The organism is Salinivibrio sp. IB872 (assembly GCF_001995345.1).
Classification (GTDB): Bacteria; Pseudomonadota; Gammaproteobacteria; order Enterobacterales; family Vibrionaceae; genus Salinivibrio; species Salinivibrio proteolyticus.
Genome location: NZ_MUFO01000027.1, coordinates 1 through 57,671, shown reverse-complemented (window position 1 = coordinate 57,671; position 57,671 = coordinate 1). Strand labels below are relative to the sequence as shown.

Annotated in this window: 46 protein-coding genes and 5 pseudogenes (1 of these 51 running past the window's edge); 32 read left to right on the top strand and 19 right to left on the bottom strand. The window is 48.7% G+C overall.

Going from position 1 to position 57,671, the window contains the following annotated elements; all coding sequences use genetic code 11:
- From BZJ18_RS11750 to BZJ18_RS11655, 20 genes and pseudogenes are all read left to right on the top strand, one after another.
- A protein-coding gene (locus BZJ18_RS11750) for a sigma-54 interaction domain-containing protein (protein ID WP_077456946.1) crosses the window boundary here: on the top strand, positions 1-572 show its final stretch. Its footprint begins 1,021 nt before the window's first position; the window shows 572 of its 1,593 coding nt (coding positions 1,022-1,593); the start codon falls outside the window, past its left edge; its stop codon occupies positions 570-572.
- Positions 569-1,246 carry a type VI secretion system-associated protein VasI gene (vasI, locus tag BZJ18_RS11745; RefSeq protein ID WP_235608216.1) on the top strand — a complete coding sequence of 226 codons (678 nt, stop codon included), beginning with the start codon at positions 569-571 and terminating at the stop codon, positions 1,244-1,246. Before BZJ18_RS11750 ends, vasI begins: the two co-directional genes overlap by 4 nt.
- A gap of 2 nt (positions 1,247-1,248) precedes the next feature.
- Positions 1,249-2,658 carry a type VI secretion system protein TssA gene (gene tssA / locus BZJ18_RS11740; RefSeq protein ID WP_077456942.1) on the top strand — a complete coding sequence of 470 codons (1,410 nt, stop codon included), beginning with the start codon at positions 1,249-1,251 and terminating at the stop codon, positions 2,656-2,658.
- Between the two features lie 61 nt (positions 2,659-2,719).
- Positions 2,720-6,220: a type VI secretion system membrane subunit TssM gene (gene tssM / locus BZJ18_RS11735; protein ID WP_198532236.1), complete on the top strand. Its 3,501-nt coding sequence runs from the start codon at positions 2,720-2,722 to the stop codon at positions 6,218-6,220.
- Positions 6,221-6,270: 50 nt separating this feature from the next.
- On the top strand, positions 6,271-7,560 hold the full coding sequence (locus BZJ18_RS11730; protein WP_077456938.1) for a type VI secretion system ImpA family N-terminal domain-containing protein: 1,290 nt from the start codon (positions 6,271-6,273) through the stop codon (positions 7,558-7,560).
- Positions 7,561-7,744: 184 nt separating this feature from the next.
- Positions 7,745-8,026: pseudogene (gene tssD / locus BZJ18_RS11725) on the top strand (type VI secretion system tube protein TssD); the annotation flags it as partial.
- 96 nt (positions 8,027-8,122) lie between these two features.
- Positions 8,123-8,647, top strand: coding sequence for an Hcp family type VI secretion system effector (locus tag BZJ18_RS11720; protein ID WP_241824955.1), 525 nt, complete (start codon positions 8,123-8,125; stop codon positions 8,645-8,647).
- A pseudogene (gene tssD, locus BZJ18_RS11715) lies at positions 8,584-8,877 on the top strand (type VI secretion system tube protein TssD); the annotation flags it as partial. The gene BZJ18_RS11720 and the pseudogene tssD (BZJ18_RS11715), both read left to right, overlap by 64 nt.
- A 123-nt stretch (positions 8,878-9,000) precedes the next feature.
- Positions 9,001-10,293, top strand: a pseudogene (tssI, locus tag BZJ18_RS11710) (type VI secretion system tip protein TssI/VgrG); the annotation flags it as partial.
- A gap of 10 nt (positions 10,294-10,303) precedes the next feature.
- Positions 10,304-11,314, top strand: a pseudogene (locus BZJ18_RS11705) (type VI secretion system Vgr family protein); the annotation flags it as partial.
- Entirely contained in the window at positions 11,314-12,204 is an 891-nt protein-coding gene (locus BZJ18_RS11700; protein ID WP_077456930.1) for a DUF4123 domain-containing protein, read from the top strand. The pseudogene BZJ18_RS11705 and the gene BZJ18_RS11700, both read left to right, overlap by 1 nt.
- On the top strand, positions 12,201-14,576 hold the full coding sequence (locus BZJ18_RS17730; protein WP_077456928.1) for a toxin VasX: 2,376 nt from the start codon (positions 12,201-12,203) through the stop codon (positions 14,574-14,576). Before BZJ18_RS11700 ends, BZJ18_RS17730 begins: the two co-directional genes overlap by 4 nt.
- On the top strand, positions 14,462-15,589 hold the full coding sequence (locus BZJ18_RS11690) for a hypothetical protein (protein ID WP_131825286.1): 1,128 nt from the start codon (positions 14,462-14,464) through the stop codon (positions 15,587-15,589). Before BZJ18_RS17730 ends, BZJ18_RS11690 begins: the two co-directional genes overlap by 115 nt.
- Complete coding sequence (locus BZJ18_RS11685) at positions 15,586-16,320, top strand: hypothetical protein (RefSeq protein ID WP_077456924.1); 735 nt, start codon at positions 15,586-15,588, stop codon at positions 16,318-16,320. Before BZJ18_RS11690 ends, BZJ18_RS11685 begins: the two co-directional genes overlap by 4 nt.
- A gap of 57 nt (positions 16,321-16,377) precedes the next feature.
- Complete coding sequence (locus BZJ18_RS11680) at positions 16,378-17,109, top strand: hypothetical protein (RefSeq protein WP_077456922.1); 732 nt, start codon at positions 16,378-16,380, stop codon at positions 17,107-17,109.
- Between the two features lies 1 nt (position 17,110).
- Complete coding sequence (locus tag BZJ18_RS11675; protein WP_077456920.1) at positions 17,111-18,067, top strand: hypothetical protein; 957 nt, start codon at positions 17,111-17,113, stop codon at positions 18,065-18,067.
- 1 nt (position 18,068) lies between these two features.
- Positions 18,069-19,025 (top strand): hypothetical protein, encoded by a 957-nt coding sequence (locus BZJ18_RS11670; RefSeq protein ID WP_077456918.1) that lies wholly within the window; start codon positions 18,069-18,071, stop codon positions 19,023-19,025.
- A gap of 1 nt (position 19,026) precedes the next feature.
- Positions 19,027-21,621, top strand: coding sequence for a hypothetical protein (locus BZJ18_RS11665; protein WP_077456916.1), 2,595 nt, complete (start codon positions 19,027-19,029; stop codon positions 21,619-21,621).
- On the top strand, positions 21,618-22,352 hold the full coding sequence (locus BZJ18_RS11660; protein ID WP_077456914.1) for a hypothetical protein: 735 nt from the start codon (positions 21,618-21,620) through the stop codon (positions 22,350-22,352). The genes BZJ18_RS11665 and BZJ18_RS11660 overlap by 4 nt, the downstream gene beginning before the upstream one ends.
- A 64-nt stretch (positions 22,353-22,416) precedes the next feature.
- Positions 22,417-23,151 carry a hypothetical protein gene (locus tag BZJ18_RS11655; protein WP_077456912.1) on the top strand — a complete coding sequence of 245 codons (735 nt, stop codon included), beginning with the start codon at positions 22,417-22,419 and terminating at the stop codon, positions 23,149-23,151.
- A 37-nt stretch (positions 23,152-23,188) separates the two neighbouring features.
- Here BZJ18_RS11655 and BZJ18_RS11650 read toward each other — a convergent pair whose 3' ends face one another.
- From BZJ18_RS11650 to BZJ18_RS11620, 7 genes are all read right to left on the bottom strand, one after another.
- Positions 23,189-25,870, bottom strand: a complete 2,682-nt coding sequence (locus BZJ18_RS11650; protein ID WP_198532234.1) for an EAL domain-containing protein — start codon at positions 25,868-25,870, stop codon at positions 23,189-23,191.
- A gap of 275 nt (positions 25,871-26,145) precedes the next feature.
- Entirely contained in the window at positions 26,146-27,372 is a 1,227-nt protein-coding gene (locus BZJ18_RS11645; protein WP_077456908.1) for an OFA family MFS transporter, read from the bottom strand.
- 131 nt (positions 27,373-27,503) lie between these two features.
- Positions 27,504-28,217 (bottom strand): LytR/AlgR family response regulator transcription factor, encoded by a 714-nt coding sequence (locus tag BZJ18_RS11640; RefSeq protein ID WP_274532562.1) that lies wholly within the window; start codon positions 28,215-28,217, stop codon positions 27,504-27,506.
- Entirely contained in the window at positions 28,214-29,869 is a 1,656-nt protein-coding gene (locus tag BZJ18_RS11635; protein ID WP_077456952.1) for a LytS/YhcK type 5TM receptor domain-containing protein, read from the bottom strand. The genes BZJ18_RS11640 and BZJ18_RS11635 overlap by 4 nt, the downstream gene beginning before the upstream one ends.
- Before the next feature lie 139 nt (positions 29,870-30,008).
- A complete protein-coding gene (locus BZJ18_RS11630) occupies positions 30,009-30,461 on the bottom strand; it encodes a CC0125/CC1285 family lipoprotein (protein ID WP_069586932.1) in 453 nt (150 codons plus the stop codon).
- A gap of 169 nt (positions 30,462-30,630) precedes the next feature.
- The gene (locus tag BZJ18_RS11625; protein ID WP_077456904.1) at positions 30,631-31,194 is read right to left on the bottom strand and encodes a PhnA domain-containing protein; all 564 of its coding nucleotides are present in this window, start codon (positions 31,192-31,194) and stop codon (positions 30,631-30,633) included.
- A 186-nt stretch (positions 31,195-31,380) separates the two neighbouring features.
- Entirely contained in the window at positions 31,381-32,772 is a 1,392-nt protein-coding gene (locus tag BZJ18_RS11620; RefSeq protein WP_077456902.1) for an L-cystine transporter, read from the bottom strand.
- A gap of 370 nt (positions 32,773-33,142) precedes the next feature.
- Here BZJ18_RS11620 and BZJ18_RS11615 point away from each other — a divergent pair, with 370 nt between their 5' ends.
- On the top strand, positions 33,143-34,048 hold the full coding sequence (locus tag BZJ18_RS11615; RefSeq protein WP_077456900.1) for an alpha/beta hydrolase: 906 nt from the start codon (positions 33,143-33,145) through the stop codon (positions 34,046-34,048).
- A gap of 34 nt (positions 34,049-34,082) precedes the next feature.
- Here the strand turns inward: BZJ18_RS11615 and BZJ18_RS11610 are convergent, their stop codons facing one another.
- A complete protein-coding gene (locus BZJ18_RS11610; RefSeq protein ID WP_077456898.1) occupies positions 34,083-35,435 on the bottom strand; it encodes a TldD/PmbA family protein in 1,353 nt (450 codons plus the stop codon).
- Positions 35,432-36,820 carry a TldD/PmbA family protein gene (locus BZJ18_RS11605; RefSeq protein ID WP_077456896.1) on the bottom strand — a complete coding sequence of 463 codons (1,389 nt, stop codon included), beginning with the start codon at positions 36,818-36,820 and terminating at the stop codon, positions 35,432-35,434. Before BZJ18_RS11605 ends, BZJ18_RS11610 begins: the two co-directional genes overlap by 4 nt.
- Before the next feature lie 212 nt (positions 36,821-37,032).
- On the opposite strand from BZJ18_RS11605, the gene BZJ18_RS11600 reads away from it, so the two are divergent.
- Positions 37,033-38,007, top strand: a complete 975-nt coding sequence (locus BZJ18_RS11600; RefSeq protein WP_077456894.1) for a CobW family GTP-binding protein — start codon at positions 37,033-37,035, stop codon at positions 38,005-38,007.
- A gap of 94 nt (positions 38,008-38,101) precedes the next feature.
- Here BZJ18_RS11600 and BZJ18_RS11595 read toward each other — a convergent pair whose 3' ends face one another.
- Entirely contained in the window at positions 38,102-39,250 is a 1,149-nt protein-coding gene (locus BZJ18_RS11595) for an acyl-CoA desaturase (RefSeq protein WP_077456892.1), read from the bottom strand.
- Positions 39,251-39,518: 268 nt separating this feature from the next.
- On the opposite strand from BZJ18_RS11595, the gene BZJ18_RS11590 reads away from it, so the two are divergent.
- The 3 genes from BZJ18_RS11590 (at position 39,519) to BZJ18_RS11580 (ending at position 42,674) form a co-directional block, all read left to right on the top strand.
- Positions 39,519-41,102 (top strand): hypothetical protein, encoded by a 1,584-nt coding sequence (locus BZJ18_RS11590; protein ID WP_077456890.1) that lies wholly within the window; start codon positions 39,519-39,521, stop codon positions 41,100-41,102.
- A 105-nt stretch (positions 41,103-41,207) separates the two neighbouring features.
- Entirely contained in the window at positions 41,208-42,209 is a 1,002-nt protein-coding gene (locus BZJ18_RS11585) for a response regulator (RefSeq protein WP_077456888.1), read from the top strand.
- Between the two features lie 3 nt (positions 42,210-42,212).
- Entirely contained in the window at positions 42,213-42,674 is a 462-nt protein-coding gene (locus BZJ18_RS11580) for a PAS domain-containing protein (protein WP_069586922.1), read from the top strand.
- Positions 42,675-42,680: 6 nt separating this feature from the next.
- Here BZJ18_RS11580 and BZJ18_RS11575 read toward each other — a convergent pair whose 3' ends face one another.
- Together BZJ18_RS11575 and BZJ18_RS11570 are read right to left on the bottom strand one after the other, a co-directional pair.
- A complete protein-coding gene (locus BZJ18_RS11575; protein ID WP_198532233.1) occupies positions 42,681-44,207 on the bottom strand; it encodes a sensor domain-containing diguanylate cyclase in 1,527 nt (508 codons plus the stop codon).
- A 182-nt stretch (positions 44,208-44,389) separates the two neighbouring features.
- Positions 44,390-45,184 (bottom strand): M48 family metallopeptidase, encoded by a 795-nt coding sequence (locus BZJ18_RS11570; RefSeq protein WP_077456884.1) that lies wholly within the window; start codon positions 45,182-45,184, stop codon positions 44,390-44,392.
- A 172-nt stretch (positions 45,185-45,356) separates the two neighbouring features.
- On the opposite strand from BZJ18_RS11570, the gene BZJ18_RS11565 reads away from it, so the two are divergent.
- Positions 45,357-45,803, top strand: a complete 447-nt coding sequence (locus BZJ18_RS11565) for a hotdog fold thioesterase (protein WP_069586919.1) — start codon at positions 45,357-45,359, stop codon at positions 45,801-45,803.
- A gap of 5 nt (positions 45,804-45,808) precedes the next feature.
- Positions 45,809-46,033, top strand: a complete 225-nt coding sequence (locus tag BZJ18_RS11560; protein WP_069586918.1) for a DUF3389 family protein — start codon at positions 45,809-45,811, stop codon at positions 46,031-46,033.
- A gap of 101 nt (positions 46,034-46,134) precedes the next feature.
- Here BZJ18_RS11560 and BZJ18_RS11555 read toward each other — a convergent pair whose 3' ends face one another.
- The 4 genes from BZJ18_RS11555 to BZJ18_RS11545 form a co-directional block, all read right to left on the bottom strand.
- On the bottom strand, positions 46,135-46,929 hold the full coding sequence (locus BZJ18_RS11555) for a DUF2797 domain-containing protein (RefSeq protein WP_077456950.1): 795 nt from the start codon (positions 46,927-46,929) through the stop codon (positions 46,135-46,137).
- 133 nt (positions 46,930-47,062) lie between these two features.
- Complete coding sequence (locus BZJ18_RS11550) at positions 47,063-47,380, bottom strand: hypothetical protein (RefSeq protein ID WP_077456882.1); 318 nt, start codon at positions 47,378-47,380, stop codon at positions 47,063-47,065.
- Positions 47,381-47,504: 124 nt separating this feature from the next.
- Positions 47,505-47,630: a hypothetical protein gene (locus tag BZJ18_RS17700; protein WP_256369738.1), complete on the bottom strand. Its 126-nt coding sequence runs from the start codon at positions 47,628-47,630 to the stop codon at positions 47,505-47,507.
- 224 nt (positions 47,631-47,854) lie between these two features.
- Complete coding sequence (locus tag BZJ18_RS11545) at positions 47,855-48,760, bottom strand: endonuclease/exonuclease/phosphatase family protein (protein ID WP_077456881.1); 906 nt, start codon at positions 48,758-48,760, stop codon at positions 47,855-47,857.
- 312 nt (positions 48,761-49,072) lie between these two features.
- Here BZJ18_RS11545 and nrdD point away from each other — a divergent pair, with 312 nt between their 5' ends.
- From nrdD to BZJ18_RS11530, 3 genes are all read left to right on the top strand, one after another.
- Positions 49,073-51,214 carry an anaerobic ribonucleoside-triphosphate reductase gene (gene nrdD / locus BZJ18_RS11540; RefSeq protein ID WP_077456880.1) on the top strand — a complete coding sequence of 714 codons (2,142 nt, stop codon included), beginning with the start codon at positions 49,073-49,075 and terminating at the stop codon, positions 51,212-51,214.
- A 9-nt stretch (positions 51,215-51,223) separates the two neighbouring features.
- A complete protein-coding gene (nrdG, locus tag BZJ18_RS11535; protein WP_077456869.1) occupies positions 51,224-51,721 on the top strand; it encodes an anaerobic ribonucleoside-triphosphate reductase-activating protein in 498 nt (165 codons plus the stop codon).
- A gap of 74 nt (positions 51,722-51,795) precedes the next feature.
- Positions 51,796-52,983 carry an amino acid aminotransferase gene (locus BZJ18_RS11530; RefSeq protein ID WP_077456867.1) on the top strand — a complete coding sequence of 396 codons (1,188 nt, stop codon included), beginning with the start codon at positions 51,796-51,798 and terminating at the stop codon, positions 52,981-52,983.
- 270 nt (positions 52,984-53,253) lie between these two features.
- On the opposite strand, the pseudogene BZJ18_RS11525 reads toward BZJ18_RS11530, so the two are convergent.
- Both BZJ18_RS11525 and murQ read right to left on the bottom strand, forming a co-directional pair.
- Positions 53,254-53,370: pseudogene (locus tag BZJ18_RS11525) on the bottom strand (PTS transporter subunit EIIB); the annotation flags it as partial.
- Between the two features lie 28 nt (positions 53,371-53,398).
- Positions 53,399-54,301 (bottom strand): N-acetylmuramic acid 6-phosphate etherase, encoded by a 903-nt coding sequence (murQ, locus tag BZJ18_RS11520; RefSeq protein WP_077456863.1) that lies wholly within the window; start codon positions 54,299-54,301, stop codon positions 53,399-53,401.
- A 236-nt stretch (positions 54,302-54,537) separates the two neighbouring features.
- Here murQ and BZJ18_RS11515 point away from each other — a divergent pair, with 236 nt between their 5' ends.
- Positions 54,538-55,389, top strand: coding sequence for an SIS domain-containing protein (locus BZJ18_RS11515; RefSeq protein ID WP_077456861.1), 852 nt, complete (start codon positions 54,538-54,540; stop codon positions 55,387-55,389).
- Positions 55,390-55,487: 98 nt separating this feature from the next.
- On the opposite strand, the gene ylqF is transcribed toward BZJ18_RS11515, so the two are convergent.
- On the bottom strand, positions 55,488-56,432 hold the full coding sequence (ylqF, locus tag BZJ18_RS11510) for a ribosome biogenesis GTPase YlqF (protein ID WP_077456859.1): 945 nt from the start codon (positions 56,430-56,432) through the stop codon (positions 55,488-55,490).
- A gap of 291 nt (positions 56,433-56,723) precedes the next feature.
- Here ylqF and BZJ18_RS11505 point away from each other — a divergent pair.
- Positions 56,724-57,671, top strand: a 948-nt coding sequence (locus BZJ18_RS11505) for a PAS domain-containing protein (RefSeq protein ID WP_077456857.1), incomplete at its 3' end; no start/stop codon positions are given.

The window sequence follows — 57,671 nt, the reverse complement described above, 5'->3', positions numbered from 1 at the left end:
GTGCAGGCGAGTTTCGACAAGATCTGTATTATCGCTTACTGCAATACCCGCTACATGTACCAGCACTTGCGCAGCGTAAGGAAGATATACGTCAGCTATGTTTCCACTTTATTCAACAGTTTAACCAACAACATGGCACTAGCATCCGTGATATTCATTTCCAAGCGTTGGATGCGCTACTTGGCTATAGCTTCCCCGGTAACGTGCGCGAGCTAAAACATTTAATCGAGTATGCCTGCGCGCAAACGGCAAATGGCGAGGCGATAAAACTGGCAACCTTTGGAGCGCGCTTGAATATGTCGGTAAGTAGTTCCCCAGCCCCGGCTCCAGCAACGGATGATGTCCGCGCCGTTTGTGACTCTAATGGACTATCGACATCGAGCCGCGTGCTGAATATCGACGCTGCGTCGATTGGCGACCTGAAACAAGCATTGATGGATTTTGAACAGCGCATTATTGCGGATAGGTTGTCGCAGTTTGATGGTGATACCGCCAAAGTGGCGGAAAGCTTAGGTATCCCGAGAAGAACATTGACTTATAAATGTCGAAAATTAGAGATAAAAGCGCCATGAATACGCATAATCACGCCTTAGCAATGGCCGCATCGGTAACACTTCTCTGTGCATCGTTTTCTTCTACTGCGGCAGAAATATCCCCTGTTAAGCAACTTGAGCAAGCTCAGCAATGTCGCGTTGTGCCTTCTCGACTTGACCGTTTAGCGTGTTTTGATCGTGTTTTTAACACGCAATTGTCCGCGAGCGACGTAGCAGAAGATCGCGCTACCCAAAAACCTCAGCAGTGGCGACGAGCCATGGATGCTGCAAATGCTAAAGCGCCTCAAGCTTGGTCATTAACGGAGCAAGGGGAAGGGCGCGGAAGTAGCGCTTGGATTACCCTTCAAGCAAACAATGTAAGAACGCGCTTTAAAGCAAGCGAGCAACCAGTGTTGATGCTGAGCTGTATCGACAACCTTAGTCGCATCGAATTGATGTTGCCGGAACCGATTGACGATGGCCGAGTGAAGATGACGTTCCCTGAAGGTCAAACCCAGTACTGGCGAAGTGATGATGTAGGCGTAGTGTTATCGTCTTCTCGGGGACTTCCGGCTATTCGATTGATGAAATCACTTTCTAGCCAAGATCAACTGGTTATTCGTTCAAACTCGCGATATGTAGACGGCCTTCGCTTTGATACTGCGCCGCTAAATAACACCATACATGCATTACGCGAACGTTGCGGTTGGTAAAGATGGAATTAAAAGAGTACAAGCGTTGTATCGCGCAACCTATTGACGCGGCGAACCCGGTTGGAGAGCGACTGGTTGATGATCCATTGTTTGATTTTGTTGAAGATCAAATGATGAAAGTTGGCTCCTTGTCTCACGGCGATGTGCAGTGGGATGAGGTTGAGCATAGCGTTCTTAAACTGCTGTCGGAAAAAACAAAAGACATCAAGCTGCTTGCATACCTGTTGCAGTGCCTGCACCACCAACCGTCTCCGTCGAGATTCATCCTCTCGTTTGATGTGATGGCAAGCTTCATGTCGAACTATTGGGAGCAAAGCCATCCAGCGCCCGGCAAACGCGGCAATCTACCGCGGCGCAAGTTCTTTAGCCAAATGGCTCAGCGCTTTTCTATGGCGGTCGATAAAACCGACTTTGGCCAATTCGATGCGCAAGATAGAGAACAGCTCAATCAGGCTATCGAGGCATGGGAAAAAGCGATTGAAGACAATGGGCTGACGAATGACCTTGTCGGCAGTGTGGTTGGAAGTATCAAGTCAGAACTGCGCAAAGCGGAAGAGCGTCAGCGCGTAAACGAGGTGGCGAAAGAGCAACCAACGCCTTCGCGCACCAGCACGACGCCGACAACATCATCCGTGGATGTCGATCATTCCAGTGATAAAGCCACCAAACAGACGTTGCTTAAGGTCGCTTCGTTCTTGGCTGAACAAGACGATGGGGTGGCGCTGGCGATTCGATTAAGGCGCTACGCCGTTTGGTATAGCATCACTGCTTTGCCCGACCATAAACCCGGTGGGGAAACGCTGCTACGAGGTATGCAGCAAGACCGTGTCAAAGACTATCAAGATAAAATGCGCCATCCCGATTTAGCTTTGTGGCGTCAGGTCGAGCAAAGTTTGACCATGGCACCGTATTGGTTTGATGGTCACTTAATGAGTTACACCATTGCCCAAAAACTGGGCCATCAAAATTGGTGCGATGCCATTCAATCCGAAGTGGCGCAGTTTTTAGAGCGCTTACCTGGGCTGAAAGATTTGCAGTTTAAAGGTGGAGAGCCCTTTGTTTCTGATGCAGTGAAAGACTGGTTAGCCAGTGGCAGCGCGAATCAGAGAGGTGGGGGCCAGTCAGTCAGTGGCGATTGGCAGGAGAAAAAGAAAGAGGCACTTGCCTTGGCGAAAGAAGGTGGAATTGCCGTTGCACTCTCCATGCTAAACGATGGGCTACAGGCAGCAAAAGAGCCAAGAGACCACTTTTACTGGCGTATGCTCTCGGCCGACCTCTTGCACGCGAACCAGCTAAACAGCATGGCAAAAGAGCAGTATCAAACCTTGAACCAAGAAATTAAGACCATGAGTGTCACCGACTGGGAGCCCAGCTTGGTTGAACAACTTGAACGCAAAACAACGTCAGAGTGATTAAGGGCGAAAATTCATGTGGAAACATCTTTTCAAAATAGCGAAAAAGCTGAAGCCTGGAATGCTTGCGGCTTTTCCTATTTTATTGGTTGCGATATTTATCCTTGTTAATGTCGCCATATGGTGGGCAGGTCCTTGGCTAACACTCGGTGAGCAAAAGCCTCTTGCATCTATCACGGCGCGTGCGATCTGCAGTGGCTTTATTACACTCGGGACGTTGGCGATTTGGGGTGTTTGGCAATGGCGGAAGCTACAAGGTTTCAAAGCGGAGCAAGAGCACGCTGAGCGGCTACGCGAAGACCCTATCCAAGTATACGAAGAGCGCCAACAGTCTGAGCTTGATCAAGTTGTTGCTAACATGAAGCAAAACTTGAACAAGCGAAACCACCTTTACGCACTTCCATGGTACTTAGTGCTGGGCTTGGAAAACGCCGGCAAAACCAGTCTTATTAATCGCTCTGGGCAGAACTTCGTGTTTTCGTCTGTGATGCGAGCCTCTGGGCAAAAAAGCGAAAACCCATATTCATTTGATTGGTGGATAGGGGATGAATCGGTATTGATTGACCCTGATGGCGAGCTACTCACTCAGGGCAACAAAGATGAAAATAACGACGGTGAATTAGAGCGCCGTCTGTGGTTACACTTTGTTAAGTGGCTGGAACAAACACGCAGTCGTCGTCCACTGAATGGCATCGTGCTGACGCTAGACGCATCACACCTAGCGACGGCGACAGCGTCTGAACGTAAAGCTTACGCTAACTTGCTGCGTGCGAGGTTGCGCGAGTTGATGGAAACGCTGTCGACGCGATTACCTGTTTATATTGCCTTAACTAAGCTCGACTTACTGTATGGGTTTGAACCCTTCTTTAAGCATTATTCGAAGCAGCAGCGCGATGAAGTGCTTGGGTTTACTTTCTCTTTAAACTCAGTGGATGACTTAGACTCGTGGTTAAAAGAGTTTGATGAGGCATACAGTGGCTTTATCGACAGGGTAAATGCGATCGTGCCTCACGCATTGGCAACACCGCTCGACTTTGAGGATCGCAAAGCGATATACAGCTTCTCACGCCAAATTGCAGGGCTGAAAGAAATATTGGCCACCTTCTTTAACGAAGCGTTGGCAAGCGATCAGTTCTCGACATCCGCACTGGTGCGAGGGGCCTATTTCACATCGGTATATCAACAAGGTGTCCCAACCAATGCCTTTGATGATGCGGCTTCTCGCCGTTATGGGCTCTCGCATGCGGTGAACCGAGCGCAGAAGTCGAAAAACTCGACCGTTTATTTTACGCAACGGCTTTTCAGCAACATTATTTATCCAGAAGCAGGACTCGCGTCTGATAACTTCCGGGTGGCGAAGCATAAGCGACGTCTCATCGGCATGTCGGTGTTAACTTGCTCAATTGCAACCGTGCTGCTCGCGGGGACGTGGCATCGCTATTATCTTGCCAACGTCGCGCATGCGGATGCGGTGCTAACAAAAGTCGACCAGTATAAGACGCAATTTCCGAGTAATGCGGCAGGAGCATCGCAACAAGAAGTATTGAAACCGCTGAACCAGATCCGACAAGCCACGTTGGAATTTGGTTTTTTCCGAGATAAACCGAAGTATATCTCTGACTTTGGTCTCTATCAGGGACATGTAATTGGGCCTAAGGTTGAACAAACGTACTTGAACTTATTGAAGAGCCGTTTCTTACCCCTGCTGATGGCGGATACTGTGGTTGATCTTAACCAAGCAACGACGGATCAGGAAAGACTCGTGGCGTTGCGAGTGTATCGCATGATGGTGGATAAGAGTGGTCGCTATCATGATTACGTAATGGATTATTTTAGTCAGCAATGGCAACGAGAGTTTGCCGGGCAAAAAACTATCCAAGAACGTTTGTTAGGACACTTAGATTATGCGATGCGTCATACCGATCTGACGGATGCGCGCCGACAAGGCGATGAGGTCGCAGAACGGGTTATGCGTCCTTATGATATGACGATTGCGCGCGCGCAAGCTGATTTGCGCACCATGCCAACCGATCAACGTGTTTATCGTAATCTTAAACTCGACGCTCAGACCGTACTCGGTGCGCCAATGAACTTGCGTAATTCGGTAGGGCCCGTTTTTGATGTGGTTTTCGAAGAACGAGTGGTTAACAGCGAAAATCTGTATATTCCACAAATGCTGACTAAAAAAGGCTTTGAAGAGTATTTTGTACCAAAACTGCAATCCGTTTCTGACCTCGCGTTGATCGACAGTTGGGTACTCGGTGAAGCCGAAACTGCGGAGTTTAGTGAAGCAGATAAGAAAGCGCTAAGGAACAAGATTCGCGATCTTTATGTTGCGGATTACACCAATACATGGCGAACGGCACTGAATGAGATTGACGTGAAATTCTTCAGTGATATCAACGATGCCGTTACTGTATTGGATAACTTTACCGGTCACGTTGGACCGCTACAGCGCCTATTGCGTACGTTGGAAACCAATACTCAGCTTGCATCAGGGCTGGGATTGGATGAAGACGCGCAGGATGCGATTGCAGAGAATCCAAAATATAACGTCGCGTCTCAGATCCAAGCGCCGTTTTCTGACTTAAATAGCCTTGTTAAAGCGGTCAATGACAAGCCTGCCTACTTGAGTGAAGTACTGGCGTCCGTGCAAGAACTCAAGAGCTACCTTAAGTCTATTCAGGATGCGCCTGACGTCGGCACGGCCGCGCTCGATGCAACTAAAGCGCGTGTGAAGCTGGTAAACACCGACCCTATCTATACGCTAAAACGTATTGCGACAGGCCTACCAGAACCGCTGGATGGCATGGTCGACAAACTGGCAGATGAAAGTTGGCATGTTGTAAAACAGGCGGCGATTCAACACCTTGAAGTTCGCTGGTATCAAGATGTATATCGTCCTTATCAACAAAAGCTGGCTAATCGATATCCGTTCAATCCGCAGGCGAGTAAAGATGCATCACTCAGTGACTTTGAGAGCTTCTTTGCGCCGGGTGGGACTTTGGATAGCTTCTATAACAACCAGCTTAAGATGTTTATTGATGAAAACATCTCTGTAGGTAACAGCGGCATTGACGGTTCATTGATCCGCCAAGACTTGCTTGCTCAGATCCGTCAAGCACAAAAGATTCGCGAAGCGTTCTTCAACCGCAAAGGTATCTTAGATGTGAGCTTCTCCGTTGAACCTCTTCGCTTGAGCAGTAATAAGCGTCGTAGTGTGCTGAATATTGATGGACAATATGTGACCTATAGCCACGGTCCGCGAGACAGTATAGAGCTGATCTGGCCGAATACGCTGCGAGACTCGGCAACATCGAAGTTGACGTTAGTACCGACAAAAACCAATTTGTCTCCACGCAGTGTTGTGATACGTGGTCCGTGGGCATTATTCCGTCTTCTGGATCAAGGGGCGGTCGTATCGGCAAGTGCGACATCTGTTGATTATCAATTCAACGTTGATGGTGGCGGAATGATTTACCGCGTTAATGCACAAGCCGCGACTAACCCATTCACTCAGCGTTTGTTTAAGTCCTTTAAACTTTCACGCAACCTTTACTAACTGATCATGGGGCGAGGGGACTCGCCCCTGCATTATCAGGAAAGCCAAACATGCCTTTTATTATCTCAATAGATAACCAACCCTTTAAGATTTCACTCGATTCATCAAGCATTCGTGATGATGAACGTTACGAAGCGGTTAGGGAACAAATTAACAAGCGTCATTCTCCGCTATCAGGCGGCACAGATTGGGCATGTGTGAAGGACTCTTGCCAAGCCTTGGCACGTGATAAGGGGATTGATTTATTACTCAGTGGCTATTTTACCGTTGCAGCACTAAAAACCAGCGGATTGGCAGAATTTGCCAATGGTTTAGAGTTGCTGCTTGCATGTTTAAATAATGAAACTGAGGTCAATGAGAAACGAGCGCGTGCGCGTAAAGAAGCCCTTGATTGGGTGAATTCGCGCGTGTTAAGCGAATTAAAACAAATCAAGCCCGATCAACAGGCATTGCGTGACCTCTATCGCTGCGAACGACTTTGCGATTCGCTCTTTCATGTTTTAGAGCGGCAGCAACCTCATCATGTTGTCGATTATGAAGGGCTTGCTTATGTTTTATTTGAGCATATAGACCGGATAGAAACCCGTTTACACAGTGCCGTGAAACAGCAGAAACGTGATGAGGAGGAAAACCCTACCATCACGGTTAAGAAAAGTCGTCGCCAGAACGTATTCGCTTGCGCGTTTGGTGCGATCCTAGTGGTGATTATTTGGCTTGCTTACCCTTATATTCCGTATTTCCAAACCCCCTTTATTACCTACAGTCCTCAACCTAGCTTGAACTCTGAACGTGCACTCAAAGAGTTTACTCAACGATATAGCCCGTCTTCTTTGACACGTTGGCAAGATGCATTTGTTGCTATGTATCAACAAGCTATTGAGTCAGAACTCGATCAATCTATTGAAACGCCCAAAGTGTTGGCTGCGCAGCACCTTAATGCGCTCACGACGTTGTACGGAGAGCATGAAGCATCAAGCGTATTGTTAAGTGCTTATAACACGCAGCGAGAAGAGGCACTGGAAAGCACTAATAAATATATTGATAAATTCAGAGCGGTACGGACCAAGATGGCGAATATCGCGCTACTTGCCGAGCAAAATCGTTGGTGGGCGCTACAAAAGCAAACACGTTCACTCGAAAATTTTGCGATCAGTTTATCGCCTATTTATGGTCGTGCGGATTACGTCACCTTGTTGATTGAGCAAGGTGAGTTTGAAAAGGCAAACAACGAATTAATGGTACTGACCGAACGTCTCAATCATTTGAGCTGGAAAGTGACTGAGCTAAACGAAGCGTTGAATGATGCCACCGCCACTGCGGTCCCGAAGAATGAGAATTAAGCAGGCAAAGCAACTTCTTGCCTCGCCGAGCAAAAACTTGCTTGTGGCGTGCAAAAAATTGGTCAGTGAGAGAGTAAAGTACTGAATTATAGAGATAAAAAAGCTGGCATGCATTTCGCTATATGGGATGGCGAACAGAGGCACCGACTGGACAGCCTCTTCCATTAATTAGAAAGGAGCGATTATGCCAACGCCATGTTATATCTCGATTGAAGGTGAAACTCAGGGTTTGATTACTGCCGGTGCCTGCACCGCGGATTCTATCGGTGATGCTTTTGTTGAAGGCCACGAAGACGAGATGCTGGTACAACAGTTTGACCACAACGTGACGGTACCGACTGACCCTCAGTCAGGTCAGCCATCAGGCCAACGTGTGCACAAGCCATTTAAGTTCACCGTTGCGCTCAACAAAGCGGTGCCATTGCTTTATAACGCACTGGCGTCAGGTGAGAAGATGTCAACNATTATAGAGGTAAAAAAGCTGGCATGCATTTCGCTATATGGGATGGCGAACAGAGGCACCGACTGGACAGCCTCTTCCATTAATTAGAAAGGAGCGATTATGCCAACGCCATGTTATATCTCGATTGAAGGTGAAACTCAGGGTTTGATTACTGCCGGTGCCTGCACCGCGGATTCTATCGGTGATGCTTTTGTTGAAGGCCACGAAGACGAGATGCTGGTACAGCAGTTTGACCACAACGTGACCGTACCGACTGACCCTCAGTCAGGTCAGCCATCAGGCCAGCGAGTGCACAAGCCATTTAAATTCACCGTTGCGCTCAACAAAGCGGTGCCGTTGCTTTATAACGCACTGGCGTCAGGTGAGAAGATGTCAACGGTTGAGCTGAAGTGGTACCGCACGTCGATTGAAGGTAAACAAGAAAACTTCTTTACCACCAAACTGGAAAGCGCCTCGATTGTGGACATTCACTGCGAGATGCCTCATTGCCAAGACCCGGCGAAGTCAGACTCTACGCAGAACCTGACGGTGTCGATGTCTTACCGCAAAATCACGCGGNCAAAGCGGTGCCGTTGCTTTATAACGCACTGGCGTCAGGTGAGAAGATGTCAACGGTTGAGCTGAAGTGGTACCGCACGTCGATTGAAGGTAAACAAGAAAACTTCTTTACCACCAAACTGGAAAGCGCCTCGATTGTGGACATTCACTGCGAGATGCCTCATTGCCAAGACCCAGCGAAGTCAGACTTTACGCAGAACCTGACCGTGTCGATGTCTTACCGCAAAATCACGTGGGACCACGTCAACGCAGGTACCTCAGGCTCAGACGACTGGCGCAAGCCAATCGAAGCCTAATCTTTCATGGCGACATGAAGACACAAACAGCCTGCCTTTACGGGCGGGCTGTGGTGCGTTGAGCCAGACGGCAGGGTCTGGCTGAACGTATCAGGGTAAACAAGCAGGGCGAAGGATACACAGATGGCGACATTGCAAATAGCGTTAACCGTGGCGGGGCTGGACCCGCAACCGTTCGTGGTGGTGGACTACCAAGGGGACGAGTGCCTCTCTCACCAAGCTGGCCTGAATGGCAACCCGGTGTATGGGTTCCAGTATGAGGTGGCCTTGGCGAGCCGCCATACCGACATCACGCCAGAGCAAGTGGTCGACAAGCCGGTGCAGCTGACACTGTGGCGCAATGGCGAGCTGGTCAAACGGGTGCAGGGTATCGCTAGTGCCTTTAGCCAAGGTGACATTGGTCATCACTTTACCCGCTACCGCTTAACCTTGGTGCCCGCCCTGTATCGCCTGTCGCTTCGCCAAAACAGTCGTACCTTCCAGCACCAAACCGTGCCGACTATTCTAGAAACCCTGCTCACGGAAATGGGGGTAACGGAGGTTAGCTTCTCGCTAACCCGTGATTATGCCGAGCGTGAATACTGTGTCCAGCACCGTGAAAGTGACTTGGCGTTCTTCCACCGCTTAGCGGCAGAAGAAGGCTTGGTGTATCACCATGAGCACGATGCCGACACCCATACCCTGGTGGTGACCGATGCGCCCGACAGCTTGCCCCAGCTTGAGAGTCCGGTGCCCTATAATGCTGTCAGCGGCGGTCGTACCGATACCCCGTATATCTATGGGCTGACACGCCACACCGCGGCACGCCCTAGTCACACGGCCTTAAAGGACTACAGCTTTAAAAAGCCAAGCTACAGTTTTCAACAAGCGGCGCAAGCTGATGGCATTGATTACCAGCGTACCGACAGCTACGAGCACTTTGACTTCCCGGGCCGTTTTAAAGACGATGCCACTGGACAGGCGTTTAACCAAACCCGCTTAGAGTACTTACGCCGTGAGGCCGAGCATGCCAACGGCCAAAGCAATGAACCCGCATTACGRGCSGGCTATCGCTTTACCATCAGCGACCAYCTGGATGAGRGCGTGAACCAAGCGTGGCAAGTGGTGCGRGTGCATCACCAAGGCAGCCAACCGCAAGCACTGGAAGAAGAGGGCGGCCAAGGCGCCACCACCTACAACAACCAGTTTATGCTTATTCCTGCCATCACCCCGTGGCGCGCGACGCCGACGCCTAAACCTCAAGTGGATGGCCCCATGATAGGCACCGTGGTGGGACCGGATGGCGAAGAAATCTTCTGTGATGAACACGGGCGGGTGAAAGTCCACTTTCCATGGGACCGTTATTCCAACGGCGATGACAAAAGCAGCTGCTGGATACGGGTGGCCCAAGGCTGGGCAGGCAGCCAATACGGCATGATGGCCATTCCCCGCATTGGNCACCGTGGTGGGACCGGATGGCGAAGAAATCTTCTGTGATGAACACGGGCGGGTGAAAGTCCACTTTCCATGGGACCGTTATTCCAACGGCGATGACAAAAGCAGCTGCTGGATACGGGTGGCCCAAGGCTGGGCAGGCAGCCAATACGGCATGATGGCCATTCCCCGCATTGGTCATGAAGTGATTGTGTCCTTCTTACACGGTGACCCGGACCAGCCGATTATCACCGGCCGCACCTATCATGCCACCAATGTGCCGCCTTATACCTTACCGGCACACAAAACCAAGACGGTTTGGCGCAGTGAAAGTCATCAAGGCGAGGGTTACAACGAGCTCACGTTCGAAGACCAATCGGGCAGTGAGCAAGTGTATTTACACGCGCAAAAAGACTGGCACACCGAGGTAGAAAACGACCGCGTGACCGAGATAGGTCATGATAACCACCATCAGGTACACAACGACCAGTTTCATCGTGTGATGGGCAATGCGCATCATACCGTGGAGGGAGAGAGTCGCACCCGTATTGGTGGCAACCACTCCAATCTCGTCAAAGCCAGTGAGCACTATAAAGTCGGTAAAGTTCATGCTGTAGATGCCGGGAGTGATATTCACCTAAAAACCGGCGCCAAACTGGTGATCGAAGCCGGTGCAGAAGTTACCTTAAGTGCCGGCGGTAGCTTTGTGAAAGTGGATGCGGCTGGCGTGCATGCTTCTGGTGCCGCGGTGAACTTAAACTCAGGCGGCAGCGCGGGCAGTGGCCCAGGCTTTAATGGCCAAATGGCCAAGCGTCCAAAAACCATTGATGCCTTAGCCGATCCCGAAGCCGCGCCACTCCCCGATATCCAAGCGGTTGATGTAATGACCACATCAGAAACACAGCAAGGGGCGCCGACGCCATCGTGGGCGCCGAGAGCAGACGATACGCCATCATTGGCGCCTAAACGTCAAGTAGAAGCGCTAAAGGGACAATCTCCTTTATGTGAGGAGTGCGAGAAGTGATGACTATTTTGGCGCATAGCAATCTTTTCGATAGCGTCCCTGACATGCAGCCGCAAGAGGGTCATCGTTTGTATTTGATGGTCGATGGTGGACAAATTGAAGACATGGCGCAGCAACTATATGGCTTGGAAGGAGAGTTAGACATTATGCCTGTCTATACGCAACCGCCTTATGACCAGCTGCTCGCGGTTTCCCCCTTTATCGTACGATTGACCGACGCAGTGTGGGCATGGTTTACCTCGCTCAATCAACCTACCGCCGGATATGTATTCGCGTCTTCACAGCCCGGGCTTGACGCAGCACATCAGTTACGGGATTTCATTCAAGTGCTGTCACCCTATGGCAGTAAGGTGTTCTTAAAGCTGGCGCACAGTGAATGCATTGATGCGTTGCTATCTAGTGATTTTGGTGGTTTTTGGTCCTTAATGTCTGCACTTTGGCTGCCGACGCGTGAAGGTTGGCAAGTTTATCATGCCCCTGAGTCGGCCAAATCAGTCTCGTTGCCCTATCAGCTCTCCGACCCTCAATGGAGCGCACTTGGTAAGGTGGTTTGGCGTAATCAGATACAAAGCCTTAAGCAACATATGCAAACTTACTTTCCTGAGCGTCTTACCTCTCAGTCAGATCCTGACCAATGGGTACAGACGTGGGCAGACACTGCCTATCAGCAAGGATTTCATACCGGGCAAGACCTGACGCAATTTTTCAATGTGTTAGGTTTTGTAGGTGAGCAAGCGCTTGATGCATCTGTGCATCCCGATATAAGCAATATTGTTCTCAATCCATCGGCACTGACGCCCTCTCAGCGCATCGAGCAAGCGGCCTTATTGGCAAAACACGAATCAGAACAAGCCGAGTCTCACTTATCGAACCAGCAGGAGCAGCTATGAGTGACCCAATCTCAGCGGCCAAATGTGCCAACAATCAAGATAGCCGCGACCCAACCGGACCGTGTCCTTTAAAAGGTGGCAGCGTTGGTTTTGTTCCTGTGCGTTATGCGTTCGACAATGGCTATGATCAAGACGATTACACACCAATATTTGCTTTACCTAAAAAGTGGCAAGGTGAAGCGTGGATCGAGGCAGAGTATAGCCAGCGCACATTGCGCCAACTAAGGGACGGTTGGCTGTATGTCTACGACCAAGACGCGGAGCGTCTCGATGAATACCAAGTGTCTGGTACCAAACTCATTAAAAAGCTGAATGATGACAGCGATGGCGAAACATCAAGCCGTTTAAACTATCCGGTTAAACACACGGTCTATCTTGCGTTTTCGCATCTACGCTGGACGGCACGCCTAAAAACGCTGATGCAAGAAAAGGGTCAGCTACGCAGTGCGTGGATGCGAGAGCTCGATCTTGATTATTATCGCGAGAACATGGCGCATCCACACACCGGCAGTTTAAAGCAACTCGGACAAAGTGTGATTGATATTGGCGAGGAGTCCGCGCCGACTGGGTTATTTGCAAGTACGTGTACACCGCTTGATGAAATCGATGATGTAGAAACCGATGAACAAGACGATCAACAACACCAACACGTTGCACAAAAGCCAGGTAGCACGGTCACTGACTACAAGGTGGACTTGGATAAACCCAATGAAGGCTTTTTTATTGCGCTGGATGATAGGTTGGCCGATGTGTCTGATTTGTTCTTGCCTTTATCTCAAGAAGTAGCGCGACAGAGTGTTATTTTAAAAGACGAAGAGAACATGCATAAGCTCCAAATGGCTGAGCTGACGCGAATGCTAGCAGGCGTGAAATTAGAGCAAGACGAAGTACCCAGCTCAGTGAAGGGTGACCCCATCAGAGAGTTGGCATTCGAGCGCCATGTTATTGACTATCTTGCGACACAACGGCTTGCTGACCAAGAGCGAGCGGCTTTAGAAAGTAATCCCAATGTCGCGACTGTGCCGATGACGTCACTGCAAGAAGAGGCCTTAAATAAAGGGGCGCTTCTTGAGGAGCAATACGATTACCAACTCACTGAAGAGCAAACACAGCGCTGGTCTATGTTCAGCGATGAAGTGGATTGGGAAGCGCTAGAGGCATTTCTCTCGGACCATTACAACCAATTACAAGGCCTTGATGCGCGCATCGCCACTCGCTACAAAGACTTTATGCATGGCCTTAAAGAATTACGCACCGATCCAGCCATTGTGGGTGTAGACAATCAAGACACGGATCATTTGGTGTATCTGCTGAGCTTAGTGAGTCAATATTTGGTTGGCGTAAAACACGCGATAAACAATGAGGAAGCACAGGCTGAACTGAATAAAGTTCTGGACTTTGATCAGCCTGATAATCTCTTGGCGCTGGCGTCAGTGGGATTCTCAAAAGACAATTGGCAAGCACTGAATGATGAAGTGCAGAAGATTGAGCAGCATTTTCTCTCCTCTAATAAGCTAGGAGACATGTTGGCTCTGTCAGGTGCAATTGACAGTTGGAATGGGTTTACGGGCGATGTTCGTATCCTAGAGAAGGAATGGTTTAAATCGCTTGCAGAGCCTGTTAGAAAAAGTTTTGCTGCGTTGCAGCATGCGACATCAGGTGCGGCAGAACAGACGTGGCGAGCGATAACCAACCTGTTGTTTCCTAGCCAAATGAATACCACGAATAGCCCTGCAGGCATGATCAGTAATTTACGGCTAGTGATATTGGAGGCAATCGTTAATCCAGAAGCAATTGTCGTACACAACCCAGACTATCCGGCGCAAGTTTCAGCATGGCAGCGAAAGATGAATGCCGAAGTTGCAATAATTACACGGATCAGCCAACCACCGGTGGGGCAACCGACTCCCAAAAATCATCAGATTCAAACCATGCATGCCGCTCAGCAGAGGTTGCAGAAGCTGTTGAGTAGTGAGTTACCTCAAATGGTAACGCTAAAGCATCAAGCGGCGAATGATGCAGCGAAAAAAATGCTCAATCAAGCCATTGAGCGCATCTGGCAAAAAGGTACACAAGCTGCTCAAACATCGTGGAATAAGCTCGGTAAAATGGGAGGCATACTTGCGATCCTCAATATTTGGAATAGCGCATCAGTCTTACATAATATTCGTTATAAAGCNTGCTCAATCAAGCCATTGAGCGCATCTGGCAAAAAGGTACACAAGCTGCTCAAACATCGTGGAATAAGCTCGGTAAAATGGGAGGCATACTTGCGATCCTCAATATTTGGAATAGCGCATCAGTCTTACATAATATTCGTTATAAAGCCGAGCAGCACCCAGAGACTAGCTTATGGGCAAACCCAGCACTAAGAGAAGCGACCTACTCGACCGCCTATGCGGTTTCTCAGGTTGCAGGGCTCTGGCGCGATGCGGCATGGAAAAAAATGATCGCCGATGAAAAGCTCTTACAAATAAGCTTGAACAAAGCTTTGGATATTTCTACTGCCTCAAAGGCGGCCACGTTGAAAACCTTTGCTAAAACCACCGCGACGGTTTCTTTGTTTGGTTTTATCGCGGCAGGCATAGAGACATGGGATAGTGGTGAAAAAGCATGGGATTCAGACCATGCCCCAATGGAAAGGTTTGGTTATGGCCTAAAAGGTCTATCGACAACCGCTCAAGTGTTCGTATTTTCTATGCAAATTAGGGCAACATATTATAACTTCAGGGGTACAAGGGTTATAGGTACCATGCTCTCTCGCTGGATGCTGACTACGCTCATGGTTGCTGGTATTGTGTATATGATTGCTGTTATGGTCATAAATGCCTTTAAGCGCTCTGAGCTTGAGAAATGGCTACGTCATTCTCACTGGGGGAAAGATTCAAAGCAATGGGATCCCATTGATGAATTAACTTCCTTAGAATACATAATTCACAAGCCTCAAGCTAAACTGATTCCAGTTCTTAATCGTCGTCCCTCCCAATGGATGGATTCGGGTAGTGAGCAGTGGCAACTAGAATTAATATTTCCTGCGTTTACTCGAGATACAAAAATTGGTTTACAAATCACCCGCAAACCCAAGGACAAAAACTATCACTATCGTCTCGCTGAGCCGCAATCTGCAGTGGTAGTCAATGAGCAAGGTGGTACATGGAGCACAGATGAGGCTTCAGGAAGTCCTATCTACCGACTAAATATGGGTGGTACCACTGACGATACGGTGGCGGTACTCATCAGTATGCCGTTTGCTTGGCAAGCCTCAGAAGATGAGATGCTCGGCTACGTGGCTATTGGTAATAATCAAGGTGACTTACTCGTTACTCCAGCACCGAAAGACAAAGAACTTGCGAAACGTACTATTGAAGTGAGAGTAAATGAATGAGCTATAAAGAATATATAGAGCCTCCAAAAGAAAAAATCTATAATGAAAAAATAGTGCATTCTTGGGAATATAAAGGAGCCGGTTTCAAATATAATAATTTGTTAGATTGGATTTGGTCTATTTCATTCGCAGTGCTATTCCTACTTTTTCTTTGGTCTGTCATTGATGAACTGACTGTTGATACGCCTGAGTTTTGGGTGTTGTTTTTTTTCATGGCAATGATGGTGTTGGTGTCAAGGTACCTTCTCTCTCCTGATAAACACTACTGTTATCACTTGACCTCACTAGGTATTTACTACACAGAAAAAGACATGATCCCCGATGTTGCCTATCAGGTAGTACGTGGCTTTGCATGGGCGGGTATTGTGGTCTGCATTATAGCCGCGTTTATGCTCGGTCCTTTTGCCTTTGTTGGGGCCGGTGGTTTTGCACTGATGTCGTTTGGGATGACGAATTTCCGCCCTACGATTAATAAGCATTCTACATTGATTTGTGAGCGTACGGTTGTGTTTGATTTAGAGAATGATGGTGTATTGTCATTCGCCATCCCCGAGAAAGGTGCGTATGCTTACTATGGTGATATATTCACCAATACACTCGACCAAAAGCAAGAACTGCTTTCTACATTACGTTCACTTTTCCCTAGTATCGAGTTCGTAAAGATAAAAAGGCTGAAAGATCAGTATAAACACCCTGTTTATCAGCAAGAAGAAGAGAAAGCAGCCGAATAACTCACTTCAATTCGGAGAAAACTAATGACACGCACCATTGAAGTGAGAGTTAATTAAATGACGTCTAATAAGAAAACCGAAGTGCTAAAAGAGCAATTGTATAAGAGTAAAGTTGAATATTATTGGGAGTTTTCTGGTATTGCTGGAAAGCATTCTAGTCTTATTAGATTGTTTATTGCTCTCTTTATTGGCTTATTTCTGCCTGTATTCTTGATGGTCGTTGAGGACACTCCGATATGGAGCTCTGGTTCTTTGTTTTGTTTTACATTAGCAACCATGGGTTTTTTAATGACGAGATATCTCTTTTTTCCTGACAAGCACCGTTGTTATTATCTAACCTCTTTGGGTATTCATTATACAGAAAAAGACATGATCCCCGATGTTGCTTATCAGATCGTGCGTGGTTTTGCGTGGGTGGGCATCGTGGTCTGTGTTATTGCCGTATTTGTTCTCGGTCCTCTCGCATTTGTTGGGGCAGGTGGTTTTGCGTTGATGTCGCTTGGGATGACGAATTTTCGGCCAAATGTAAATCACTCTTATATCTTGATTTCTGAGCGTACGGTTGTGTTTGATTTAGAGAACGATGGGGTACTGTCACTTGAAGCTGCAGAGCAGGATGTGCATGCCTATGGTGGGAATGTATTCACCACGACACTCGACCAAAAGCAAGAACTACTTTCTACATTACGTTCACTTTTTCCTAGTATCGAGTTCGTGAAGATAAAAAGGTTGAAAGACCAGTATAAACATCCTGTCTATCAGCAAGAAGAAGAGAAAGCGGCTCAGTAGTATGACCTACAACACCGAGCAACTGCAGCTACAACCCGCTAAAACACCGCACGGTTTTTTRCAGCAGCTACTCACTAAGGGGACAGTGTTTCCCTTTACCAAAGCAAATGACACCATTGCTTTATCACTTGCTCGAGAAACATTACCATCTAAAATAAAAGAGACAGAAGGAAATGAAAAGCCTTCATTCTGGACCGAAGAAAGCTTAGATAGTGAATCTTTATCAGGCTGGTCTCAACTATACTTTTTAATGGTGGGGCTGGCAAAAATACTATTGATTTTGTTTTTGCCATTGTTTTACTTGATCTTTCTTTTTCCATTATTATTCAGTCATGGAAGTTGGGGTGAAAGATGGGATGACTTATCAGCTGTTTTTTATGGCCTGACCCTTTATTTTACGCTTCCTTGCTTATTTATATGGGGTCACTATAAACTGGTATGTAAAGGCTACTATTTCTTAGCACCTTTTTTGAAAAGCAAACGTGTATATAGCTTAAACCGTCAAACAGGGATGGTGACGCTGTATAAGCGTGGCAATAAAGTGCGCTTTACGCATCCTTTTATTGAATTTGACTGTGTGTTGATGTCAGCACCGAGTCCACAAGGTCACCTGAACTACAATTTGATGTTAGTTCATCGCTATCAGCCTTACTCTGTGGGTGTACCTATTAGTAATTTAATTGGCACCAACGAGCGAGTGGTGGAGTACCAGCGCTTGTGGAATATGATCCAGCGTTACATGGATGTGAGTCAACCGATGCCAGATCTTTTGGTGCTAGAAGAAGCTCGAGCCAAAGACCCTGTAACCGCTGCTCATGATCAACAGACTGGCCGCGACCCGCGTTACTGGCGAGATATGAGCGATGAAACCTACAAGAAGACCCTAGCGGAAATAGCCGAACAACAAAAAACATTGCCTGCGACCGGTCCAAAGATCAATATCTTTGCAGATAGCTGATATGACCTACAACACCGAGCAACTATCTCTACAACCCACAAAACCACCGCACGGCCTTTTACAGCGGCTACTAACCAAAGGGCAAGTGTTCCCCTTTACCAAGGCAAATGACACCATTGCTCTATCTTTGGCGGGAGAGATTACGCCCTCTTATCTTAAGGAGATAGAGGGCGACAATAAGTCGTTATACTGGAATGAAGAAAGATTGAATAGTGAAGCATTATCCGGCTGGTCTCAGTTTTATACATTTTTATTAACTATGACAAAAATACTATTGATTTTGTTTTTGCCATTGTTTTACTTGATCTTTCTTTTTCCATTATTATTCAGTCATGGAAGTTGGGGTGAAAGATGGGATGACTTATCAGCTGTTTTTTATGGCCTGACCCTTTATTTTACGCTTCCTTGTTTGCTTATATGGGGGCACTACAAGTTGGTATGTAAAGGCTATTATTTCCTAGCCCCTTTCTTAAAAAGCAAACGTGTATATAGCTTAAACCGTCAAACAGGGATGGTGACGCTGTATAAGCGTGGCAATAAAGTGCGCTTTACGCATCCTTTTATCGAATTTGACTGTGTGTTGATGTCGGCACCGAGTCCGCAAGGCCACCTAAACTATAACTTAATGCTAGTTCATCGCTATCAGCCTTACTCTGTGGGAGTGCCTATTAGTAATTTAATTGGCACCAACGAGCGTGTGGTGGAGTACCAGCGTCTTTGGAATATGATCCAGCGTTACATGGATGTGAGTCAACCGGTGCCAGATCTGTTGGTATTAGAAGAAGCTCGAGCCAAAGACCCTGTAACCGCTGCTCATGATCAGCAGACTGGCCGTGACCCGCGTTACTGGCGAGATATGAGCGATGAAACCTACAAGAAGACGCTAGCGGAAATAGCCGAAAAACAAAAAACATCGCCCGCTACCGGTCCAAAAATCAATATCTTTGCAGATAGCTGATATGGCCTACAACACTGAGCAACTGCAGCTACAATCCGCTAAACCATCGCACGGTTTTTTGCAACGGCTACTGACCAAAGGGCAAGTGTTCCCCTTTACCGAGGCAAATGACACCATTGCTTTATCACTTGCTCGAGAAACAATGCCGCGACAGAGTGTTATTTTAAAAGACGAAGAGAACATGCATAAGCTCCAAATGGCTGAGCTGACGCGAATGCTAGCAGGCGTGAAATTAGAGCAAGACGAAGTACCCAGCTCAGTGAAGGGTGACCCTATCAGAGAGTTGGCATTTGAGCGCCATGTCATTGACTATCTTGCGACACAACGGCTTGCTGACCAAGAGCGAGCTGCGTTAGAAAGTAATCCTAATGTTGCGACTGTGCCGATGACGCCACTGCAAGAAGAGGCGTTAAATAAAGGGGCGCTTCTTGAGGAACAATACGATTACCAACTCACTGAAGAGCAAAAACAGCGCTGGTCTATGTTCAGCGATGAAGTGGATTGGGAAGCGCTAGAGGCATTTCTCTCGGATCATTACAACCAATTACAAGGCCTTGATGCGCGCATCGCCACTCGCTACAAAGACTTTATGCATGGCCTTAAACAATTAAGCACCGAACCAGCCATTGTGGGTGTAGACAATCAAGACACCGATCATTTGGTATATCTGCTGAGCTTAGTGAGTCAATATTTGGTTGGCGTAAAACACGCGATAAACAATGAGGAAGCACAGGCTGAACTGAATAAAGTTCTGGACTTTGATCAGCCTGATAATCTCTTGGCGCTGGCGTCAGTGGGATTCTCAAAAGACAATTGGCAAGCACTGAATGATGAAGTGCAGAAGATTGAGCATCATTTTATCGGCTTAGATAAACCGGGAGACATGTTGGCACTGTTTAGTGCGATTGCTAACTATGATGGATTCACGGGCGATGTTCGTATCCAAGAGAAGGAATGGTTTAAATCGCTTTCAGAGCCTGTGAAAAAAAGCTTTGCTGCGTTGCAGCATGCGACATCAGGTGCGGCAGAACAGACGTGGCGAGCGATAACCAACCTGTTGTTTCCTAGCCAAATGAATACCGCGCATAGCCCTGCAGGCATGATCAGTAATTTACGGTTAGTGATATTGGAGGCAATCGTTAATCCAGAAGCAATTGTCGCACACAACCCAGACTATCCGGCGCAAGTTTCGGCATGGCAGCGAAAGGTGAATGCCGAAGTGGCGATGATTACACGGATCAGCCAACCTCCGGTAGGGCAACCGACCCCTAAAAATCACCAGATTAAGTCCATGCATGCAGCTCAGCAAAGGCTGCAGAAGCTATTGAGTAGTGAGTTACCTCAAATGGTAACGCTAAAGCATCAAGCGGCGAATGATGCAGCGAAAAAAATGCTCAATCAAGCCATTGAGCGCATCTGGCAAAAAGGCACACAAGCTGCTCAAACATCGTGGAATAAGCTCGGTAAAATGGGAGGCATACTTGCGATCCTCAATATTTGGAATAGCGCATCAGTTTTGCATAATATTCGCTATAAAGCCGAACAGCATCCAGAGACTAGCTTTTGGGCAAACCCAGCACTAAGAGAAGCGACCTACTCGACCGCCTATGCGGTTTCCCAGATTGCAGGACTTTGGCGCGATGTGGCATGGAAAAAAATCGTCAAAGATGGAACACTACTTGAACTAAGCCTTCGTGAAGCAATAGACGAACAAGGTAAGTTAAAAGGAGCCACTCTAAAGACCTTTGCTAAAACCACTGCAATGGTGTCGTTATTTGGCTTGTTAGCAACGGGGCTAGAAACGTGGGAAAGTGGTGAAAAAGTATTGAATTCAGACCATGCCCCAATGGAAAGATTTGGTTATGGCCTAAAAGGTCTAGCGACAACTGCTCAAGTCTTCGTATTTTCTATGCAAATTAGGGCAACATATTATAACTTCAGGGGTACAAGGGTTATAGGTACTATGCTTTCTCGCTGGATGCTGACTACGCTTATGGTTGCTGGTATTGTGTATATGATTGCTGTTATGGTCATAAATGCCTTTAAGCGCTCTGAGCTTGAGAAATGGCTACGTCATTCCCTCTGGGGTAAAGATTCAAAGCAATGGGATCCCATTGATGAATTAACTTCCTTAGAACACATAATTAACAAGCCGCAAGCTAAACTGATTCCAGTTCTTAATCGTCGCCCTTCACAATGGATGGATCCAGGCAGTGAGCAATGGCAATTAGAATTAACCCTGCCTGCGTTTACTCGGGATACAAAAATTGGTTTACAAATCACCCGCAAGCCCAAAGCTAAAAGCTATCGCTACCGTAATGCTGATCCCCAGCCAGCCGTAATGGTTAATGAGGAGCAAGGAAGTTGGAGTAAAGACAAAGCATCAGGAAGTCCTATCTACCGATTAAATATCGGTGGTAGCACTGACGATACTGTGGCAGTACTCGTGAGTATGCCGTTTGCTTGGCAAGCATCAGAAGATGAGACGCTGGGCTATGTGGCTATTGGCAATAACCGAGGTGACTTACTCGTTACTCCAGCTCCGAAAGACAAAGAACTTGCKAAACGTACTATTGAAGTGAGCGTAGATGTATGAGCTATAAAGAACGTATAGAGCCTCTAAAAGAAAAAATCTATAATGAAAAAATAGTGCATTCTTGGGAATATAAAGGAGCCGGTTTYAAATATAATAATTTGTTAGATTGGATTTGGTCTATTTCATTCGCAGTGCTATTTCTACTTTTTCTTTGGTCTGTCATTGACGAGCTGACTGTTGATACGCCTGAGTTTTGGGTGTTGTTTTTTTTCATGGCAATGATGGTGTTGGTGTCAAGGTACCTTCTCTCACCTGATAAACACTACTGTTATCACTTAACGTCTCTGGGTATTCATTACACAGAAAAAGACATGATCCCCGATGTTGCCTATCAGGTGGTGCGTGGGTTTTCATGGGTGGGTATCGTGGTCTGTATTATTGCCGTGTTTGTGCTCGGTCCTCTTGCGTTTGTTGGGGCCGGTGGGTTTGCGCTGATGTCGTTTGGGATGACGAATTTTCGTCCTGATGTAAACCACTCTTATATATTGATGGACGAACGAACTATTTTGTTTGATCTGATTAACGATAATGTGCTTTCTTTCACGATTCCAGAGAAAGAAAATCTTGAATATAAACGTCGTGTATATACTCAAACGTATGAAGAAAAACTCACCGTTATAAATCACTTATATACTCTTTTCCCTAATCTAGAAGTTATCAAAATCAATAGGGCAAGAGATCAATATAAACATTCTATCTATCAGCAAGAAGAAGAGAGCGCTGCCGAATAGGATGATTTTTAACAGCTCACTTCAATTCGGGAAGAGTGAATGATGCGTACCATTGGATTGAGAATTGAGTAATATCGAAACTATAGATCCCATTGAAAAGAGACTCTATGAGGCGGAAACCGTCCACTATTGGGAGCATAAAGGATGGGGAGGAAAATACGAATACCTATGGCGCTGGGTAGTCGCGATATTTGTTAACTATTCAATATTTGTTTTTTTATGGTTGGTACTTGATGGTTTTACAGTAGATAGACCCTTTTTTTGGGTGGTTTTTGCGTTCATGACGATGATGACGTTGATAACAAGATACCTATTTACGCCTGACAAGCATCGCTGTTATCACTTAACGTCTCTGGGTATTCATTACACAGAAAAAGACATGATCCCCGATGTTGCCTATCAGGTAGTACGTGGTTTTGCGTGGGTGGGTATTGTGGTTTGTATTATTGCTGCGTTTATGCTCGGTCCTCTTGCCTTTGTTGGGGCCGGTGGTTTTGCGCTGATGTCGTTTGGGATGACGAATTTTCGTCCTAATGTAAATCACTCTTATATCTTGATTTCTGAGCGTACGGTTGTGTTTGACTTAGAGAATGATGGGGTGCTGTCATTCGAAGCTGCAGAGCAGGATGTGCATGCTTACGGTGGCGATATATACACCATGACAATCGACCAAAAGCAAGAACTACTTTCTACATTACGCTCACTTTTTCCTCGTATCGAGTTCGTGAAGATAAAAAGGTTGAAGGAACAGTATAAACACCCTGTTTATCAGCAAGAAGAAGAGAAAGCGACCGAGTAGTATAGCTTTTATGTCGGGCTTATTCTCGCTTTTACAATTAACCATTTTCACCAAAGGTATTTAATGCTTGCTCTGCACTCATTGGTTTGAAGTGGTAGAACCCTTGAATTTCATCGACGCGCCATACATTCACAATGCGTAATTGAGAGGCGGTTTCGACGCCTTCTGCAACGGTGGTCATTCCCAACTCTTGCGCCATGTTGATGATGCTGCGGACCAAGGTTTTGGCCTTTTCATTGGTTTCAATTTCGCTCATATACGATTTATCCAATTTGACGATATCGAGCGGGAAATTACATAAAGAACTGAATGACGAGTAGCCGGTTCCAAAGTCATCGAGAGCCAGTTGTACGCCTAACGCTTTTAACGCATGCATTCGTTTGATGGTTTCTTTATCGGCACCTAGCAGAATACTTTCCGTTACTTCGAGTACCAGTTGCCCCGGGGCAAGCTGATAGCGATTGATCAAGCGTTTTAGATTGTCCACTAATCGTCTCGCGCCAAAGTGGGGACTGGAAAGGTTCACGTGGATGGTCAGACGATGTTGTGATTTTTTACGCCAATGCTGCTGTAATTGTTGTAAGAATGCGCAAGCTTTTTCGAGAACAACCTCATCCAACTCAATGATTAACTTGTGTTTTTCTGCCAAAGGAACAAAAACACCTGGTGAGACTAAACCGAGTGAGGGGTGATGCCATCGTGCCAGTGCTTCAAAGCCAATCACTTGGTTGGATGTGGCGTTGACAATGGGTTGGAAGTAGGCGGTGAACTCATTGTTTTTTAACGCAGAGACAAGGTTGCGATTGATCACCAAGGTTTCTTGCGCTGCCTGTGCGATATGTTCGTCAACGATCTCCACGCGGTATTTACTACCGGTACGTGCTTGTTCAATAGCGTAAAAACCGCAATGTACCAAGGTTTCAAAGTGCTGGAACTGCAGGTGTGGGCCGATCAGCGCGCCTTTCAAGCCAATATCAAACTCGGCATCGGTCAGTGCAATATGGTTATCACTGGCTTTGAGGGCAAGACAGGCATGAGCCTCAAGGTCACGCTCATTGCTTTTGTCGGTAAAGACAATGAACTCGTTTTCGCTTAATCGGCCTATGGTGGCACCAACAAACTGTCCTTTTAAGGTATCGGCAATGTGTTTCACCATGCTGTCATAGGCATGATGGCCATAAATCTCGTAGATCTCTCTCAGCCGTGTGGCAATAAAATAAAGTGCGAATACACCGGTTTGGTTTGCCAATGCCGCGTTCAACGCTTCTGTTGTTGATGGGCGATTGAGTAAGCCAGATAGGGTGTCATAGTGTGATAAGGTTTCAATCAGCTCTGCTTGTTGTTTTTGTTGGCTAATGTCTTTTACGGAAAGCATCAGCGAGCTGTTTTCTCCGTCATCGAGCCTGACTGCCTCAATAGCACAAGGCAGAGTATTTCCTTTATAGCAGCGCAGGGCCGTCTCAAAGTGAGTCACATCGCGGGAGCTTTGGTGATAGAGGGAGGTAAGACGCGCGAGTGTGCTCTCATCGTTACGGCAGAGTTCACGAATGGATAAACTGGTAATTTGTTCTCGTTCGTACCCCAATAATTCCAATAGTGCTTGATTGACATCGATAATTTGATCATCCATTAAGATAATCATTCCCAAGTGCTGGCTGTGGTACAAGGCATCGAAGCGCGACAGCGTTTCCTTGAGTTGGCGTTCTGTTTTTGATGACGCGTGCGCTAGCGCCTTAATTTGCTCGGTAATATGGGTGAATGTATCTTTGCGTATGTGCGGTAACGGGCCGTCGCCGAGGAGGGCACTGATATCGCGCTCAAAGGAAATAAACTGTTTCGCGATTTTCCGGCGATAGAGTATAAAAACGAGTACGCTAATCAGTGATGTGATAGCGAGCATCGTCATGATCAAGTACCGGAATACTTGCCTACCTTTTTGATAGTAACGCCGCTGTTCGGTGGTTTTCAGGGTCGCGATAATCTGGTTATTTAAGTCGTACAAAGGGGTGTAGCGAGTCAGCTTGGTGTCGGTACGAACAATATGCTCGCTGGTTTCAATTTGTTTCAGAATTGCACCTTCAAGCAGGCTGTTGTCGCCGGTAAGGATGTTCTCATAGGCTGATGGAAAACGTCCGGTGAGCGCTTGGCCCCATACCATCCAACCCACCGCTGGCGCTGTGCCTGAACTATCACGAATGGGGTTGAGGCTGATCACCCAAAGGCGATTATCTATCTCTAACAGGCCGGAAAGTGGCGTCAGGGCATCATCGGGCAGCGATTGCGAAATATGCTCACGGATAGCGGCTGATTGATAAATGCGTTGGATAAACTCACGTTCATCATCGTTATTGAGCACCCGAGCCTCCACCACGCGACCGTCTAAATCAGCAAAACCCATCATACTCAACCCGAGTGAAATCAGTGTATCGGCCTCGAGATTGCGGCTGGCATATTGTGTATTCCCGTTGGTGAGTAGCGTATAGGTGTCATCCCAATAGGCCCAATCGACGGCGTACTCAACTTGATTATCAACCACGCGTTGGATAACGGCTTTTGCCTGCTGGTTGGCACGGGTTATCTCTATGTCTTCTAAATGGTTAATACCAAACAAAAAGAAATAGCGAGTCACTAATAAGCTGCTAAAGATGATCCCAACAATACCGAGAAGGAAAATCAGTGCGGCTTTGCTGTGTAGGGTGACAAACAACGTACGTGCCATGCAAAAACCTAATATAAAAGCGAGGAGTGGCGATCTGCCGTCCATAGAAAATAGGCAAGGGTTAAGGAATGATCAATAAAGCAAGGAGATATCGCCCACACTCTGGGACTTTACAGTGTAAATATTCACCTCTTGGTGACACTGTCACATTTTAGTCTTATGTGAATAAGGGAAGAGTCCGTGGGGAGATAAGAATGAAGATTGGAGAGAGAAATACCTCGCCCTGAATCATGGAAAGCGTTCAGAGCGAGGTAACGTGCCGAGATGGCGAGCGCTTAATGGGTTGACGATTCAAGCTGCCAGCTGTGATTGACCGCTTGGTTATCACGTTTCGGCGCTTGGATAGTAAAGGCAATGCATAGCGAGAGCGCGATCATCACCAGCATGACACTGAACGCGGCGACAAAGCCACCAAATAGCGCTGCAATGACAGAGCCCATAAAGCTGCCCACACCAAAGCCAAGATAAATAAACCCGTAGTTCTGGCTGAGGTGATTCATACCAAAATAGTCGCTGACTAAGGTTGGGAAGACCGTAATTGCGCCACCAAAGCTGAATGCGACACAAGCAACTGATAGATAGAAACTGTATTGGTCAAGTGGCATAAAGCGGAGCATGCCGACACCGGCGGCGCAGACTAACAGCGCTAAGCCAACCACTTTGCTGCGCGCCATGCGGTCAGACAGCACACCCAGCACCAGACGGCCGCCTAGATTGGCCAGTGCGATAATGGCAACCGCTTCCGCAGCGGTGGCAGCATCAAGGTGGACATAAAGTTCACCCACATCTTTAGCGACGCCAATGACATAAAGCCCACTCATACAAATCGTGACGAATACTGTGGCAAGCAGCCAAAACTGTGGCGTTTTAAAACACTCAGAGAGCGTGTAATCGGCAGGTGCATCAGTCTCAGATGTGTTTGTACCTGCTTTTTGTTGTGGTGCATCGTGCATCAGTGCGCCGCCAATCACGACCATGACACAGGCCAGAACCGCCCACATTTGAAAGCTGAGTGCTGCACCGCCTGCGGCTAAAAAGTATAGATTGATGTATTTAAAACCTAAGCTGCCTAACCCATAAGCGCCAATGGCACAAGCTGATGCAAGCCCTTTGTTTTTTGGAAAAAAGCGTACGCAATTGGAGAGCGTCATGAGGTAGCCAGTACCGTCAGCCAAGCCAATCAGAAGGCCGGCGGTAAGATAAAGTAGCCATAGTTGGCCGACGACAGAGGTTAGTGCGAGGCTGGCGCCAAGCAATAAGCCTGCGCCGATAGTTACACGGCGCACACCAAAGCGTGCTTGCAGATGGCCGGAAACGGAAGACGCTAACGCCAGTGCCAGTGTCATAATACCAAAGGTGAAAGCCACTTGGCTGACAGGCTCGTTAAGTTGGGCTGCAAGGGGAGCATTAAACAGGCTCCATGTATAGACAGAGCCAAGTGCAAATTGGGCTAATACAGTGCCAAGCAGGGTTTTCATGCCGGGGGATAAACGTGCGTTCATGGTAACGCTCCAGGGTTTTATCTATTGGGAACACCCCCAAGATACGACCCTGAATCCCCACATCAAGAGTAGGTGAAAAAGATAAAATGAGCTGCAGTTAGCGGGCATGAACTGCAGCGAGATGGCATGAATTACAACTGCATTCGTTCGCGAAACGCCTTCAGATTGCTGCGACTAACCAGCACGGGATGAGGAATACCGGGAAGAAAAACGTGGTAAGTGCTGTTTAAGCCCGGTGCAATCTCGGTGATTTTATCTAAGTTAACGCAGTAAGAGCGGTGGCAACGGAAAAAGTTGGCTGGCAATTGTGTCATCAATTCACTGATGGTGTAGGGCACATAGAACTCGCCATCTGGGGTATATACCAAGGTGGTCTTTTCGTTGGCCGCGGCGTAAAGAATGTCGGCGGTATCGGTAATACGGATCCGGTTATCGCGCATTAAATGCAAGGTATGGCGTTGCTCTGTTAGGGTATCAGCAGGAGTAGCTGCGATAGCAAGCTTGTCGAGCACGCCTTTCACGCGCGTTTCATTGAGCGGCTTAAGCAAGTAATCAAATGCCTCAAGCTCAAATGCATCTGCTGCATGCTCTTTGTACGCGGTGGTAAAAATCACAAAGGGCGGGCGTGCATCCGCGTGTAAACTGCGCGCCAGCAACATGCCATCAATGGAGGGGATGTTGATATCTAAAAACAGCACATCCACTTTATGGATCTGCAGATATTTAAGCGCTGCTAACCCATCATCAAAACTCTCGGTGATAGTAATAGCACTGTGCTTTTCAATGAGGTATCTCAACTCTTCTTGAGCAAGATATTCGTCTTCAACAATGACAGCGCGCATTATGCCTCCTTGTTTTCGACTGTAAATGATACCCGCGTTCCTGGCTGAAGTGGCTCGACGGTGAGGCCTCGACCATAGAGTAAGATCAAGCGCTGATGAACGTTCATCAAGCCAATATGATGGCTGTCGATGGTGCCATGATAAAGCTGTTCAACGATATTTGGGTCGATGCCCACGCCGGTATCTGTAATGCTAATTTCTGCGCCGCGTTCAATCGCCCGCACTGCAATGGTGACATCACAAGGACGGCGAGAAGGTTGAAAACCGTGGCGAATGGCGTTTTCTACCAGCGGTTGTATCAGTAAAGGCGCAATATTAATGTCGGTTGTTTCAATATCAAAGTGAACGGAAAGTTTGTCACCAAAACGAGCCTGCTCTATTGCCACATAATCTTTGACTTGCTTGATGGCATCCGTAATAGGGATGAGATCTTGTGTGCGCTCTAAATTGTAACGCATAAAGTCGGCTAGATTGGCAATCAAGCCACGGGCGTCATCCGGACGCAACCGGATCAAGCTGGAGATTGCGTTGAGAGCGTTGAACAAAAAATGTGGGTTAATTTTACTTTGTAGCGCGGCAAATTCGGCTTTACTGGCCATTTCTTTGAGCTTTTGTATACGCGCCACTTCCATCTGGGTTGAAATCAATTGCGATAAACCAATTGCCATTTCTTGCATCGGGCGACGAATACGGTGAGGTTGACGATAAAAAACCTTTAAGGTCCCGGTGACGACGCTATTTTCCCAAAGTGGAATGATCAACAAAGAGCGAAAGTCATGCACGTTGAGATCATTGCTGATGATTTGCTCACCGGTTTTTACCGCTTGCTGAGTCAGGCGACTAATTTGGTGGTGGGCATCAATATATTGCTCCTCACCAATGCCAACATACGCCAACACATCGGCGGTACCGGTAATGGCAACCGCATCGGCACCGGTGTCTTTACGAATAATACTGCACGCTTTGGTTAAGCCTCGCGTTTCACCGCGTCGAAAGTAAGGCAACGTACGGTTAGCGATATCCAGCGCTTGTTTGGCTTGCTGGGCGGCGAGGTGTTCTTTTTCATCATCGATGTACTGTACCAGTTGGATGATCAGGCCAATACAGACGGTACCCGCAATCATCGGAAAGCTAATGGTCGCGACAATATGTTGGGCCAGAGCTTGGTCACTCGCCAGTAAAAGAATCAGCAACATGGTCAGCGATTCACAGATCATTCCCGCTAAAATGCCGTAACGAGCATAGTGCTGTTTATCGGCGCGATAATGGATCAGGGCAGACAGGCACCCAGCAATAATGCTGGCGATCAAACAGGCTTGTGAGGTTGGTCCGTCAATATCAATCAGGTAGCGGTGAATACCTGAGACGACGCCTGCTGTCACACCTACCCAAGGGCCAAACAAAATGCCCCCAGCGACGATGGCGATGATTCGCACGTTAACCAGTGATCCATCTACATTGACACCTGTGTAGGTGCTGAACAATGCAAACAACACAAACAAGGCGGCAATCAGCGCCGTTTCCATCGGATGGCGCTGGGTTTTCTGCACAATGGTTTGGATCAGGTGGGTGCGAGTGAGCCAAAACAGCGCCATAAGGAGAAGGGCGGCGCGTTCAAACACAGCCAGCAACATTAAAAATTGGTCGTTGTACATAATCGAGCGAGGCAATGAGCAAAGAGGCGGCAGTATACACCCTTCGTCATGCCATCGATACTGACCTAGCGCAAGCATCATGGTGTACAAGCAGGCGAAAATAACACAAGTGCCTTACCATGATGCACACTTTCGCGCGCTATTCGACCGTAACGCTGCGTAAAATAAAGGCGCTTTGATAAACCATGGCGTCGGTTTTAGGCGCTTGATGATAACCTTTTGCAATTACCATGATGGTGGTTTCGCTGGTGGTGGAGGTATTGCCGTAGCCGTAATCCCACTTCTTATCTTTACGCTCGCTATATGTGGCGTGGCTGCCTTTATTGTCAACGTGTAGCTGCTCGTCACTTAAGGTGAAGTATGGATAGCCAGCGTTTTGTGCCAGCTCTGCGGCTTTGCGCAGGGCGTATTTATGGGCAATGGCCCGGTCGGTAAAGTCATTACCCACAAAACTGATGTGCCACGTGTCTTCGCTCACCGCTATCACATCAAAGCCCATGCCGAATGACCAAAAGTTCTTCTCGGTTGAGTAAGGCGTTGCACAACCGGCCAACAGCAACACTGACAAGAAGAACCAACCGCGAGTTTTCATAGTAACTCCAAGATGATTGAGAAAGGCGCGTATCATAGTGCGTGAGACACATACCGACTAGCGGAATTTTGTATGACTCTGTCAGCGGTTTGTCAGCCGAAAAAAAACCGACGCCTTGATGGCGTCGGTTTGCATGTTACGTATCGAATTCGACAGGCGCGAAAGTCGATTACTTACGGCGGCAGAACTCCGCAATCACAAACATGGTTTGGCCGTTTACTTTACCCTGTACATGGGTCGGATCGTCGGTCAAGTTAATGCCACGGATCACGGTGCCTTGTTTGATCACTTGGCTTGAGCCTTTAACAGGCAAATCTTTAATCACGGTCACGTCGTCGCCTTTTTGCAGAGCGACACCGTTAGCGTCCAGCACTTTGACTTCTTCGATATCTTGCCCCGTTTCTGCCCACTTACGGACATCGTCTTCCATGTACATCATGTCGAGATTATCTTGTGCCCAGTTTTCGCTAGAGAGACGAGAAAGTTGGCGATAGGCAACCACTTGAACCGCAGGCTCTTGGCTCCACATGCTGTCGCTTAGACAACGCCAGTGGTTCACGTCCATGTTTTCCGGGTTGTTAAGCTGATCATGACAAGTGCCACAGACCAATACGCAGCTGTTGGCTGTGGTGTCTGGCGAGTACGGGACTTCATACACAGAGAGGTTGTCTTGGCTGGTGCAAAGTTCACATTGGCCGCCACTGCGTGCCTGAAGCGTTTGTTCAATACTCATGTTTTATCTCACAACGGGCAGGGAGGTCCCTGCATTAACAATGAGGCAGAGTGTAATCGCTGACATAAATTCTTACAAGTTATAAGGGATTGAGTCAGCGAATAGAGTGGCTATATATGTCGAGTAACGCAAAAACAAAAATGCCACGCAAACGCGTGGCATTATCTCAATCAAGGTTGTGTAACGTTAGGCGTTAGCCGTGTCTTGCTTTACCACTTCATGGTGGTCGAAAACACTTTTATCTTGGCCACCGATTAAACGCGAGGTGAGAGTGCCGGCCGTCATTGAGCCACTCACATTCACAGCAGTACGGCCCATATCAATCAAGGGTTCGATAGAAATCAGCAAGCCGGCAAGCGCAACAGGCATATCCAATGCTGAGAGCACGATCAGTGCCGCAAAGGTGGCGCCGCCGCCTACACCCGCAATGCCGAATGAGCTCACAGTGACAATCGCAACCAAGGTGGCGATAAAGCCCGGATCGAGTGGGTTAATACCAATGGTTGGCGCAATCATGACTGCTAGCATGGCTGGATACAGGCCGGCACAACCATTTTGACCCATGGTGGCACCAAATGAGGCGGAGAAGTTGGCGCTGGCCGGATCATTGCCCAAGTTCTTCATTTGCGAGTCGATATTAAGAGGAATCGTGGCCGCACTTGAACGAGACGTAAAGGCAAACGTCAGCACTGGGAGCACTTTTTTCAGATATTGAATCGGGCTCATGCCGACAAGGCCAATCAATACCAGATGCATCACCAGAATGGCACCCAAGCCTACATAAGAGGCAACCACAAAGTTCGCCAGCTCAAGAATTTCGCTCACGTTTGAGCCAGCCACCACTTTGGTCATTAGAGCCAAAATACCATAAGGCGTGAGGCCGATGATCATACGTACCAAGGCGCGAACAAGCTCTTGTGCCACTTCCATAAAGCGTTCAAAACGCTCGCCGAGTTCAGGCTGAGTACGTGACAAGGTGACACCAGCCATACCAACGAGTGCTGAGAAAATCACCACAGCGATGGTTGACGTCGGGCGGCTGCCGGCGAGATCTGCAAATGGGTTTTGCGGGAAGAAAGAGATAACCATATCCGCCAGTGATAAGTCTTCGACTGAGCCCAAGCGTTGCTCCAGAGCAGCACCGCGCGCCATCTCACGCGCCCCTTGTACGATATCTTGCGCAGACAAACCGAACAGGTTGCTCACGAATACACCAATGAGCGCAGAGGCGGCGGTCGTGGCAAGTAAGATGCCGATGTTCAGGCTAGAGATTTTGCCTAGCGACCCAGAGTCTTTCACTTTCAAAATCGCGCCGATAATTGACACGGTGATCAGCGGCATGATGATCATTTTAAGCAGGCTGACGTAGCCGGACCCGACAATATTGATGTAGCCAATGGTTTCGCGTGTGATTGCACCGTCGGCACCGTATAGCGCTTGTAGGGCAGCACCAAATGCGACCCCTAAGCCGAGGCCTGTAAACACACGTGTGGATAAGGATTTTTGTTGCTTGTGCAATTTGACAAGCACCGCCAGCAACAGCGCAAAAGCGATCAGATTTAAAAGGATAACTGTCATAGTCGGCGTTCCAATCTAGAGAATTATAATAATTTGAGCGTGAGATCCCGCGGATGTCGCTAATGGATCGATATTGCCTCGCATCTTATGCCGACTGGTGCACATAATGAAGACATATGTCACAGTGCAATTAGATAAAAAAAGCACTTGTTAAAACTAAATCGAATATGGCGCAACGATTGCGCGACTATTGATGGTATAGTGTCCAATAGAAAGTATGCATTAGGTCAACTTATTCTAAAACGGGTGTTCGTTCTATTAATACGACAAGGCTTCCGGTAAGGTGGCGACGTGTGTTAATCCCCAGACGCCGTGATGATTGGTGTAGCAAACATTAGGAGTGGTGTGTTATTGACGTAAAGGATCGTAAATGAGCAGAAAAGTCTATTTTTCAACGCCGGGTCGTTTTAGCGCTAAACGCGCGCTCGTGGGAGCGGTAAGCCGTTGTCATCATCGCTTGGCACCTCGTCATGCTAAAAAAGTGGCACGTAAGCTCTTTCTCACTCCAACCCGCAGTCCAATGGCAAACCCAGAACCGGAAGGCTTGGTGCGTGCGCAAGTACAAAGCCAAGAAGGGGTGTTGCAAATGTATAGCCTTGGCGCTGGGCCAACTTGGTTGCTGACGCACGGTTGGTCGGGGTCTGCCAGCCAGTTTTTTCCACTGATGGCGCATATCGCGTCACTGGGCTTTCGTGCGGTGGCATTTGACCATCCTGCCCACGGTCAAAGCGGTGGAGAGGAGAGCCATATTCCCGGCTTTGTGCAGGCAATCAATGATGTCTTAGATCAAGTTGATAATGTTTCTGGGATCATTGCACATAGTATGGGCGCTGCCGCGGTACTCGAGAGCCAGCATCCGCAGATGGATGATTTACCGCTCTTTTTGGTCGCACCTGTGCTGAATTATCGCGAGAATTTATATGCCACAGTCCGAAAATCGGGGTATTCACTGAAGCTGTTTGATGAAATTGTCCGAGAAGTGGGTGATCAACATGGTTATCCTATCGAGACCATTGAGCCGCTCGAAAAATTGTCACGTCGCCGTCATCCGGTGGTGATTGCCCACGATAAAAACGACCGTTTTGCTTCCTTTACCGTCACTGAAAAAGCCACTGACTATCCACATGTGACTGTGCTAGCTACCGAAGGGTTAGGGCATGGGCGTATTCTTACCAGTGACGTCGCTTTGCAGGCATTTACCGACTTGGCGGCAAAGATGAATCCAGCGGTACAAAGCGTAGAAGCACAAACTGAGAATAAAAAGGCATCAGCCTAAACCGATGCCTTTATTGCCTTTAGAAGATGCGATGTTATTCACCCGCGATGGATAAGCGGGCGAAGCGGATGCGTGGCGCAAAGAATGCGCCATCATAGTTGGGTAACACGGTATTGCCGATCGCCTCTATCTCATTGAGCATGGTATAGAAGTTACCAGCCACCGTTATCCCGCGAACCGGACGAACGCGTTTGCCATCTCGGCAAACAAACCCACTTGCACCGAAAGAGAAGTCGCCACTGATGGCATTCGCGCCTGAATGCACCCCTTGCAGTGACACCAACTCAAGGTATTCACCGGCATGCACGTCCGCATCACTGTGCTTACCTGCGGCAATCACATCATGACGAGAAGTGACGTCCAAACCGCCTTTGGGGCTGCGGCCCGCGTTAGCCGTGTGGGGAACACCAAAATACTGCGCCGTGGCGCTGTTGTGTAAAAAGCCGACTAAGACGCCGTTTTCAATCAAAGGCGTGTCGGCGGTGGCAAAGCCCTCGCTATCAAACGCTTTGATACGCATCCCGCCATCAAGCCTTGCTACATCGGTGATGGTGAGCGCACTATCTGTAACGGGCTTGCCGACTTTTTCACGCCATGGGTTAGTCCCGCGCTTGGCGGCATCGCCGGAGAAGCAGCTGCCGAAGGCGCCCAGCAATTCGCTGAGACAATCATGCTCAAAAATCACCGGATACGAACCAGTTTTCACTGGGCCACCCTCAAGCAAGGCGTCAGCGGTTTGGTAGGCCAGTTGGGTCGCATGGGCGAGATCTAGATCAGCAAAGCGGCGTGACACTGACGCGCCGAGATGCATCGCTTGCTTACCGTCGTGATTGAGCAGCGCTGCGGTGTAGCAACTAAAGCTACGTTCGCTGTGATAGCAGCGTGTGCCCAAGGTATTGGCAAGCAACTGATATTGGGTTTGCTCACTGTAACCATTGTAGGGCGCACCCGTTGCGCGGGGTTGGCTGACCACCTCTTGCTCAAGGGCCAGCGCCAACGCGATCTTGTCTTCAATCGGGGTGTTATCTGCTTGCAGTAAGCTAGGATCTTGCTGATCAATTTGCTGCCCTTCAGCGCGAATTTGCTGATCCGGATCGGCCTTGGTAAAGCTTGCGTTGGTGAGTGCGGCGTTCACCATGCTGGCAAGGCTGTCGCTATCGAGTGATTCTGAATAGCTGGTGGCGACTTGATCCCCTTTGACCACCCGCACGCCGATCACTTGACCGGCGGTGACTTTGTGCTCGGAGAGATCGCCTTGGTCGGCTTTGAGTGACAAGCTTTCGCTGGCGTTGGCAATCACGTCTGCTTGCGCACCTTGCTGTTTCACCAAGCTGAGGACCTGATCGACGGCATCGCTTAGGGTTGCTTTAATGGTTTGCTCACTCATGCGTTACCGCCTCCTACTAGGATGTTATCGACTTTTAATGCAGGTTGGCCCACGGTGGTGGGGACTGAGCCGCTCACCGAGCCACACATACCGGCGGCAAGGGCAAGATCTTTGCCGACCATGCTGATTTCTTTAAGCACCTTAGGCCCCGTACTGATTAAGGTGGCAGACTTGAGTGGCACGGTGATCTTACCGTCTTCGACCAAGTAAGCTTCTTGGACCGCAAAGTTAAACTCGCCGGTGCCGGGTTGTACTGAGCCGCCCCCCATCTTCTTGGCGTAGATGCCACGCTCCATGGAGCCAATCATGGCGTCTAAGCTGTCGTTACCGGGCTCAATAAAGGTGTTTCGCATCCGCGAGGTCGGTGCGAATTTATAAGACTCTCGTCGGCCAGAGCCGGTGCGCGCATAACCGGTTTTCAGGCTACCCATGTGATCGACCATAAAGGAGGTGAGCTTACCGTCTTTGATCAACTGGGTATGCTGGGTTTCCATGCCTTCATCATCGATATTGATTGAGCCCCATGCATTCGCCAAGGTGCCATCGTCCACCGCGCTTACTACAGGGCTTGCAATCATTTCGCCCATTTGGTCATGGAAGACGGAAGCTTGCTTAGCAACCGAGGTGGTTTCTAACAAGTGGCCACAGGCTTCATGGAAAATCACTCCACCAAAGCCGTTGCCAATCACCACCGGCATTTCGCCCGATGGGCAGGCTTGGGCACCGAGTTTAACCAGCGCTTGTCGTGCGACACGCTCGCCAAGCTCAACCGGATCGATATCCTGATGGAACTCCCAGCCTGTGAGCGCGCCAGGGGCATCAAAGCCCGTTGATTGCTCCTCACCGTTAGTGGCGACCGCCGTGGCGGCAATACGGGTGTAGTGGCGGGTATCTGTGACATGCAGGCCATGAGAGTTAAAAATTTCGACCTGTTGCTCACGTTGGCCGACACGACCAATAATTTGGGCGATTTTATCGCTCTCGGCACGAATGCGAGCATCCACTTGACGTAAGAACGCCACCTTATCGGCGACATGTTGATCCGACGATAACGGCTCAGACACCGGGTGCTTGTCATTTAAATAGGATAAATTGAGCGGTCCCGCGGTGGCAATTTGATCGCGTTTGTCACGCGCGCACAGCAAGCTGGTGACTTTTTTCAATTGTTCTTCATCGCGGCTGTTGGTGTAGCCATAAAGCACTTTGTGGCCAAAAAACAACCGGATACCAATACCAAAATCAATCCCTGAGCTCACTTTATCCACCTCACCAGACAACAGCTCTACGTTGCCTGAGTGATGGCGTTCGACAAAGAGTTCGGCGAAATCCGCGCCTAAAAACAGGGCATGGTCAATCACCGACTTTGCCGTTGATGGATTCAGCATACTTCCTCCTAAGAAGTGTGTTAGCGAACCTTTCATTCTACCAAGCTTTTATTGGTAATGATCACCACTTGCAGTGAGTGCATGATATTTCATCATTTTTTGTGCCATTCACTGACCTGCACATGGACACTTTCCATGCGTGTGACCAAAAGGCGACGAGTGTGGCGCAATCCGTTACACTACGCCGATACAAGTAACGAGCGGATAGAATCATGAGTCAGATCGCAGCCAACATTATCACTGGATTTCTTGGCGTGGGGAAAACCACGGCGATTCGTCATTTATTAGCGAATAAACCCGAGCATGAGCGTTGGGCTATCTTGGTGAACGAGTTTGGTGAGGTGGGCGTTGATGGCGCTATCCTCTCTGAACAAGGTGCGTTGGTAAAGGAAGTGCCGGGCGGATGCATGTGTTGTGTGGCTGGCTTACCCATGACAGTGGGGCTAAATACCTTACTCGCCGAGCAGCCGGATCGGATTTTGATTGAGCCGACCGGACTCGGTCATCCTAAAGACATTATTGGTAAGCTGACTCAGCCGCCTTTCGATGCCACCTTGTCGCTGGGCGCGACCATTACTTTGTTGGATCCGCGTTGTATTGATGATGTGCGCTATCGTGAAAATCAAAACTTTCATGATCAAATCGCGCTCGCGGATGTGGTAGTGGCCAATAAGCTTGACCAGTGTAGCGAGGCGCAAATCGCCACCTTTTATAATTATGTCGCCGCGTTTGATGGCGAGAAAAGCTTGGTAACCGGCGTTGAGCAGGGGGCGCTCGAGACCGCGTGGCTTGCGTTACCGCGTCATGCCCGTCAAGCGCACTATCATCACCATCACAACGATGCCGAGCCGATGACCACACTCGCTCTGGGCCCGGACGATACCTATACCCGCAAAGAAAACCAAGGGCAGGGTTATGTCAGCTGCGGCTGGTTGTTCGCCGCGCACTGTTGCTTTCCCTTTGATGCTTTATATGGGCTATTAAGCAACATCAACGCCCAACGGATTAAAGCGGTGGTCAATACAGACGAGGGGTTTTACGCGTTTAACGTCGCCAATCAGGTGGTTACTGTGACGCCTATGTCGATTGAACAGGCCGAGTCGCGCATCGAAGTGATCGATACCGACGCCTTACCTTGGGATGAGCTAGAGTCGATCCTGCTTTCTTTCCTTACCCCGTCTAACTAACTGGCATCAACAGACCCTTGCCAGCGGCGCGTTCTTATCCGATAAAAAACCGGCCCAAGTGGCCGGTTTGTCGTGTGTCGCTTGTTCGTCGCGGCTAGCTGGCGTATTTGGCGGTGAGCACCTGCCAGCTACGTTTTTGTTGCTGAAAACGCACCTTTAAATCTTTGTATTGCTGGGTTAGCTCGGCGTTCTCGACTTTTTCGCGCAGCTTGTCACGCTCGAGCGCTAACAGCTGTTTTTTCAGCGTATAGTAGTCCGCCATTTTGGCGACCAAGGCATCATACTCTTGTTGCAGAATTTGCAGACGATGCGATGCGTGTGGCTTGTCACTGAGCTGTTGCGTGACGCGCTGCAATTGCATGGTCGCACGCGCTTTTTCAATCTTCTCTTCGGGGGTCACGCGCAGTTTTTCCGCCAGGCCTAGCCAAGATGCGGTTTTGATCAGCCATTTAGTGGGATCAAACTGCCACCAGCGAATGCCGTTGCGGTAGTCGTTCTCAAAAATATGGTGAAAATTGTGGTAGCCCTCGCCAAAGGTCATCAAGGCAAGCACACCATTATCCCGCGCGGTATTTTTATCGGTATAAGGCTGGCTGCCCCACACATGCGCCAGTGAGTTAATGAAAAAGGTGGTGTGGTGGCTTAGCACCAATCGAGTAAAGCCGACCAGTAAAATCGCGCCCCAAAGATCGCCATGGAGCAAACCAAACGCGATAGGGAAGCCAAAGTTGGTGGCCAGTGTCAGCGCAAGGTAGTGCTTGTGTTGCCACATCACGATCTTATCTTTTTGTAGATCGCGGCAGTTGCTGTAATCGCCGTAACGGTTGGGATGGTATTCGCGCAGCATCCAACCAAGGTGTGAGAACCAAAAGCCGCGTTTGGCCGAGTACGGGTCAACATCGTTGTCATCGACATGGCGGTGGTGAATGCGGTGATCTGATGACCAATGAAGCGCGCTGTTTTGCAGCGCAAATGCCCCACCAATAGCGAAGATAAAGCGCAAAGCTGGATGGGCTTGATAGGTTTTGTGGGCCCACAACCGGTGATAACCGGCGGTGATCGACAGGCCACAAAAGCTGAATGCGACAATCAGCGCAGTGATCTGCATCCAATCAAAACCGTGATGCCATGTCCACAATGGCGTACCAATTGCGGCAATCAAAAAAGTAAGCGTAAACACGCTAATGTTTAACCAGATTAAGCGTGGTTTCTGAGGGGGAGAGGTTGAAGCCTTGGTATCCATAACTCGTTATCTTTATTTAAGCGTACACTTGTACGCTAGAATAGATGCGTGCTACAGCTTGGTCAAGCATTCCCCGCATTGAGTCGTCACAAAATTGTTTCTGTTTTTGTCCTTCGTCCGTTACTTGTTGAGATAGCTATACTTAGCTTTCACGAGACGATGTGACGAGTACAATGTTAACGATAGTCACGGTGAAGGGGTGCCGTTTTCTGCCGATAACGGTGATAAACACTGGATTGATTTTTCGATTAAAAATAGGCGGATAAGCATGATGTCCTATCCGGCTATTCCGCACTTTGTGAAAACCATGGGTCACCGGGTGGTGAGCTACATTCTCAATGTCACAGAGGCGGAAGGCCGACTGATCTTGATGCAAAAATTGGGGCTAAGCCGCACACAGCGCGACACACTCAACCAATATGTCGAGTTGTGTCGACAGCTACGTGTGTCTGCGGTGGAGCAGGGGGAGAGCGAGCAATCTTTCTTCTATCGTCTGCCCCATGTGATGCAAAATGGTCGTCATATTTTCAATGTGTGGCGCGCACAACAAGGTGGAGAGTTGGCAACGCGTGTTAATAGCGTTGATCCGCTTATCAGTGCCTTTTGTCAGCTTGCCGGTGAGCTCTATCCACTCTTTTTGATCAAAGCGGGCCACCGTCCTCATCTTTTCTATCGTGGGGCAGGTTACTTAACGGCTGCTATCGAACAGTTTCCAATCAGTAAGATTGTGCAAAAGCGTATTTTGGCCGATCCGTCCCTCGAGCGCTTGTTTGACGCCATAGGTAATGATCCTCAGCAAACGTTCGGTGACTACAAAGATGCAACCGGGCATCGTGGTGTAGTGAGTTTGGCGAGCTTGCCGGTATCGATTTTAATCAACAGTTATGACTTGATGCGGATCCGCGGGATAGTCTCTGCGGATCGCTTTGTCAGCACTGTACAAGAAATGTTGGATATCGCCCGAAGTCTTGCCGATGGCGAAGTGGCGCATATTCCGATGTTTGTTGGATTTCGTAATGCGGCACTCACCAACTTAGCGGAATTGGATACCAAATGGGGAAGCATTCGCCGCTATACCCCGAGTATTGCTGAATACGTACTTCAAGCGCCGGGGTTAATGGCCAAACGACGCAATAACGGTTTTATGTTGGAGTCGGGCTATGCGTTTGCGATCAACTTTGGTGACTTCCTCGAAGATGACGATTGGCCAGATGAAGTGATGGATGCTAATACCGATCAGCAAACCACGGAGCTCAACATCACTTTGTGTATGGCGCTTTGCTACCTCACAGAATATAAACCCTTTGTCGCGCCCGAGTGGGTCTGGCGCATTGATCCTTTTTCGCTGGATAACCGTCGGCAAGATTTTGGCTCAGTGGCCGAAACCAGCGATCCTATCGCGATAGGTGAACTCGATTTGGTGGACATCGAGCGTTGGAGCATGTTGGTCGATGATACAGATTCGAGCGGCATTCGTTTAGCCATGTCCCGCTTATATGCCGCGGCAAAACGTCCCAACACGCAGGGGGCGCTGGTGGATGCGGTTATTGCGTTGCGAAATATTTTTGCTGCCAGTGATGACATGGAGCGCATTGAACTGGCGGCGCGCCATCTTGTGAATGCGCCGTTAGATATTTCTATGATTAGTGCACTCGCAGAGGATTGGCAGGCGCTGTTGACGGGCGAGTTTTTTGAAGACCCAGAAACGATCAGTGAAAAGGTGAACGATTGTGTTCAGCTTTGCTTGGTCTGCCTACATCATTTGTACTTACAACACCCTCATTTGATCAGTCGCGCGGATCGTCTTCAAGCACTCTGTGACTTGGCTGAAACTCAAACCAGTGACCGATAAAGACAGTATTTTGACTGGTTTGCCCTCATCCCTGTTCATCTTGGTTTATGCTTACTGTGTTGACCCAGCCACACTTTCAGTTATGAAGTCGACAAGGAGAGGCTTTTGACCACACAAATTCTGATCACTGATGATTCCGCACTGGCGCGGAAGCAGCTCGCGCGAACCTTACCCAAAGATTTAGATGCTGAGGTGCACTTTGCCGAGAATGGCAAGGTGGCTTTAGATGTTTTAAACAGTCAGTCGATCGATATTATGTTCCTTGATTTAACCATGCCGGAATTGGATGGTTATCAAACCCTTGAAGCAATGCAAGCCGCTGGGATGACAGTCCCCGTCGTGGTGGTGTCTGGTGATATTCAGCCGCTCGCTCAGCAGCAAGTGCTTGAACGGGGGGCAAAAGACTTTGTTAAAAAACCCATTAGCCGCGAGCGCGTTGAGGCTCTAATTAAGGCCTATCTTCCTACCGCAACCGCCTCGGAAACCGAGCGCTCCCATGCACCGAAGGAGAAACTGAGCCGGCGCGATATATATATGGAAGTGGTCAACATCGCCATGGGGCAGGCGGCAGATAAACTCGCGCGTCATTGTGGTGTCTTTGTTCACATGCCTCTGCCGCAGGTTAACGTGTTTGAGGTCACGGAATTGACTATGACCATCCGCCACTTAGCACAGTCAGATACCATGAACGGCGTATGCCAAGGTTTTAGTGGCGAAGGAATTGCCGGTGAAGCATTAATGCTGATCAGCGATTCCAGTATCAGTGACATGATTGACTTGTTGGATTATCCCGATGATGGCTCGCTCGATAATGAACTCGAGCTGTTGGTCGACATCAGCAATATCTTGATTAGTGCCTTTTTGCGAGGGCTCGGTGAGCAAGCTGCGCTCGAGTTTTCGCAAAGCTATCCGGCATTAATGGGACAACATGTCGAAGCGGACTATTTGATAGCCGCGATGAAAGGCTCTTGGAAACGCACGGTGACCATTGAAGTGAGCTACCAGATTGATGGCACCGAGATTAAGTGCGATCTATTGCTGTTATTACTGGATGAATCGCTACCTTTATTGGATGCGAAGTTGGCTTATCTGATGGATGAGGAGTAAGGCATGACAGAAGATTTTGATCAATTCCATTGGATGCTCGATATGGTGCAACACATCGATATGGGATTGATTGTGTTAGACAAAGATTTCCAAATTCAGATGTGGAACGGCTTTATGGTTCACCACAGCGGCAAACACGCCAAAGATGTGCAAAATCGCACCTTATTCGAGGTATTTCCGGAAATCAACGAGCCTTGGTTTCGCGCCAAATCACAGCCGGTGTTTGAGTTGCGCTGCCGCAGCTTTATTGTCTGGCAGCAGCGCCCTTACTTGTTTCGTTGCCGTCACGTGCGTCCTATTACCGGTCAGCTTCCCTTTATGTATCAAAACGTCACCATGCACCCTATGGCCAATACTCGCGGCGAGGTGAATCATATGTTTATTTCGATTCAAGATGTGACCAATGAAGCGTTAGCAAGCCAAACGCCCCGAGCCACTGCACCGACTCGAACTGCATCGTCATAACCTTGCTTAGTTTTGATCGTCGCGGGGTGACGATGATAGATGTTCCGGCTCGCAAAAAGCGTAGGTGCAGCCAGATAGCGACTTTTTGGCGTAATACATCGCGGCGTCAGAGCAATTGAGTAGTTGTTCGACGGATTCGCCATGTTCAGGGTAGCAAGCAATGCCAATACTGGCAGAGAGTCGCGCCTGTTGTCCGTCTCCCACGTCAAAAGGTTTATCTAGGCTGGCAATAATTTTGCTTGCTACGCGCGCAGCATCGTCTGGCTGACTGGTGTACTCGAGAATCACCGCAAATTCATCCCCGCCGAGTCGTGCTAGCGTGTCGGAATTACGGATGCTATGGCCCATTCGTTTGGTCGTTTCAATGAGTACACAGTCTCCCGCATCATGGCCATAGGTATCGTTTATTTTCTTAAAGCCATCAAGGTCGATAAACAAAAGCGCAAAGTGAGCGCTTTGCTGACGTGCTTGAGCCATGACGACATCGGCACGTTGTTTAAACGCAACACGATTTAAAGCACCGGTTAAGGTGTCCGTATGGGCCATATGCTCGAATTGAAGATATAAGCGTTTGGTCTCATTGATGTCTTGATGGGTACCGGCCATCCGCAGCGGTTGGTGGTTCCGGTCCCACTCCATAATCTTGCCCTTCGCCAATACCCATACCCAGAATCCATCTTTATGCAACATGCGGAATTCACACTCATAAAAGGGATTGTTGTCACTGAACGCGGCTTCTATCTCTTTCGATGCGCGATTGAAATCGTCGCTATGACAGAGCTTTTTCCAGGTTTCAAAAGAGGCTGGGGTAATCTCCTCTTTCTGGTAACCCAAGATTTCGGCCCAGCGTTCATTGATCACCAGCTCCCCAGAGGGAATATGCCATTCCCACGTACCCACATGAGTGCCGCGAATAATTTCATCGAGACGTCGCCGTTCGAGTTTTAGCTCGTATTCCGTCCGTCTGGATTTGCTTAGCACTAACCACATGACCGCGAGCCCTGCACCCAAAAGAAAGATGATCAGTGACGTAATGACGAGTTGGTGATCCTTTTGCTTTTCGATTTGCTCGGTTTGTGTCGCGACCATTTGTTCGAGCCGGTTTTGATAGTGCCAAAGGGACTCTTGCGTGGCGCGAAGATCGCTAATATCAGTAATAATTGAGAAAAGTAATGTCGAACCCTGATAGTCGACAGGCACCGATGAGACTTCTACGGTGCGGGACGAGCCGTCGGCCGTGCGATGACGAAAAACAAAATAATTTCGGTTTTCAAGTTTGGCGAGTTTGCGCTCTTCAGCAACCGCATCTGGCGATAAACCGTTGATATCATTGATGCTCATTTGAGTCAATTCATCAATAGAGTAGCCATAAAATCGACTCGCGGCGGGGTTGGCGGCCACAATTTCACCACTGTCTGGCACGATCAACATCATTACCAGCGTATTCTTTTCAAACATCTGATCGAATAGGTCGACTTGACTCTGTGACGTGGCAAAGGCTACCGGCACAAGCAAGACGCTTAACAGAAACATCAACAACTGCTTCATCACAAGTGGTGTTCGCTGCGTATGGCCTAAAACTTAAGCGTAACATATAAGTTAATTTATTGTGTGATGCCTGTAGCCTAACGCGGCTGAGATCCTTTGCGTCAGCGTGATTCGGAGCAGTGTGTGATGCTCTTCACGATGTTAATCAGCTGTTTAAATTGATAAGGCTAACTAGGCTTTTCACAGTGCGGCGTTAAACGGTGAGGCACCCGAGGAAGCGCCTTCACGCCTTTTTCTAGCGCTTGAATCCGTGTGTCAGGCGATGGGTGGGTCGAAAGCAGCTCTGGCGGCGCTCCTTTTGAGGCCGCGGCCATGTTTTGCCATAAGGCGACACTCGCACTCGGATCAAAGCCAGCTTGATGCATGAGCTGTAGGCCAATTTTGTCAGATTCAGACTCCTGCGCGCGATTGTAGGGCAGTAAAATCCCCACTTGCACGCCAAGCCCTAAACCGGCCATTGCCATCGCAGCGTATGGGCTGTCAGACATTGACATACCTGTGATGGTGAGCCCCAGCGTGGCGAGTTGAGAGCGAGATAGGCGTTCGTTGCTGTGATCGGCTAGCACATGTCCGATTTCATGCCCGATGACTGCCGCGAGTTGATCCGGGGTGTCTGCCACGTTGAGTAAACCCTTATAAACGCCTACTTTCCCTCCCGGTAACGCAAAGGCATTGACCTGCTCGCTGTCAAACACCACTACTTCCCATTCGGAGAAATCTGCCTGTGGGGGCACGACGGCCAAAATAGCATCGGTGACACATTGTACATAGGCATTCATGGCTTGGTCGGAACTAATCGGCTGAGACTGTTTCATCTCTTCGAAAGAGCGTTGACCAAGATTGGCCATTTGGTCACCGGAAAACAGTAATAGTTGATTGCGCCCGGTGGGAGAGTGTGCGCATGCTGAGAGCAATATCGTGAGGCTTGCTGACAAGAACACGGTTTTTGCGATGCGTAGCATGAGGGCTCCCTTTATGGTTATACTCGTTGATGATGGCAAGCTGCTGAAAAAACTAACGTATAGTAATCGACTGGGCGCCGTTTTCAATATCGGGCTGTCATGACATGTAGCTTGATCCCCACCCAACAGTATGACAAACATCCACAGCGACGATGAAAAATAGAGGCAAAGTGTGAGCATTTGGAAAAAAGCGATGTCATTGGAGGCTTTGAACGCTTCTTCGAGCAATACCCTGGTTGCTCACTTGGGCATAGAGTATACGGCATTTGATGAATCGAGCCTCACTGGGACCATGCCTGTGGCTCCCCATACCCATCAACCTTTAGGCATGTTGCATGGTGGCGCGTCTGTGGTGCTCGCAGAAACGCTGGGGTCGTTGGCGGCAAACATGTGTGTGCCCGAAGGTAAGTATTGTGTTGGGTTAGATATCAATGCCAATCACTTGCGTGCGATGCGAGAAGGGACAGTGACTGGCGTGGCAAGTCCTGTGCATCTTGGGGCAACCACTCAGGTGTGGAATATCACTATTCACGATGAACGAGGTCGAGACGTGTGTGTAAGCCGACTTACGATGGCGGTACTCACCGATAAGCGCGCCGATAAATCGTTGGAGGACTGAGGGAGATGGTGGTTGATATCGAACACGGTAAGCTAATCGTGACCGCGCATGAAGTGGTGATCAAATTGCCCGCAATGAAATTGAGTATGCAGGTTCAATCCGATTCGTTACAGATGATTGCGGATGCCAATGTGTTGGTGGCTGATGCTGGCGATGTTCGTTGGTCACTGCCGTTAAGTGCCCAACATATTGCGTTGATCTCAGATATTACCGGTATTCAACCGCAATAATCTGACTGAAATGAACGGCATCTTCCTCTGGAGGTCGTGAGAAAGGCACACTGTGCAAGCGTTAATCATCACTTGCACAGTGTCGCGGATTGGACGCGTGATTAACTGTGCGACGCGCTGATCTCGTAGCTGGTAAACTTGCGCACATTGATCACGCCTGTATCAAAGATCAGATACTGACCTTTGATCCCTTGTAACACACCACTGACTTCAGGGTGTTTATCAAAGTTATGCGAACTGATCTTGGTAGGGTGCTTAGTGACAGGGTAACTAAAGCTCAGGGCATCCAGCTCGGCGGGCTGAACCGCATCGCTACCGAACTGTAGACGAATATCCGTGAGCTCCGATTCAATCGCTTGAGTAAGTCGCGCCGCTTCGGCGTGGAGATCGAGCTGACCATTGTCGCCTTTTAAGATCGCGCGCCAATTGGTTTTATCCGCGACATGTTGTGCAATGGCGACTTCAACCAGCCCAGAAATATGGCGTGTTTTTACCCGAAACAGCGGAAGAGCCTGTGTGGCGCCTTGATCGTGCCAGCGGGTTGGCATTTGGTTAGCGCGAGTAATCCCGACTTTTAACCCAGACGTGTTGGCCAGATAGACGATGTGGTCTGTCATGCAGAACTGCTCTCCCCATTCTGGCTCGCGACACGTCCCTTGTGCATAGTGGCAGGTTTCAGGTTTCATAATACACATGTCGCAGCGGGCGAGCTTTTTCATGCACGGATAACAATGGCCTTGCGAGTAACTCTTTTTTGTTTTTCGTCCACACGCATCGCAAAAGATATTGCCAGTGTGGGTCAGGGTTAGGGTTTGTCCAAGGAGAGGGTTGAGATGCAGCTCTTCGTCACCGACACGCAGAAAGTACTGTACCTCTGCGCCGGCTTCTGTGCGCATTTTATCTAAGGTTCCAATCACGACATTGCTCGTTTTAGTTTTATTAAGAGCGGCAAGTGTAGCAAATGGCGTGCACGGACGTCAGGTGGGAAAACACAGGCCAGCAGCTACTCGCCTGTGTTTGGATAATCTGCTAGCCGAGGCGGTCTTCAACCATTTGTTGGTTGTCGGTGGCATTTTCACGGTACAGGCTCACCGAGACGACTAACACTTCTTCTTGTGTGTCTTCGTTAATGTGTTCAATCACGAAATAGTCTGCGTCTTGATCTTGAACGCCACGCTCTGCTAAACGCAGCACATCTTCTTGAATGTTTCCTTGGATCTCGATATTGGCGGTCTTCTCAAAATCCCCAAAATCGAGGGTGGATTTGGCAATCAATTCCGGCGCAGCAAATGCATTGAAAGAAAGCAGTGAAGCAAAAAGCATGGACATCGAGAGGATTTTTTTCATGACGCATCGTTAAGTCGGTGGATTTGCTGACAACCTAGCAAAATGGCGGCGGGAACGTTGTCAGCGCTGCGTTAAAACTGAAAGATTCGTACGTCACTGCTGACGAGTGACGCAATGATATCCGTTAGCGGGATGCGTCTTCTACATCATCGCTAAATACGTCGTCTTCCTCGAAGCCGGTAGCATTGCCGAGATGGTCTGCAAGCAGATCGTCATCGGTTGGGATCACGTGCTGTTGTAATGTATCCATGATGGTTCTCCTTGTGCTGCGCCTGTTTTCAAGGCTTAGCGGTTTCCCCTTTTAGTTTGCACATGGCAGTTAGCTGACTCAGGGTGCCAGATGACAGGCTGCGTCTTTTTACTAACTGACCACATTAAACGATTTAGATGGTTGATTGCCATCAGTGTATTCAGTCTATGGCGGCTCGATGTCAGTATTGTGACAAGTTAACCACAGCAATGATGTGCTTTGGGTTAGCGTTGCGACGTTGCTGGCGGAGTGAACTGCGCCACAACGGGACAATGGTCACTTAAACGGTAACGCATCACGGTATGGTAATCAAAGTGATGCTGGTAGCTGTATTGCCACTGCTTGACCAAAGGTTCACTGACTAAGATGTGATCCACCAAGCGGCTATACATGACTTGATTCCACGATTGGGTTCGATGGTTGTATCGTCTTGCCTTACAGCGCGCTCGGACAGACGCGGTGACATTTATTAAATGGGGCGGTGTGGGGGACTTTTCAACCAGACGCGCCTGAAAGTCTCGCCAAACAGCGTCATCACGTTCACCAATGTAGCGATTAAAATCGCCCGCGACAACGACGTGTTCGCCCGCATGATGACGATCACTCACCCAATCGGCTAGAACGCGCATCTGCTTGTTAAGTTTATCGCAGCTTCGGGTGCCTTGTGATTGATGAAAACAACCTGATTTCAGATGGACAGACAGCATATGAAACGGCGCTTGGTCAGGGGGCGTAATAATCACGTAGGTGGCGTAGCGTAGCGCTGGGACACCAAAAAAGCTGGGTAACGCGATCGCGCGAAGATCTTTTGGATCCGAAACGGTCCATCCATTGCGAACCGCAATGCCAGTTAGTTGCTGACTATTGGGTTTATCGCGCAACGCGGGGTAGCGGTCAGAAAAGTAATAGGTGTATTGATCGCTGGGAACCACGCGAGCGAGTGCTGCCGGGCTATCAACTTCTTGAAACGCGAGCACGTCCGGCGAGAGCTGTTCAAAAACCGAGGCGAGTTGATGGTAGTCTTCGTCACCACGATCTCCAGCGCGTTGATCGCCTTTTAGGGTTAACCATTCAAAGTTCCATGTTGCTATCGTCAGCGCAAAGCTAGGGCACGTTACCGCCCAAAGCATCACTACGATTCCAAACCGCCGGATCACAGTGGCGTAAACCTCAATTATGACTTCATAACTGTGATCTTACTTGAAGCCTGTAAGTCACATTTGATCGAACCCACAAAATGCGGACAAGGTTTGATTTTAACTAACAAAAGTCACAACAATTCATCACAACATTGATGACCTTGTACGCGTTTATTCCTCCGAATTTCTCTATTCGAAACTTCGATGATCTGTATCAACACAATGGCGACCCCACTTGCTATTAAATGCCACATCTTGTGTTGTTTGCTAGGTTTAAATTCAATATATGGTGATGGAGGGCATATGCCAGCGGTAATAAAGCGCGACGGAACACGCGTCTCATTTGATGCAGACCGGATTGTTCAAGCGGTAACTTGTGCGCGAGAATCGGCACAGCGTGCGCAGGGGACGCGTTCGTGTTCGTTATCGGATCAGGCGATTCGATCATTGGCCGATAAGATCGCAACCCAGTTCGCTGGCGAGAAAGAAGTGGATATCGACCACATTCAATATGCCGTGGAAGATGCGCTGATGTCTGGGCCGCATAAAGCGGTTGCACGTGCCTACATTGAGTATCGTCACGATCGCGATATTGCCCGTGAACGCCGTGGCCGATTGAATCACGAAGTGCAAGGCTTGGTAGGACAAACGAACACCGAGCTGTTGCACGAAAATGCCAATAAAGATAGCAAAGTGATCCCAACTCAGCGGGATCTGCTGGCCGGTATTGTCGCCAAGCACTATGCCAAACAACATATGCTACCCAGTGCGGTGGTACGCGCGCATGAATCGGGAGAAATCCATTATCACGATCTCGATTATGCGCCTTTTTTCCCGATGTTTAACTGTATGTTGATTGACTTGGCAGGCATGCTGCAAAAAGGCTTTAAGATGGGCAATGCGGAAATTGCGCCGCCAAAGTCCATCTCGACTGCAACAGCGGTAACGGCACAAATTATCGCGCAAGTGGCCAGTCATATTTATGGTGGTACCACGATCAATCGTATCGATGAAGTGTTGGCACCCTATGTCGAAGCCAGCTATCACAAACACCTAAAAGTGGCGCAAACTTGGTCTATTTCCAAGGCGGATGAATACGCCATGGCACGTACCGAGAAAGAGTGCTTCGATGCGTTTCAGTCGCTGGAGTATGAAGTGAACACCTTGCATACCGCCAATGGGCAGACGCCATTTGTGACCTTTGGCTTCGGACTCGGACAAAGCTGGGCCGCCCGTGCGGTGCAACGAGCCATCCTTGCCAATCGTATTGCGGGCTTGGGCGAAAATCGCAAAACGGCGGTTTTTCCTAAACTTGTGTTTTGTATTCGCGAAGGGCTCAACCGTCATCCTTCAGATCCGAATTACGACATCAAACAGCTTGCGTTGGAGTGTGCGTCCAAACGCATGTATCCCGATATTCTCAACTATGAGCAAGTCGTTCAGGTAACCGGTTCTTTTAAAACACCCATGGGATGCCGCAGCTTTTTAAGCGCTTATCAAGAAAATGGTGAGTGGGTCCACGAAGGACGCAATAATTTGGGGGTGGTCAGTGTTAATTTACCCCGATTGGCAATTGAGGCTGAAGGCGACGAAGAGACATTCTTTGCGCGCCTAGATGCGACGCTTAATATTGCCCGCCAAGCCTTGGATACCCGTATCGCACGTTTCAAAGGGGTGAAGGCCCGTGTTGCGCCGATTTTGTACATGGAAGGGGCCTGTGGCGTGCGTCTTAATGCGGATGATGACGTGAGCGAGATTTTTAAAAATGGTCGCGCATCTATCTCCTTAGGGTATATCGGACTACATGAGACCATCAATGCTCTATACGGCAGTGAGCCTCATCTTTACGACAGCGTGATTAAACAGAAAAAAGCCAAGGCAATAGTCGCGTATTTACATGATGCGACGGAGCGCTGGAAAGAGGAAACGGGTTACGGCTTTAGTCTGTACAGCACACCGAGTGAAAACTTGTGCAGTCGTTTTTGCCAACTCGATACTAAAGCCTTTGGGATGATTGAAGGGGTCACAGATAAAGGCTATTACACCAACAGTTTCCACTTGGACGTGGAAAAGCAGGTGACGCCCTACGACAAGATTGATTTTGAAATGGATTATCCACGCTTGGCAAACGGCGGATTTATTTGTTACGGCGAGTACCCCAACATGCAGCACAACATCGAAGCGCTCGAGAATGTGTGGGACTATAGCTACACACGTGTGCCTTACTATGGGACCAATACGCCTATTGATGAGTGCTACGAGTGCGGATTTACAGGGGAATTTGATTGCACCAGTAAAGGCTTTACCTGCCCTGCATGCGGCAACCATGATCCCGCCAAAGTATCGGTCACGCGCCGTGTCTGTGGTTACTTGGGCAGTCCTGATACGCGGCCATTTAATCCGGGTAAACAGCAAGAAGTGATTCGTCGCGTCAAACATATGTAGGAGAGGGGCGTGAACTACCACAAATACATTCCTGTCGATGTCGTGAATGGTCCCGGCACACGGTGCACATTGTTCGTCTCGGGTTGTGAGCATCAGTGTCGTGGCTGTTACAATAAGTCAACATGGTCGCTTACTAGCGGCCATCCATTCACGGACTTAATGTGTGAGCAAATCATGCACGATCTCACGGATACCCGTGTTCCAAGGCGTGGTTTATCACTGAGTGGTGGTGATCCCCTGCATCCTGCGAATCTCGCTGGTGTAAAATTATTGTTACAAAAAGTGACTAAGCATGCACCAGACAAGGATGTTTGGCTATGGAGTGGCTATACCTTGGCGGAGCTCTCGCCGGAACAACAAGCAATATTGGCTTACGTTGATGTGCTGATTGATGGGAAGTTTATACAATCTCGCGCCGATCCTAACTTAGTCTGGCGAGGGAGTGACAACCAATGCGTACACTTTTTGTCCGAGCGAGCCCAGCAGTGGCAAGAGAATCAGCGCTGAGAGGTTGCCAATTTTCCCGCATGGGGTAGGGTATTACGTATCTTGAGCATCCAAGCCTAAAAGGACGTAATACTATGTTAGATTTGCTCTCGCCTGCCCAGCAGGATCCGATCCTCTCTTTGTCATTGGCATTTCGTGACGATCCTCGTGAGCACAAAATGGATTTGGGCATTGGTGTATATCGTGACAGTCACGGGCAAACACCGATTATGCAAGCGGTTAAAACCGCGCAGCAAGCATTGGCGCAAAGCCAGCAAACCAAAGCCTATGTTGGTCTTGCCGGCAATGAAAACTTCAACCAAGCCATGGTTGATCTATTGCTGAAGGGAACGGATGCTTACCATCGCTGTGCCGCGGTACAAACCCCGGGTGCGAGCGGTGCGTTGCGGATGCTGGCTGACCTGATGCATCTCGCCAAGCCAGTGACCACGGTATGGCTGACTGACCCAAGCTATGTGAACCACAAACCTGTCATGGAAGCGGCAGGCCTAACAGTCAAGTTCTACCCGTATTTCAATCGAGACACCAAAATGGTGGATACCGATGCCATGCTGAATGCACTGTCGCAAGCCGGAGCTGACGACGTGGTGTTGTTGCATGGGTGTTGCCATAACCCAACGGGAGCGGACATTAGCCTGAAAGAGTGGGAAGCCATCACTGAGTTGGCTAATCGTAATGGCTTTACCCCGTTTGTGGATATTGCGTATCAAGGGTTTGGGGATGGCGTAGATGAAGATGCGCGTGGCTTACGTGTTTTAGCCGATAACGTTGAAGAGATGCTGATTGCCACCTCTTGCTCGAAAAGCTTTGGCCTCTATCGTGAGCGTACCGGTGCTGCCATTGTGGTGGGTAAATCAGCCAAGGAAGCGCAAAATGCCAAAGGGCGTATTTTGCAACTGGCGCGCAGCACCTACACCATGCCACCGGATCATGGGGCGGCGATCGTCGAAACCATTCTCACCGACGACGCCCTCACGAAGCAGTGGCGCGAAGAAATCGAAGCGATGAACACGCGCATTAACCGCCTGCGTGAAGGCCTGACGGCAGCTTTACGTGATCGAACCGGTGATGGCTACTTTGACTTTATTCAACAGCACCGTGGGATGTTCTCTGTGTTGGGATTGAGCACAGAGCAAGTCAATCAACTGCGTGATAAGCATGGCGTGTATGCGGTTGGAGATAGCCGCATCAATATTGCCGGCTTAGCGGAGCGCCATATTGATACACTGGCCGATGCGCTGGTGGACGTAACGCGTTCTTAGTTTAGCGCGGGTTGTATAACGGAAGAGGGCTTTTAGCGCATATTGCTAGGCCCTCTTTTTTTGTCAGTATAAAACGCGCACGCGGACGTAGAAAAAGGTGCGCCCTTGAGGAAGACAAGGGCGTAAGCTGGTTCATGTGGATGGGGGATGATGAACTAGCTTAAATCGACATCTTTACAGCCAAAGAAGTATGTCGCGAGAAAGCCAACTACATAAGCGATAAGCAGTCCAGCAACAAAGACCAGTATGCCCGGGAAAATGCAGCTATATGTTATTGGCAAGGGATAACCGCAGTCTTGTCATACAGTTACCACATCGACTGATATTGCTGCTCCCTCCAACGGCGGACAGCAGTTGCGCGACGGTATTTGCAGTGATTTTGGCCATGGGGGCGATCCTCTGGAGCTAAAAATAGTTAATCACGATGGAGGGCTGCACGAATAAAACCGTTGTGCTCGGTGAGGCGAGTTTTTGCTTGCTCGGCATCTAAGTCGGCCAAAATCATCAAGATGGCGGTTTTGCAATGACGATCGCATGCGCAGAGGGCCTGTTCAGCTACCGCTTTTGAGGCACCGGTGGCTTCCACCACAATATTGATTTGGCGTTGGATCAGTTTGGCGTTAGTGGCTTCAACATCAACCATCAGGTTACCAAACACTTTACCGCTGCGGATCATTGCTCCAGATGTCAGCATATTGAGGACGAGCTTTTGCGCGGTACCGGCTTTCATGCGCGAAGAGCCGGTGACGACTTCAGGCCCCACGATGGGCAGAATGGCAACATCTGCCGCCTCAGCCATTTGGCAATGAGGATTACAAGCAATCGATGCTGTCATGGCGCCAATGGTTTTCGCATAGGCTAATCCGCCGAGTACATAGGGTGTACGACCGCTCGCCGCAATGCCGACAACCACATCTTTATCGGTTAGGTTGAGTGAGCGTAAATCGTCTTGGCCAAGTTGCTCGTTATCTTCCGCGTTTTCTACCGCCTTTAAAATGGCTTGATGGCCACCCGCGATAAGTCCAATGACTTGATCCGGATATGTGCCATAGGTGGGAGGACATTCGCTGGCATCCAAGATACCCAAGCGGCCAGATGTTCCCGCACCCATGTAGATTAAGCGTCCGCCGTGGGCAAATGCATGCGTAATTGCATCCACCACTTGCGCAATTTGTGGCAAGACGGCTTTCACCGCAAGCGCCACTTTTTGGTCTTCATCGTTGATCACTTGTAGCATTTCGACCGTTGAAAGTGTGTCTATCTCTGCACTGGCCGGGTTGCGGCTTTCTGTGACCAATCCGCTTAAATCAATTGTCATGCCTTGTTCTCACATCAGCTGTTATTTGACGGCGATTCTATGGAATAAAATATTCCAATATAGTGATCAAAATCACTGTTATGGTTATTCTTTATACACGGTTATTCTGGAATAATGTCGATAATATTTGGGGTGAATAGCGCTTAATTTGCGGGTGAATGATGCTTTTTCAGCAATTTAGGGATATTCGATGTAATTCCAATATTGGAATAATTTATTTATGGCGTTGAGGAGTTATGTCAATTATCAATAAAATTTTAGCTCGGCGGACACAATTGTCGCAGCAGGGGTGCCTGATTGGCGATTGGGTTATCGCGTATCCAGAGAAAGCGGCGCAGCTAACGAGCCAAGCGCTGGCTAAGCAGGTGGGGGTGAGTCAATCGAGCATTGTGAAATTCAGCCAAAAAATGGGTTACAAAGGATACAGTGAGTTCAAGTTGGCGCTGAATGAAGAGATTGGCCGTAAGCAAGTGATGCAATCGACACCAATGCACAGTGATATTTTGGCTGATGATCCCATGACGGTGATTTCCCAAAAATTAGTGAAAGCGAAAACGGAGGCCATGTTTCAAACCACCAATGCCCTTTCTTATGAAGCCTGTCATCAAGCGGTAGCCTGGCTAAATGGAGCTCGTCGGGTACAAGTGGTGGGGATTGGCAGTTCGGCGCTGACTGCGAAAGATCTGAGTTTTAAATTATTGAAACTAGGGATCACGGCGCTGTGTGAACAAGACAGTCATGTACAAATTGCCGTCGCGCGCACATTGGGGGTGGATGACGTGCAAATTGTCATTTCATTTTCGGGGGAACGAAAAGAGATTTTAGTCGCCACGGAGGCGGCTAAAGAACAAGGTGCCAAGGTGATCGCCTTATTAGGACCCGGCCGAAGTCGTATCAGACACATCGCAGACATTACGTTCGATACCATTGCCGACGAAACCAAACATCGCAGTTCGTCTATTGCGTCCCGCACGGCTCAAAATGTGATCACAGATTTACTGTTTATCAGTTTGGTACAACAAAGAGATGAGAGCGCTCGGCAATTGATCAGTGATATTTCTTCCGATATCAAACAAATCTTATCGTGACACGTTTAAAGGAATGTGTCGTTAAAAAGGCCCGATGCAATCGGGCCTTATTGTGTGCGGATTATCCGGCATCTAACAAGGTAGATGCGGGATAGTACTTAGCGTTTATTCTTTAAATAGCGCTTACGCCGTGCTTCTTTGTTCGCCGCTTTTTCTGCCTCGCGGCGTGCGGTTTCCTCTTCCACTTGCACTAATTCAGTTTCAATCATATCGGGCGCTTCTAGGGTGATGCCACCCAGCGCGCCGGCACGGAGGTCGTGAAGCAGGATTTCTGACGCTTTATGAATATCGACCCGCCCGCCAGCACGCAAACAACCGCGTTTCGCCCCAATCGCTTCCATCAACTCGATTTCAGTTTCGGGTAAGTCGTCCAGCTGATAGCGCTCTTGCAGACGCTCTGGATAGGCGCTGGCTAGGTACTCGACGGTGTAAAACGCCACTTCGTCGTAGTCCATCGCCGTGTCTTTAACGGCGCCGGTTGCCGCGAGGCGAAAACCGCTATGTGGATTCTCTACTTTTGGCCATAGAATTCCCGGTGTATCCGAAAGCACTACGCCATTTTGCAAGTTAATTCGCTGCTGCTGGCGCGTTACAGCGGGCTGGTTACCTGTTTTAGCAATTACTCGACCGGCAAGGCTGTTGATGATGGTTGATTTCCCCACATTAGGGATCCCCATGATCATCGAGCGAATATTTTTGCCCATGGCTTCGCGATGAGGAGCAAGCGCGCGACACCGCTCCATGATTCGATTGACTTCACTTTGTTGCTGCGTGGTGATGGCCATAGCAGAAACGCCTTGCTCTTGCTCTAGGTGTGTCATCCAGATATCTGTCATGGCAGGATCAGCAAGATCGCGTTTGTTCAGTACTTTGATAACAGGCTTATCGCCACGCAGTGTGCGGATCAGCGGGTTCTCGCTACTAAAGGGAATGCGTGCGTCGAGTACTTCGATGATCACATCGATCTTAGGAACGACTTCTTCGATTTCTTTCCGCGCCTTGTGCATATGGCCCGGAAACCATTGAATCTTATTGTTAACCATTTGAAAAATTGCCTTTTCTCATCCGCAGTCACTCGCGGACAGCGTTTTATCTTTTATACGTTTTCGAGTGACAGTCATGTTTGCTCGTCATCCTATCACTTTTTSAGACAAAAGCAGGAGTAGAAAGCGGTTGTGGAGATGTATCGTCGTTCTATGTACACAAATGAATACAAATAAGGTCAGACGTGAAAGCTTTGCTAGACTAAATTTGTTTGTGTGGGCGGTTGTGCCAAGTGATGTAGAACAGCGCTCATTTTCTGGTTAGCCAGTTTGCTAAGAGAGAAGGCGACTATGTTGCGATGGAATAAAAGTAAGAGTCTGACAGAGAGCGAAATCACGGTATTACAGCAAAAGTACAATGCGATATGGGACGGTAATGCTGTCATCGAGTTTGAACCAGATGGCACAATTATTCGGGCTAACGAGAACTTTCTCGGTGCAGTGGGTTATCGCTTGGATCAAATTCAGGGACAGCATCACCGAATGTTCTGTCCGCCTCATGTTGCCAACCACCCAGACTACGGATTGTTGTGGCAGAAAGTTCAGCAAGGCGAGAACTTCTCCGGCATCTTTGAGCGCATTGATGCGCAGGGGAACACGTTATGGCTRGAAGCCAATTATTTTCCTGTGCGAGATGAACAAGGAAAGGTGATCAGTGCCATCAAGATCGCGGCGGATGTGACGCAACGAAAGCAGGAAGCCGATAAAACGGGTTCAATCATGCAAGCACTCGATCGCTCACAAGGGGTGGTGGAGTACGATATTGATGGAACGATAAAAACGGCTAATCGCAATTTTCTCTCGCTAGTGGGGTATCAGGCTGACCAATTGCAGGGTAAGCCTCACAGTGTGTTGTGCGAAAGTACCTTTAATAAGGAAAACCCACAGTTTTGGCCTCAACTTGCCCGGGGACAGTTTCAATCCGGACTATATCGCGTGCTCTCGAAAACCGGTGACATTATTTGGGTCGAAGGAAGCTATAACCCGATACGAGACGGTCAAGGAAATATCATCAATGTGATTCAGTTTGCGCGCGATGTCACTCAACGCATTGAGCGAGAGCAAGAGATTCAGTGCACCATTAAGGAAGCATCGGAAATTGCTAGCAGTACGTCTGAGCAAACGGCACAGGTCTGCCAAGAGGGGCTTAACTATTTGCAAGAAGCGCTCAAGACATCAGTATTGATTGCACAGCAGGTTGGCCAAGCCACCGTCAGCATTGAAAAGTTAAATGCGCAG

Excerpts from the sequence above, each read along its gene's own strand:
- vasI (WP_235608216.1), top strand. The coding sequence starts at position 569 with ATGAATACGCATAATCACGCCTTAGCAATGGCCGCATCGGTAACACTT.
- tssA (WP_077456942.1), top strand. The coding sequence starts at position 1,249 with ATGGAATTAAAAGAGTACAAGCGTTGTATCGCGCAACCTATTGACGCG.
- tssM (WP_198532236.1), top strand. The coding sequence starts at position 2,720 with ATGCTTGCGGCTTTTCCTATTTTATTGGTTGCGATATTTATCCTTGTT.
- BZJ18_RS11730 (WP_077456938.1), top strand. The coding sequence starts at position 6,271 with ATGCCTTTTATTATCTCAATAGATAACCAACCCTTTAAGATTTCACTC.
- BZJ18_RS11700 (WP_077456930.1), top strand. The coding sequence starts at position 11,314 with ATGACTATTTTGGCGCATAGCAATCTTTTCGATAGCGTCCCTGACATG.
- BZJ18_RS11690 (WP_131825286.1), top strand. The coding sequence starts at position 14,462 with ATGGGAGGCATACTTGCGATCCTCAATATTTGGAATAGCGCATCAGTC.
- BZJ18_RS11685 (WP_077456924.1), top strand. The coding sequence starts at position 15,586 with ATGAGCTATAAAGAATATATAGAGCCTCCAAAAGAAAAAATCTATAAT.
- BZJ18_RS11680 (WP_077456922.1), top strand. The coding sequence starts at position 16,378 with ATGACGTCTAATAAGAAAACCGAAGTGCTAAAAGAGCAATTGTATAAG.
- BZJ18_RS11670 (WP_077456918.1), top strand. The coding sequence starts at position 18,069 with ATGACCTACAACACCGAGCAACTATCTCTACAACCCACAAAACCACCG.
- BZJ18_RS11650 (WP_198532234.1), bottom strand. The coding sequence starts at position 25,870 with ATGGCACGTACGTTGTTTGTCACCCTACACAGCAAAGCCGCACTGATT.
- BZJ18_RS11645 (WP_077456908.1), bottom strand. The coding sequence starts at position 27,372 with ATGAACGCACGTTTATCCCCCGGCATGAAAACCCTGCTTGGCACTGTA.
- BZJ18_RS11635 (WP_077456952.1), bottom strand. The coding sequence starts at position 29,869 with ATGTACAACGACCAATTTTTAATGTTGCTGGCTGTGTTTGAACGCGCC.
- BZJ18_RS11630 (WP_069586932.1), bottom strand. The coding sequence starts at position 30,461 with ATGAAAACTCGCGGTTGGTTCTTCTTGTCAGTGTTGCTGTTGGCCGGT.
- BZJ18_RS11625 (WP_077456904.1), bottom strand. The coding sequence starts at position 31,194 with ATGAGTATTGAACAAACGCTTCAGGCACGCAGTGGCGGCCAATGTGAA.
- BZJ18_RS11620 (WP_077456902.1), bottom strand. The coding sequence starts at position 32,772 with ATGACAGTTATCCTTTTAAATCTGATCGCTTTTGCGCTGTTGCTGGCG.
- BZJ18_RS11615 (WP_077456900.1), top strand. The coding sequence starts at position 33,143 with ATGAGCAGAAAAGTCTATTTTTCAACGCCGGGTCGTTTTAGCGCTAAA.
- BZJ18_RS11610 (WP_077456898.1), bottom strand. The coding sequence starts at position 35,435 with ATGAGTGAGCAAACCATTAAAGCAACCCTAAGCGATGCCGTCGATCAG.
- BZJ18_RS11605 (WP_077456896.1), bottom strand. The coding sequence starts at position 36,820 with ATGCTGAATCCATCAACGGCAAAGTCGGTGATTGACCATGCCCTGTTT.
- BZJ18_RS11600 (WP_077456894.1), top strand. The coding sequence starts at position 37,033 with ATGAGTCAGATCGCAGCCAACATTATCACTGGATTTCTTGGCGTGGGG.
- BZJ18_RS11595 (WP_077456892.1), bottom strand. The coding sequence starts at position 39,250 with ATGGATACCAAGGCTTCAACCTCTCCCCCTCAGAAACCACGCTTAATC.
- BZJ18_RS11590 (WP_077456890.1), top strand. The coding sequence starts at position 39,519 with ATGATGTCCTATCCGGCTATTCCGCACTTTGTGAAAACCATGGGTCAC.
- BZJ18_RS11580 (WP_069586922.1), top strand. The coding sequence starts at position 42,213 with ATGACAGAAGATTTTGATCAATTCCATTGGATGCTCGATATGGTGCAA.
- BZJ18_RS11575 (WP_198532233.1), bottom strand. The coding sequence starts at position 44,207 with ATGTTTCTGTTAAGCGTCTTGCTTGTGCCGGTAGCCTTTGCCACGTCA.
- BZJ18_RS11570 (WP_077456884.1), bottom strand. The coding sequence starts at position 45,184 with ATGCTACGCATCGCAAAAACCGTGTTCTTGTCAGCAAGCCTCACGATA.
- BZJ18_RS11560 (WP_069586918.1), top strand. The coding sequence starts at position 45,809 with ATGGTGGTTGATATCGAACACGGTAAGCTAATCGTGACCGCGCATGAA.
- BZJ18_RS11555 (WP_077456950.1), bottom strand. The coding sequence starts at position 46,929 with ATGCGCACAGAAGCCGGCGCAGAGGTACAGTACTTTCTGCGTGTCGGT.
- BZJ18_RS11550 (WP_077456882.1), bottom strand. The coding sequence starts at position 47,380 with ATGAAAAAAATCCTCTCGATGTCCATGCTTTTTGCTTCACTGCTTTCT.
- BZJ18_RS17700 (WP_256369738.1), bottom strand. The coding sequence starts at position 47,630 with ATGGATACATTACAACAGCACGTGATCCCAACCGATGACGATCTGCTT.
- BZJ18_RS11545 (WP_077456881.1), bottom strand. The coding sequence starts at position 48,760 with ATGCTTTGGGCGGTAACGTGCCCTAGCTTTGCGCTGACGATAGCAACA.
- nrdD (WP_077456880.1), top strand. The coding sequence starts at position 49,073 with ATGCCAGCGGTAATAAAGCGCGACGGAACACGCGTCTCATTTGATGCA.
- BZJ18_RS11530 (WP_077456867.1), top strand. The coding sequence starts at position 51,796 with ATGTTAGATTTGCTCTCGCCTGCCCAGCAGGATCCGATCCTCTCTTTG.
- murQ (WP_077456863.1), bottom strand. The coding sequence starts at position 54,301 with ATGACAATTGATTTAAGCGGATTGGTCACAGAAAGCCGCAACCCGGCC.
- BZJ18_RS11515 (WP_077456861.1), top strand. The coding sequence starts at position 54,538 with ATGTCAATTATCAATAAAATTTTAGCTCGGCGGACACAATTGTCGCAG.
- ylqF (WP_077456859.1), bottom strand. The coding sequence starts at position 56,432 with ATGGTTAACAATAAGATTCAATGGTTTCCGGGCCATATGCACAAGGCG.